Annotated in this window: 62 protein-coding genes and 3 tRNA genes (1 of these 65 only partly in view); 9 read left to right on the top strand and 56 right to left on the bottom strand. The window is 67.7% G+C overall.

Going from position 1 to position 55,045, the window contains the following annotated elements; genetic code table 11:
- Positions 1-692 carry the 5' portion of a glutamine--fructose-6-phosphate transaminase (isomerizing) gene (gene glmS / locus ACFQ6X_RS15655; protein ID WP_383181647.1) on the bottom strand. It extends 1,156 nt beyond the left edge of the window, so the window shows 692 of its 1,848 coding nt (coding positions 1-692); it begins with the start codon at positions 690-692; the stop codon falls past the left edge of the window.
- A 261-nt stretch (positions 693-953) separates the two neighbouring features.
- On the opposite strand from glmS, the gene coaA reads away from it, so the two are divergent.
- Complete coding sequence (gene coaA / locus ACFQ6X_RS15650; protein ID WP_329208272.1) at positions 954-1,946, top strand: type I pantothenate kinase; 993 nt, start codon at positions 954-956, stop codon at positions 1,944-1,946.
- 17 nt (positions 1,947-1,963) lie between these two features.
- Positions 1,964-2,926 carry a DUF389 domain-containing protein gene (locus tag ACFQ6X_RS15645; RefSeq protein WP_383181643.1) on the top strand — a complete coding sequence of 321 codons (963 nt, stop codon included), beginning with the start codon at positions 1,964-1,966 and terminating at the stop codon, positions 2,924-2,926.
- 4 nt (positions 2,927-2,930) lie between these two features.
- On the opposite strand, the gene glmM is transcribed toward ACFQ6X_RS15645, so the two are convergent.
- From glmM to ACFQ6X_RS15625, 4 genes are all read right to left on the bottom strand, one after another.
- Entirely contained in the window at positions 2,931-4,289 is a 1,359-nt protein-coding gene (gene glmM, locus ACFQ6X_RS15640; RefSeq protein WP_383181640.1) for a phosphoglucosamine mutase, read from the bottom strand.
- A 212-nt stretch (positions 4,290-4,501) separates the two neighbouring features.
- Positions 4,502-5,029: a 30S ribosomal protein S9 gene (gene rpsI / locus ACFQ6X_RS15635; RefSeq protein ID WP_329208277.1), complete on the bottom strand. Its 528-nt coding sequence runs from the start codon at positions 5,027-5,029 to the stop codon at positions 4,502-4,504.
- 45 nt (positions 5,030-5,074) lie between these two features.
- Positions 5,075-5,518 (bottom strand): 50S ribosomal protein L13, encoded by a 444-nt coding sequence (rplM, locus tag ACFQ6X_RS15630; RefSeq protein ID WP_031096418.1) that lies wholly within the window; start codon positions 5,516-5,518, stop codon positions 5,075-5,077.
- 226 nt (positions 5,519-5,744) lie between these two features.
- Positions 5,745-7,364 (bottom strand): ABC-F family ATP-binding cassette domain-containing protein, encoded by a 1,620-nt coding sequence (locus ACFQ6X_RS15625; RefSeq protein ID WP_383181636.1) that lies wholly within the window; start codon positions 7,362-7,364, stop codon positions 5,745-5,747.
- Positions 7,365-7,431: 67 nt separating this feature from the next.
- On the opposite strand from ACFQ6X_RS15625, the gene ACFQ6X_RS15620 reads away from it, so the two are divergent.
- Positions 7,432-8,283, top strand: coding sequence for a hypothetical protein (locus ACFQ6X_RS15620; protein ID WP_383181633.1), 852 nt, complete (start codon positions 7,432-7,434; stop codon positions 8,281-8,283).
- Between the two features lie 63 nt (positions 8,284-8,346).
- Positions 8,347-10,236: a hypothetical protein gene (locus tag ACFQ6X_RS15615; RefSeq protein ID WP_383181630.1), complete on the top strand. Its 1,890-nt coding sequence runs from the start codon at positions 8,347-8,349 to the stop codon at positions 10,234-10,236.
- Here the strand turns inward: ACFQ6X_RS15615 and truA are convergent.
- The 31 genes from truA to rpsJ form a co-directional block, all read right to left on the bottom strand.
- The gene (gene truA, locus ACFQ6X_RS15610) at positions 10,205-11,059 is read right to left on the bottom strand and encodes a tRNA pseudouridine(38-40) synthase TruA (protein ID WP_383181627.1); all 855 of its coding nucleotides are present in this window, start codon (positions 11,057-11,059) and stop codon (positions 10,205-10,207) included. The two genes, ACFQ6X_RS15615 and truA, sit on opposite strands and share 32 nt — an antisense overlap.
- A gap of 78 nt (positions 11,060-11,137) precedes the next feature.
- Positions 11,138-11,644 carry a 50S ribosomal protein L17 gene (gene rplQ, locus ACFQ6X_RS15605; RefSeq protein WP_056796563.1) on the bottom strand — a complete coding sequence of 169 codons (507 nt, stop codon included), beginning with the start codon at positions 11,642-11,644 and terminating at the stop codon, positions 11,138-11,140.
- 226 nt (positions 11,645-11,870) lie between these two features.
- Positions 11,871-12,893 carry a DNA-directed RNA polymerase subunit alpha gene (locus tag ACFQ6X_RS15600; RefSeq protein WP_003966937.1) on the bottom strand — a complete coding sequence of 341 codons (1,023 nt, stop codon included), beginning with the start codon at positions 12,891-12,893 and terminating at the stop codon, positions 11,871-11,873.
- Between the two features lie 136 nt (positions 12,894-13,029).
- Positions 13,030-13,434: a 30S ribosomal protein S11 gene (gene rpsK, locus ACFQ6X_RS15595; protein ID WP_003956432.1), complete on the bottom strand. Its 405-nt coding sequence runs from the start codon at positions 13,432-13,434 to the stop codon at positions 13,030-13,032.
- Between the two features lie 104 nt (positions 13,435-13,538).
- A complete protein-coding gene (gene rpsM, locus ACFQ6X_RS15590) occupies positions 13,539-13,919 on the bottom strand; it encodes a 30S ribosomal protein S13 (RefSeq protein ID WP_307125430.1) in 381 nt (126 codons plus the stop codon).
- Between the two features lie 197 nt (positions 13,920-14,116).
- Complete coding sequence (gene rpmJ / locus ACFQ6X_RS15585; protein WP_003956441.1) at positions 14,117-14,230, bottom strand: 50S ribosomal protein L36; 114 nt, start codon at positions 14,228-14,230, stop codon at positions 14,117-14,119.
- A gap of 61 nt (positions 14,231-14,291) precedes the next feature.
- The gene (gene infA, locus ACFQ6X_RS15580) at positions 14,292-14,513 is read right to left on the bottom strand and encodes a translation initiation factor IF-1 (RefSeq protein ID WP_003956442.1); all 222 of its coding nucleotides are present in this window, start codon (positions 14,511-14,513) and stop codon (positions 14,292-14,294) included.
- Positions 14,514-14,713: 200 nt separating this feature from the next.
- Positions 14,714-15,550, bottom strand: a complete 837-nt coding sequence (gene map, locus ACFQ6X_RS15575; protein ID WP_329208286.1) for a type I methionyl aminopeptidase — start codon at positions 15,548-15,550, stop codon at positions 14,714-14,716.
- Positions 15,551-15,672: 122 nt separating this feature from the next.
- Entirely contained in the window at positions 15,673-16,332 is a 660-nt protein-coding gene (locus tag ACFQ6X_RS15570; protein ID WP_383181620.1) for an adenylate kinase, read from the bottom strand.
- On the bottom strand, positions 16,332-17,651 hold the full coding sequence (gene secY / locus ACFQ6X_RS15565) for a preprotein translocase subunit SecY (protein WP_329208290.1): 1,320 nt from the start codon (positions 17,649-17,651) through the stop codon (positions 16,332-16,334). The genes ACFQ6X_RS15570 and secY overlap by 1 nt, the downstream gene beginning before the upstream one ends.
- Positions 17,652-17,875: 224 nt before the next feature.
- Positions 17,876-18,331, bottom strand: coding sequence for a 50S ribosomal protein L15 (rplO, locus tag ACFQ6X_RS15560; RefSeq protein WP_014047794.1), 456 nt, complete (start codon positions 18,329-18,331; stop codon positions 17,876-17,878).
- A gap of 1 nt (position 18,332) precedes the next feature.
- Entirely contained in the window at positions 18,333-18,515 is a 183-nt protein-coding gene (gene rpmD / locus ACFQ6X_RS15555; protein WP_018550611.1) for a 50S ribosomal protein L30, read from the bottom strand.
- On the bottom strand, positions 18,515-19,120 hold the full coding sequence (gene rpsE, locus ACFQ6X_RS15550) for a 30S ribosomal protein S5 (RefSeq protein ID WP_056796577.1): 606 nt from the start codon (positions 19,118-19,120) through the stop codon (positions 18,515-18,517). Before rpsE ends, rpmD begins: the two co-directional genes overlap by 1 nt.
- Positions 19,121-19,167: 47 nt before the next feature.
- Entirely contained in the window at positions 19,168-19,551 is a 384-nt protein-coding gene (rplR, locus tag ACFQ6X_RS15545) for a 50S ribosomal protein L18 (protein ID WP_328905327.1), read from the bottom strand.
- A 3-nt stretch (positions 19,552-19,554) separates the two neighbouring features.
- Complete coding sequence (gene rplF, locus ACFQ6X_RS15540) at positions 19,555-20,094, bottom strand: 50S ribosomal protein L6 (RefSeq protein WP_383181614.1); 540 nt, start codon at positions 20,092-20,094, stop codon at positions 19,555-19,557.
- A 21-nt stretch (positions 20,095-20,115) separates the two neighbouring features.
- A complete protein-coding gene (rpsH, locus tag ACFQ6X_RS15535; RefSeq protein WP_014154584.1) occupies positions 20,116-20,514 on the bottom strand; it encodes a 30S ribosomal protein S8 in 399 nt (132 codons plus the stop codon).
- A 223-nt stretch (positions 20,515-20,737) separates the two neighbouring features.
- On the bottom strand, positions 20,738-20,923 hold the full coding sequence (locus ACFQ6X_RS15530) for a type Z 30S ribosomal protein S14 (protein WP_003948630.1): 186 nt from the start codon (positions 20,921-20,923) through the stop codon (positions 20,738-20,740).
- Between the two features lie 2 nt (positions 20,924-20,925).
- Positions 20,926-21,483 (bottom strand): 50S ribosomal protein L5, encoded by a 558-nt coding sequence (gene rplE, locus ACFQ6X_RS15525; RefSeq protein WP_018101220.1) that lies wholly within the window; start codon positions 21,481-21,483, stop codon positions 20,926-20,928.
- Positions 21,483-21,806 carry a 50S ribosomal protein L24 gene (gene rplX / locus ACFQ6X_RS15520; protein WP_014047788.1) on the bottom strand — a complete coding sequence of 108 codons (324 nt, stop codon included), beginning with the start codon at positions 21,804-21,806 and terminating at the stop codon, positions 21,483-21,485. Before rplX ends, rplE begins: the two co-directional genes overlap by 1 nt.
- 2 nt (positions 21,807-21,808) lie before the next feature.
- Positions 21,809-22,177: a 50S ribosomal protein L14 gene (rplN, locus tag ACFQ6X_RS15515; protein WP_003966950.1), complete on the bottom strand. Its 369-nt coding sequence runs from the start codon at positions 22,175-22,177 to the stop codon at positions 21,809-21,811.
- Between the two features lie 100 nt (positions 22,178-22,277).
- Complete coding sequence (rpsQ, locus tag ACFQ6X_RS15510) at positions 22,278-22,562, bottom strand: 30S ribosomal protein S17 (RefSeq protein ID WP_073718385.1); 285 nt, start codon at positions 22,560-22,562, stop codon at positions 22,278-22,280.
- Complete coding sequence (gene rpmC / locus ACFQ6X_RS15505) at positions 22,562-22,786, bottom strand: 50S ribosomal protein L29 (RefSeq protein ID WP_014047786.1); 225 nt, start codon at positions 22,784-22,786, stop codon at positions 22,562-22,564. Before rpmC ends, rpsQ begins: the two co-directional genes overlap by 1 nt.
- Positions 22,786-23,205 carry a 50S ribosomal protein L16 gene (gene rplP, locus ACFQ6X_RS15500; protein ID WP_014047785.1) on the bottom strand — a complete coding sequence of 140 codons (420 nt, stop codon included), beginning with the start codon at positions 23,203-23,205 and terminating at the stop codon, positions 22,786-22,788. The genes rpmC and rplP overlap by 1 nt, the downstream gene beginning before the upstream one ends.
- A gap of 5 nt (positions 23,206-23,210) precedes the next feature.
- A complete protein-coding gene (gene rpsC, locus ACFQ6X_RS15495; RefSeq protein WP_014047784.1) occupies positions 23,211-24,047 on the bottom strand; it encodes a 30S ribosomal protein S3 in 837 nt (278 codons plus the stop codon).
- Entirely contained in the window at positions 24,047-24,394 is a 348-nt protein-coding gene (gene rplV, locus ACFQ6X_RS15490) for a 50S ribosomal protein L22 (RefSeq protein WP_026290933.1), read from the bottom strand. The genes rpsC and rplV overlap by 1 nt, the downstream gene beginning before the upstream one ends.
- A 42-nt stretch (positions 24,395-24,436) precedes the next feature.
- Positions 24,437-24,718 carry a 30S ribosomal protein S19 gene (gene rpsS / locus ACFQ6X_RS15485; protein ID WP_023539342.1) on the bottom strand — a complete coding sequence of 94 codons (282 nt, stop codon included), beginning with the start codon at positions 24,716-24,718 and terminating at the stop codon, positions 24,437-24,439.
- 12 nt (positions 24,719-24,730) lie between these two features.
- Entirely contained in the window at positions 24,731-25,567 is an 837-nt protein-coding gene (rplB, locus tag ACFQ6X_RS15480; RefSeq protein WP_031096363.1) for a 50S ribosomal protein L2, read from the bottom strand.
- A gap of 39 nt (positions 25,568-25,606) precedes the next feature.
- Entirely contained in the window at positions 25,607-25,945 is a 339-nt protein-coding gene (gene rplW, locus ACFQ6X_RS15475; protein WP_031096361.1) for a 50S ribosomal protein L23, read from the bottom strand.
- Complete coding sequence (rplD, locus tag ACFQ6X_RS15470; RefSeq protein ID WP_351176419.1) at positions 25,945-26,595, bottom strand: 50S ribosomal protein L4; 651 nt, start codon at positions 26,593-26,595, stop codon at positions 25,945-25,947. Before rplD ends, rplW begins: the two co-directional genes overlap by 1 nt.
- 4 nt (positions 26,596-26,599) lie before the next feature.
- Positions 26,600-27,244: a 50S ribosomal protein L3 gene (gene rplC / locus ACFQ6X_RS15465; protein WP_328905321.1), complete on the bottom strand. Its 645-nt coding sequence runs from the start codon at positions 27,242-27,244 to the stop codon at positions 26,600-26,602.
- Between the two features lie 14 nt (positions 27,245-27,258).
- A complete protein-coding gene (gene rpsJ, locus ACFQ6X_RS15460; protein WP_003948644.1) occupies positions 27,259-27,567 on the bottom strand; it encodes a 30S ribosomal protein S10 in 309 nt (102 codons plus the stop codon).
- 447 nt (positions 27,568-28,014) lie between these two features.
- Between rpsJ and ACFQ6X_RS15455 the strand changes: the two genes are divergently transcribed.
- Positions 28,015-28,473, top strand: coding sequence for a GNAT family N-acetyltransferase (locus tag ACFQ6X_RS15455; protein WP_383181603.1), 459 nt, complete (start codon positions 28,015-28,017; stop codon positions 28,471-28,473).
- A 180-nt stretch (positions 28,474-28,653) separates the two neighbouring features.
- Entirely contained in the window at positions 28,654-30,672 is a 2,019-nt protein-coding gene (locus ACFQ6X_RS15450) for a PIG-L family deacetylase (protein WP_383181828.1), read from the top strand.
- A gap of 124 nt (positions 30,673-30,796) precedes the next feature.
- Here the strand turns inward: ACFQ6X_RS15450 and tuf are convergent, their stop codons facing one another.
- From tuf to ACFQ6X_RS15385, 13 genes are all read right to left on the bottom strand, one after another.
- Positions 30,797-31,990, bottom strand: a complete 1,194-nt coding sequence (gene tuf, locus ACFQ6X_RS15445) for an elongation factor Tu (RefSeq protein ID WP_329208296.1) — start codon at positions 31,988-31,990, stop codon at positions 30,797-30,799.
- Between the two features lie 158 nt (positions 31,991-32,148).
- Positions 32,149-34,278, bottom strand: a complete 2,130-nt coding sequence (fusA, locus tag ACFQ6X_RS15440) for an elongation factor G (protein ID WP_383181598.1) — start codon at positions 34,276-34,278, stop codon at positions 32,149-32,151.
- A 38-nt stretch (positions 34,279-34,316) separates the two neighbouring features.
- A complete protein-coding gene (gene rpsG, locus ACFQ6X_RS15435) occupies positions 34,317-34,787 on the bottom strand; it encodes a 30S ribosomal protein S7 (RefSeq protein WP_014047773.1) in 471 nt (156 codons plus the stop codon).
- A 2-nt stretch (positions 34,788-34,789) separates the two neighbouring features.
- Positions 34,790-35,161 (bottom strand): 30S ribosomal protein S12, encoded by a 372-nt coding sequence (rpsL, locus tag ACFQ6X_RS15430; RefSeq protein WP_003948652.1) that lies wholly within the window; start codon positions 35,159-35,161, stop codon positions 34,790-34,792.
- A 547-nt stretch (positions 35,162-35,708) separates the two neighbouring features.
- Positions 35,709-39,608, bottom strand: coding sequence for a DNA-directed RNA polymerase subunit beta' (locus ACFQ6X_RS15425; protein ID WP_329208301.1), 3,900 nt, complete (start codon positions 39,606-39,608; stop codon positions 35,709-35,711).
- A gap of 128 nt (positions 39,609-39,736) precedes the next feature.
- Complete coding sequence (gene rpoB, locus ACFQ6X_RS15420; RefSeq protein ID WP_383181594.1) at positions 39,737-43,222, bottom strand: DNA-directed RNA polymerase subunit beta; 3,486 nt, start codon at positions 43,220-43,222, stop codon at positions 39,737-39,739.
- Positions 43,223-43,822: 600 nt separating this feature from the next.
- Positions 43,823-44,206 (bottom strand): 50S ribosomal protein L7/L12, encoded by a 384-nt coding sequence (gene rplL, locus ACFQ6X_RS15415; protein ID WP_328905315.1) that lies wholly within the window; start codon positions 44,204-44,206, stop codon positions 43,823-43,825.
- An 86-nt stretch (positions 44,207-44,292) separates the two neighbouring features.
- Positions 44,293-44,856, bottom strand: a complete 564-nt coding sequence (gene rplJ / locus ACFQ6X_RS15410; RefSeq protein WP_383181591.1) for a 50S ribosomal protein L10 — start codon at positions 44,854-44,856, stop codon at positions 44,293-44,295.
- Between the two features lie 550 nt (positions 44,857-45,406).
- On the bottom strand, positions 45,407-46,129 hold the full coding sequence (gene rplA / locus ACFQ6X_RS15405; RefSeq protein WP_356426673.1) for a 50S ribosomal protein L1: 723 nt from the start codon (positions 46,127-46,129) through the stop codon (positions 45,407-45,409).
- Positions 46,130-46,211: 82 nt separating this feature from the next.
- On the bottom strand, positions 46,212-46,646 hold the full coding sequence (gene rplK / locus ACFQ6X_RS15400) for a 50S ribosomal protein L11 (RefSeq protein WP_329208309.1): 435 nt from the start codon (positions 46,644-46,646) through the stop codon (positions 46,212-46,214).
- A 175-nt stretch (positions 46,647-46,821) separates the two neighbouring features.
- The gene (gene nusG, locus ACFQ6X_RS15395) at positions 46,822-47,733 is read right to left on the bottom strand and encodes a transcription termination/antitermination protein NusG (RefSeq protein ID WP_383181586.1); all 912 of its coding nucleotides are present in this window, start codon (positions 47,731-47,733) and stop codon (positions 46,822-46,824) included.
- Between the two features lie 73 nt (positions 47,734-47,806).
- Entirely contained in the window at positions 47,807-48,094 is a 288-nt protein-coding gene (gene secE, locus ACFQ6X_RS15390) for a preprotein translocase subunit SecE (protein WP_329208312.1), read from the bottom strand.
- A gap of 106 nt (positions 48,095-48,200) precedes the next feature.
- Positions 48,201-48,273, bottom strand: a tRNA-Trp gene (locus ACFQ6X_RS15385).
- Positions 48,274-48,486: 213 nt separating this feature from the next.
- On the opposite strand from ACFQ6X_RS15385, the gene ACFQ6X_RS15380 reads away from it, so the two are divergent.
- Together ACFQ6X_RS15380 and ACFQ6X_RS15375 are read left to right on the top strand one after the other, a co-directional pair.
- Entirely contained in the window at positions 48,487-49,713 is a 1,227-nt protein-coding gene (locus tag ACFQ6X_RS15380) for a pyridoxal phosphate-dependent aminotransferase (protein WP_383181582.1), read from the top strand.
- A 124-nt stretch (positions 49,714-49,837) separates the two neighbouring features.
- A complete protein-coding gene (locus ACFQ6X_RS15375; protein WP_383181579.1) occupies positions 49,838-50,851 on the top strand; it encodes an adenosine deaminase in 1,014 nt (337 codons plus the stop codon).
- On the opposite strand, the gene ACFQ6X_RS15370 is transcribed toward ACFQ6X_RS15375, so the two are convergent.
- The gene (locus ACFQ6X_RS15370) at positions 50,844-51,434 is read right to left on the bottom strand and encodes a TetR/AcrR family transcriptional regulator (protein ID WP_383181577.1); all 591 of its coding nucleotides are present in this window, start codon (positions 51,432-51,434) and stop codon (positions 50,844-50,846) included. The two genes, ACFQ6X_RS15375 and ACFQ6X_RS15370, sit on opposite strands and share 8 nt — an antisense overlap.
- Positions 51,435-51,523: 89 nt before the next feature.
- Here ACFQ6X_RS15370 and ACFQ6X_RS15365 point away from each other — a divergent pair, with 89 nt between their 5' ends.
- Complete coding sequence (locus ACFQ6X_RS15365; RefSeq protein WP_383181574.1) at positions 51,524-52,159, top strand: NAD(P)-dependent oxidoreductase; 636 nt, start codon at positions 51,524-51,526, stop codon at positions 52,157-52,159.
- Between the two features lie 48 nt (positions 52,160-52,207).
- Here ACFQ6X_RS15365 and ACFQ6X_RS15360 read toward each other — a convergent pair whose 3' ends face one another.
- The 6 genes from ACFQ6X_RS15360 to ACFQ6X_RS15335 all read right to left on the bottom strand — a co-directional run bounded on the left by ACFQ6X_RS15360 (position 52,208) and on the right by ACFQ6X_RS15335 (position 54,800).
- Positions 52,208-53,263: a UDP-N-acetylmuramate dehydrogenase gene (locus ACFQ6X_RS15360; protein WP_383181571.1), complete on the bottom strand. Its 1,056-nt coding sequence runs from the start codon at positions 53,261-53,263 to the stop codon at positions 52,208-52,210.
- Between the two features lie 110 nt (positions 53,264-53,373).
- The gene (locus tag ACFQ6X_RS15355; RefSeq protein WP_383181568.1) at positions 53,374-53,802 is read right to left on the bottom strand and encodes a MaoC family dehydratase; all 429 of its coding nucleotides are present in this window, start codon (positions 53,800-53,802) and stop codon (positions 53,374-53,376) included.
- Complete coding sequence (locus ACFQ6X_RS15350) at positions 53,802-54,254, bottom strand: MaoC family dehydratase N-terminal domain-containing protein (protein WP_329208321.1); 453 nt, start codon at positions 54,252-54,254, stop codon at positions 53,802-53,804. Before ACFQ6X_RS15350 ends, ACFQ6X_RS15355 begins: the two co-directional genes overlap by 1 nt.
- 102 nt (positions 54,255-54,356) lie before the next feature.
- A complete protein-coding gene (gene rpmG / locus ACFQ6X_RS15345; protein WP_003956487.1) occupies positions 54,357-54,521 on the bottom strand; it encodes a 50S ribosomal protein L33 in 165 nt (54 codons plus the stop codon).
- Positions 54,522-54,609: 88 nt separating this feature from the next.
- A tRNA-Met gene (locus ACFQ6X_RS15340) sits at positions 54,610-54,682 on the bottom strand.
- A gap of 45 nt (positions 54,683-54,727) precedes the next feature.
- A tRNA-Thr gene (locus ACFQ6X_RS15335) sits at positions 54,728-54,800 on the bottom strand.
- Positions 54,801-55,045 lie beyond the last annotated feature (245 nt).

Genomic DNA, 55,045 nt, shown 5'->3' with positions numbered 1-55,045 from the left:
GGGAAGCCGTCGAACCCCGTGACGGTGGCCCCGTCCCTGCGCAGCTCCACCACCTGGTCCTGGCCCAGCTCGATCGCGGACCGGGTGTGCGCGATGAAGGCGGCCACGTCGGAGGCCAGGAACATCTCCCCGTCCCCCGCCCCGACCACCAGGGGCGAGTTCCGCCGGGCCCCGACGACCACATCCGGCTCGTCCGCGTGCACCGCGACCAGGGTGAACGCCCCCTCCAGCTGCCGGCAGACCTGGCGCATCGCCTCGGCGAGCTCACCGGTCGAGGAGTACGCCTCCGCCAGCAGATGGGCCACGACCTCGGTGTCGGTCTCGGAGGCCAGCTCGTGGCCGCGCCCGGTCAGCTCCTCCCGCAGCGTGGCGAAGTTCTCGATGATCCCGTTGTGCACGACGGCGACGCGCCCCGCGTTGTCGAGATGCGGATGGGCGTTGGCATCGGTCGGCCCGCCGTGCGTCGCCCAACGGGTGTGCCCGATACCGGTGTTCCCGGCGGGCAGTGGCCGCTCCTTGAGCTCCTTCTCCAGGTTGAGGAGCTTCCCGGCCTTCTTCGCCCCGGCCAGACCACCGTCCGAGAGGACGGCGACCCCAGCGGAGTCGTACCCCCGGTACTCCAGCCGCTTCAGCCCCGCGACGACGACGTCCTGCGCCGACTGCCCACCGACGTAACCCACGATTCCGCACATATCGGCACCATAAGGCCGCGGGCCGGTGGGGGACAGTAGCCGTGCTCCGCGGGCCGGTCGGCTCATGGGCGAAGTCCGTCACCTCCTGCCGCCTCATCCCGTCGTACTTCTGCCGGGGCGACCCGTGGCCTTCGGCCCCCCTCGATGGACCCCACCGTTCTGCTCGCTCAGCCACGAGCCGGACACGCACAGGCCCCGCCCCGTCCCCCACGTGACCGAGCCCACCCCCCACTCCGTTAAAACTCCCGCAACAATGAGTACGTGATCACTTCGCCCGCACGGAGCTCCCGTCGCACCGAGCACGCGCCGACGCCCTACGTCGACCTGACCCGGGCGGAGTGGAGCGCTCTGCGCGACAAGACCCCGCTGCCGCTCTCCGCCGACGAGGTCGAGAAGCTGCGCGGGCTCGGCGATGTCATCGACCTCGACGAGGTGCGGGACGTCTACCTGCCCCTGTCGCGGCTCCTGAACCTGTACGTCCAGGCCACCTCCGGTCTGCGCGGTGCGCTGAACACCTTCCTCGGGGACGCGGGGAACGGCCACGGCGAGCAGCGCGGCACCCCGTTCGTCATAGGGGTCGCGGGCAGCGTCGCCGTCGGCAAGTCCACCAGCGCCCGCATCCTGCAGGCGCTGCTGGCACGCTGGCCGGAGCATCCCCGGGTCGAGCTGGTGACCACGGACGGGTTCCTGCTGCCGATGAAGGAGCTCCAGGCGCGCGGGCTGATGTCGCGCAAAGGGTTCCCGGAGTCCTACGACCGGCGGGCCCTGACCCGGTTCGTCGCCGACATCAAGGCCGGCAAGGACGAGGTGACGGCGCCCGTCTACTCGCACCTGATCTACGACATCGTGCCCGGTGAGCGGCTCACCGTACGCCGTCCCGACATCCTGATCGTCGAAGGGCTGAACGTGCTGCAGCCCGCACTGCCCGGCAAGGACGGCCGGACCAGGGTCGGCCTCGCCGACTACTTCGACTTCAGTGTGTACGTGGACGCGCGCCCGGAGGACATCGAGACCTGGTACCTCCACCGCTTCCGCCGGCTGCGCGAGACGGCGTTCCAGAACCCGTTCTCGTACTTCCGCAAGTACACCCAGGTCTCCGAGGAGGAGGCGCTGGACTACGCGCGCACCATGTGGCGGACCATCAACAAGCCCAATCTGCTGGAGAATGTGGCGCCCACACGGGGCCGTGCCACTCTGGTGCTGCGCAAGGGGCCGGACCACAAGGTCCAGCGTCTGTCGTTGCGCAAACTCTGACTCCGAAAGGGTGCACCGTGCTGCATCTGCGCCTCATCGTGCCCGCCGACCGCACCGACGAGGTGCTGAAGCTGCTGGAGCACACGGTGGGCACCGCACATCTCGCGGTGCTCAGCGGTGCCGCCCGCAGCCCGGCGGGCGATGTGGTCCTGTGCGACGTGGCGCGCGAGGCGGGCGACGAACTGATCGGCGCGCTGCGGGACCTCGGCATCGACAAGTCCGGTTCGATCACCGTCGAGAACGTGGACCTCACACTGTCCGCGCACGCCGACAAGGCGGAGAAGGACGCTCCCGGCGAGGGCGCGGACGCGGTGCTGTGGGAGGAGCTGACCGAAGTCACCCACGAGGAGTCCACGTTCAGCGTCACGTATGTGGCGTTCCTCGCCGTGGCGACGATGCTGGCCGCCTGCGGCGTGATGCTCGACAACGCGATCCTGATCGTGGGCGCGATGGCGGTGGGCCCGGAGTTCGGCCCCCTGGCGGGGATCTCGACGGCGCTCGTGCAGCGCGCACCGCGGCTGGTCGCGCGTTCGCTGTGGGCGCTGATCGGCGGGTTCGCGGTGGCGATGGTGCTGACGGCCGGGTTCGCCTGGCTGCTGGACGCCTTCGGGCTGTTCAACGAGGGCATGGTCACGGCGGACCGGCCCAACACCGGATTCATCTGGCACCCGGACTGGATGTCGTTCGTCGTGGCGCTCCTGGCGGGCATCGCCGGAACGCTCTCGCTGACCTCGGCGAAGTCCGGGGCACTGATCGGCGTGGCGATCTCGGTGACCACCGTGCCGGCCGCCGCCAACGCCGCGGTCGCCTTCAGCTACCAGGACCTCCAGCAGACCTGGGGCTCCACGGCGCAGCTCCTCGCCAACCTGGGCGGCATCGTGGTCGCGGGAACGCTGACGCTGCTGCTCCAGAAGGCGCTGTGGGCCGCACAACGCCGAACGGGCTCGGCCGCGCGGCCGAGCCCGTCCACAGTGCGGTAGTGCGTCAGCCGAGGGCCGACTTCACCACGTCGGCCAGCTGCCCGGCCACGGAGCGCGCCTGCTCGATGTCGGCGGCCTCGACCATCACCCGTACCAGCGGCTCCGTGCCCGACTTGCGCAGCAGTACGCGCCCGGTGTCGCCCAGCTCGCGCTCGGCCTCGGCGACCGCGGCGGCCAGCTCGGGCGAGGTGTCGACGCGGGACTTGTCGACGTCCGGCACGTTGATGAGCACCTGCGGGAGGCGCTGCATCACACCGGCCAGATCCGCCAGCGTACGGCCGGTGGCGGCGATCCGTGCCGCGAGCATCAGACCGGTCAGCGTGCCGTCACCCGTCGTGGCATGGTCCAGGACGATGACGTGGCCGGACTGCTCGCCGCCCAGCGCGAAGCCTTCGGCCTTCATCGACTCCAGGACGTAGCGGTCGCCGACGGCGGTCTGGACGAGTGCGATGCCCTCGCGCTCCATCGCCATCTTGAAGCCGAGGTTCGACATGACCGTGCCGACGACGGTGTCCTTGCGCAGCTGCCCGGCCTCGCGCATGGCGAGGGCGAGCACGGCCAGGATCTGGTCGCCGTCGATCTCCTCGCCCGTGGCGTCCACGGCCAGGCAGCGGTCGGCGTCGCCGTCGTGCGCGATACCGAGGTCGGCGCCGTGTTCGACGACAGCGGCCCGCAGCAGACCGAGGTGGGTGGAGCCGCAGCCGTCGTTGATGTTCAGGCCGTCCGGCTCGGCACCGATGGTGACGACCTCGGCCCCGGCGCGGGTGAACGCCTCGGGCGAGACGCGGGCGGCGGCGCCGTGCGCCTCGTCCAGGACGACCTTCAGCCCGTCGAGCCTGTTCGGGAGGACCGCGATGAGGTGCGCGACGTACCGGTCGAAGCCCTCGGTGTAGTCGGTGACCCGGCCCACTCCGGCACCCGTCGGACGCGCCCAGGGCTCGCCGGTGCGGTGCTGCTCGTAGACCGTCTCGATGCGGTCCTCCAGCTCGTCGGCCAGCTTGTGGCCGCCGCGCGCGAAGAACTTGATGCCGTTGTCCGGCATGGCGTTGTGGCTCGCGGAGAGCATCACGCCGATGTCGGCGCCGAGCGCGCCGGTGAGATACGCCACGGCGGGGGTCGGCAGCACGCCGACCCTCAGGACGTCCACGCCCGCGCTGGCCAGGCCCGCCACGACGGCGGCCTCCAGGAACTCTCCGGAGGCCCGGGGGTCGCGGCCCACCACGGCCGTCGGCCGATGTCCCTCGAAGGTGCCTGCCTCGGCCAGTACGTGCGCCGCAGCGACCGAGAGCCCGAGCGCAAGCTCGGCCGTCAGGTCCGCATTGGCGACACCGCGCACGCCGTCCGTGCCGAAGAGTCGTCCCACTGGTGTCCTCCGAAGGTGCTCCGAAACCGCAAAACCAAAGTACTCAAAACAGGGCACAGCAAGGCAAGGCGCAGCAAAGTGAGGCGCGCTCGAGGCCGCTGTCCCTATAAACGTCTTAAGCCGTTATACGCCCGCGGGCGCCGATAAACGAACGCCCCAGCAGCACGAGGTGTGCCGCCGGGGCGAACGTGTAAAGCAGACGAGCAGGCGATTTAGCGCTTGCTGTACTGCGGGGCCTTGCGGGCCTTCTTGAGACCGGCCTTCTTGCGCTCGACCGCACGGTCGTCACGGCAGAGGAAGCCGGCCTTCTTCAGCGTGGCGCGGTTGTTGTCCACGTCCGCCTCGTTCAGCGAGCGGGCCACGCCGAGGCGCAGGGCGCCGGCCTGACCGGAGACGCCGCCACCCGAGATGCGGGCGATGACGTCGTAGCGGCCGTCGAGCTCGAGCACCTTGAAGGGCTCGTTGACTTCCTGCTGGTGCACCTTGTTGGGGAAGTAGTCCTCAAGGGTGCGACCGTTGATCTTCCACTTGCCGGTGCCCGGAACGATCCGGACGCGGGCGATGGCGTTCTTGCGACGGCCAAGGCCGGCCGCGGGCTGCGGGTCGCCGAAGCGGCCAGCGAGCGACTCGGAGGTGTACTCACCCTCGACGGGGACCTCCGACTCGAAGGTGGTCACCTCGGCGAAGGTCTCTTCGCCCTCGGTGCCCTCGACGGGCGTCTCAACAGTGGTCTCGGCCACGATTCTCCTCAGATCTTTCTTTACGTCTTAGGGGGGAGGCCGGAACTACTGCGCGACCTGGGTGATCTCGAACGGGACCGGCTGCTGCGCAGCGTGCGGGTGCTGGTCACCCGCGTAGACCTTCAGCTTCGAGATCATCTGACGACCCAGGGTGTTCTTGGGGATCATGCCCTTGATGGCCTTCTCGACAGCCTTCTCCGGGTTCTTGGAGAGCAGCTCGTCGTAGCGCACGGAGCGGAGGCCGCCCGGGAAACCGGAGTGGCGGTACGCCATCTTCTGGGTCTTCTTGTTGCCGGAGAGGTGAACCTTCTCGGCGTTGATGATGATGACGAAGTCGCCCATGTCCATGTGGGGGGCGTAGATCGCCTTGTGCTTGCCTCGGAGAAGGTTCGCAGCCGTGGTGGCCAGACGGCCCAGGACGATGTCCTCGGCGTCAATGATGTGCCACTGGCGAGTGACATCGCCGGGCTTGGGGCTGTACGTACGCACTTCGTAGCCTTCGCTTCTTCAGTGGATGGGGTCCAGACACACGGCACCCCTGAAGCGATATGCAGCTGGGGCTCACAATGCCGGGGACGCTGCCCGTATGCGAGCCACTGGTAACTGCTCCAGGGAACCTACGTAAGGGCCCTTCGCGTGAGAACGACGAAGCCAATACGCATAACAATCCCCGACAGTACCCGCCCCGCCCCGGACGGGTCAAAACGCGCCGCCCCTACCGCACCCGCTCGACCCGCCGCTCGTCCCAGACCGGCTCCGTGGACTCCCGTACGACCCCGTCCGAGCCGAAGACCAGGTACCGGTCGAAGGACTTCGCGAACCAGCGGTCGTGCGTGACGGCCATCACCGTCCCGTCGTACATCTCCAGCCCGTCCTGCAGGGCCTCCGCCGACTCCAGGTCCAGGTTGTCCGTCGGCTCGTCCAGCAGGAGCGCCGTGGTGCCGGCCAGCTCCAGCAGCAGGATCTGGAACCGCGCCTGCTGCCCGCCGGACAGCCTCTCGAAGGCCTGGTCCCCCTGCCGCTCCATCTCGTACCGCCGCAGTACGGACATGGCCCCGCCCCGGTCCTTGGCGTGCTCCGTCCACAGGATGTCGACGAGCGTCCTGCCCAGCAGCTCCGGGTGGGCGTGCGTCTGGGCGAAGTGCCCCGGCACGACCCGCGCCCCGAGCTTCCACTCCCCGGTGTGCGCCACCGGCTCCCCCGCCAGCAGCCGCAGGAAGTGCGACTTCCCCGACCCGTTGGAGCCGAGGACGGCGACCCGCTCCCCGTAGTAGATCTCCAGGTCGAACGGCTTCATGAGACCGGTCAGCTCCAGGTTCTTGCAGGTCACAGCCCGCACCCCGGTCCGGCCGCCGCGCAGCCGCATCTTGATGTCCTGCTCGCGCGGCGGCTCCGGCGGCGGGCCCGCGTCCTCGAACTTCTTGAAGCGGGTCTGCATCGCGTGGTAGCGGTTCGCCATGTCGGGACTGTTCGCCGCCTGCTGCCGCATCCGCAGGACGAGCGCCTTCAGCCGGGCGTGCTCCTCCTCCCAGCGCCGCAGGAGCTCCTCGAAGCGCGCGAACCGCTCCTTGCGTGCCTGGTGGTACGTGGCGAAGCCGGCACCGTGCACCCAGACGTCCGAGCCGGCCGCGCCGGGCTCCACGCTCACGATCTTCTCGGCGGCCCGCGACAGCAGCTCCCGGTCGTGGGAGACGAAGAGCACCGTCTTGCGGGTCTCCTTGAGCCTCTCCTCCAGCCACCGCTTCCCGGGGACGTCCAGATAGTTGTCCGGCTCGTCCAGGAGCAGCACCTCGTCCGGGCCCCTGAGCAGCGCCTCCAGGACCAGCCGCTTCTGTTCGCCCCCGCTGAGTGTGCGCACCTCGCGCCACTGGGCCTTCTCGTACGGGATCCCGAGCGCGGCCGTCGTGCAGATGTCCCAGAGGGTCTCGGCCTCGTACCCGCGCACCTCGGCCCAGTCGCTGAGAGCCTGCGCGTACGCCATCTGCGCGGCCTCGTCGTCGACGGTGAGGATCCGCTCCTCCGCCACGTCGACGGCCTTCGCCGCCTCCTTGATACGCGGCTGGGCGACGGACACCAGCAGGTCACGCACGGTCCGCCCGTCCCGCACGGAGCCCACGAACTGGCTCATCACGCCCAGCCCGCCGCTCACCGACACCGAGCCGCCGTGCGGCTGGATCTCCCCGGCGAGCAGCCTCAGGAGCGTCGTCTTGCCCGCCCCGTTCGCTCCGACGAGGGCGACGACGGCCCCGTCGGCCACCCGGAACGAGGCATCGCCGAGCAGCACCCGCCCGTCCGGTAGGTAGTACTCCAGGTGGCCCGCTTCAAGATGTCCCATGCACAGCATTGTCACGGGCGGCGAACCCCTGGCCCAACCGGATTACGCAGGCTCTAGGATTCGCGGCATGAGCTTTGGGCAAGGGGGGCCCTCCTGGGGGCCGGGAGACAGCAGGACTCCGGACTGGGCAGCACTGGCCGACGAGTCCGCGGCACGCAGCCGCCGCAGGAAGTGGCTGCTGATCGGGGGCGGCGCACTGGCGACCGCCGCCGTCGCCGCGATCGTGGCCACGGCCGTCGTCACGGCGAACGACACCGGCAGCCCCGGGTCGGACAAGAACGCGAGCGACCTGCCCGCACCCGCCGACCTGCCCTCGGACACCTCGCAGCCGCAGCCCTCCTTCTCCTCGGTGGCACCGCCGCCCCCGCCGGACCCGAAGGACTACATATCCGACGCCCGGAAGGACAAGGCACCGATCACCGTCGACGCCTTCTTCCCGGGCAAGAAGGTCACGGCGGGCGACCGCGCCCACACCAAGGGCGCGACGAACCGCACGAACAACTGCGCCGCGACCACCCAGGGCGCCCTCGGCTCGATCCTCACGTCGAACGGCTGCGACCAGGTCATCCGTGCCACGTACAGCAGCAACGGCGTCGCGGTCACCGTCGGTCTCGCCGTGTTCGGCACCGAGGCCGAGGCGAAGAAGGCGGCCCAGCAGGCGTCCGGCGGCATCGCCTCCCTGAGCGGCGCGGGCGTCCCCACGTTCTGCCGTGCCGGCGCCGTCTGCCGCCGCACCGCCAACTCCTACGGGCGCTACGCCTACTTCACCGTCGGCGGCTACACCAGCGGCAAGAACGTCACGACCGCGAGCAAGGACGTGTACGCGGTGGGCGACGACCTGACGGAGTTCACGTTCCGTCAGATCCGCCACCGGGGCGAGGTCCAGGCATCGGCAGCGGCCGGGGCTCCCACCGCCTGACACCGCGCCACCGCTCCCCCACGCACCAGTCCCGTCCCTCCCCTGCCCCGAGGACCCGCCGCCGTGCGTCTGACCGCCCTGTTCACCATCCCGCGCGTCCTGCGCCACAGCGACGCGATAGGCGCCGACCTGCCGCCGGACGAGGCCGTCGTCCTCGATGCGCCGGACCCCTCGCTGCGGGACGCGCTGGCCGCCGCCGCGGCCGGCGACCACGCCCCGGCCGCCGAACTGCTCGCCGCCACCCGCGAACACGCCCAGTGGGAGCGCAGGGACGCCTGTGTCTCCCGGCTCGCACGGGCCTCGCTGCACCACCCCGGCTGGCTGGACAGCTGGCTCGAGGAGTCGCCGCAGGACCCCGACGCCGTACTGGTCAAGGCGGACCAGTACGTCTACCAGGCCTGGCAGATACGCACCGGTGCGCGCGCCAAGCACATCGAGCACGACCAGTTCCAGGCGTTCCACGCGGTCCTGAGGGACGCCGTCCCGGTGATCTCCGAGGCCGCCGAGCTCAATCCGGGCGACCCCGTCCCGTGGCGCATCGCCCTCACCCAGGCCCGCGGCATCCAGGCCCCGCGCGAGGTCTTCGACTCCTACCTCGCCGAGGCGGCCGACTGCGACCCGCACCACGAGGGCTGCCACATCCAGGCGCTCCAGTACCTCTGCGACAAGTGGTACGGCTCGCACGAGGAGATGTTCGACTTCGCCGAGCGTTCCGCGGAACAGGCACCGCCCGGCTCCAAGCTCCACGCCCTGCCTCTCCAGGCGGTCGTGGAGTACCTCATCTCCGACGACGAGGTGCAGGGCCCCGACCCGTTCACGCCCCGCGCCGAGGCGGCCGTCACCCGTGCGCAGGCACTGTCGGACAGCTACGCCCCGGGAGACCGGGAAGCGGCCGGCTTCCGCAACCACCTGGCCATGATCCTGTGGTCGATGAACCGCTTCGAGGAAGCCCTCACCGTCTTCCGCTCCATCGGGGTGCACGCCACCACCTACCCCTGGACCTACTTCGGCGACGCCCGCGCCGAGTTCCTCGAGGCCCGCTCCGACACCCGGGTCGAGCTGGCGATGAAGGTCCCCTTCTTCCGCTCCCCGCCGAAGCCCCCGGCCTCCGAGATCCCCGACTGGGAACGGGAACTGGCACCCCGGTCGCTGGCCATCGCCGCCACCGGGCCCACCGAGGTCGCCCAGGCCGCCCTGATCTGCGGCCACAGTCTGCGCACCGCCCCGGCGGGCAGCGGCCACACGTACGTCGAGATCGTCCCCGACCCCGTACGTGGCAAGCGCGCGGCCCTGCTCCCCGAGGACCCCCTCACCTCCGCGGCCGACAACTTCACGACCGGCGAGGACTGGCCCGCCCTGGTCCTGCACCGCACCCCGGAGCGCAGCAGCTTCACGCTCCTGCACCGGGGCAGGAAGGTGGCCACCCACTCCTGGGAGACGGCGGCCCCGGCCGCGGACCACGCCGAGGTGGCCGAGACCGCGGCGGCGCTGGCCCGGGTCTACGGGCTGTCCGACCCCCGCCCGCTGATCCACCTCCTGCGCGCCACCGGCGACCCGGCCCGCCACCAGAGCGGTCTCGTCGCGGCCCTGGGCCTCCCGCCCCTGCCCGCGGGCTACGGCGGCGAGCAGGAGATCCTGGACGGCCTCCCCGGCGCCCGCGTCCTGGCCCGGCGCGGCTTCCTGGCGGGCATGCGGGACACGATGTCCACAAAGGACGGCGTCCACCCCGAGACCCCGGCCCCGGCCGAGCCCCATCCGCCCCTGTGGTGGGTCCTGCGCGTCCTGGGCCTGCTGCTGTTCACCGCGGCGGCGGTCTACGCCTGGTGGACCCCGGACATCGGCTGGTTCCGCTCCACCATGTCCAGCTTCGTCGCCGTGTACTTCGCGGCCAAGCTGGTACGGGCCCTGCGCCGCCGCCGGATCAGCAGCAGCCCGCCCCCGGCAACGTCCTGACGTTCCGGGCCTCTTCGGCCCTGGCCGCCAGCAACGCGTCCGCCGGGTAGGCCACTTCCTCCAGTGTCAGCCCGTGCGGCCGCACCACGTGCACCGCCGGATCGCGCACCTTCGCCGCCAGCACCTCGGCCGGCCACGCCGCCGGACGGCGCCCGTCCCCCACGAACAGCGCCGCGCCGATCAGCGCCCGCACCATGTTGTGGCAGAAGGCGTCGGCCTGCACCGTCGCGCCGAGCACCCCGGACTCCGCGTCCCTTACCCAGGACAGCTTCTGCAGCGTCCGGATGGTCGTGGCGCCCTCACGCTTCTTGCAGTACGCCGCGAAGTCGTGCTCACCGACCATCAGGGCGGCCGCCTCGTTCATCGCGTCGATGTCCAACGGCCGGTCGTGCCACAGCACATGACCCCTGGTCAGTGGATCCACCCCGCCGGGCCGGTCCGCGACCCGGTAGACATAGCGGCGCCACAGTGCGGAGAAGCGCGCATTGAACCCCGCGGGCGCCTCGGCCGCCCGCCAGATCCGAACATCCAGCGGCAGCCGCCCGGCCATCCGCCGCAGCAGCTTCTCCTCGTGCTCGGCCCACATCTCGGCGGGCAGGTCCACGTGCGCCACCTGGCCGCGCGCGTGCACCCCCGCGTCGGTGCGCCCGGCGACCGTGAGGTCGTACGTCACCGAGGACCGCGTCACGGTCCGCAGCGCGTCCTCGATCTCACCCTGCACCGTGCGCCTGCTGGTCTGCTTCGCCCAGCCGGAAAAGTCCTTCCCGTCGTACGAAAGGTCCAGCCGTACCCGTACGAATCCGGGCTCTGCCTCATCACTCACCAGCGCATCCTCTCAAAACAGAACGGGCCCGCACCGCCCCGAAGGGTGATGCGGACCCGTACCGGGGTCTCAGGACGCTCAGGCGTCCTTGGACTCCTCAGCAGCGGCGTCGGCCGGCTTGGCGTCCTCGACGGTCTCGGCCGGAGCCTCGTCCTTCTTGAGGGCGTCTTCCTTGACCGCACGCTTCGTCGCAGCCTCGGCCTCACCGGTGGCGGCCTGCGCCACGGTCAGGGCCTCGACGAGCTCGATGACCGCCATCGGGGCGTTGTCGCCACGACGGTTGCCGATCTTGGTGATGCGAGTGTAGCCACCGGGGCGGTTCTCGTACCGCGGGGCGATCTCGGTGAAGAGCGTGTGCACGATGCCCTTGTCCGTGATCGACTGCAGCACCAGGCGACGGTTGTGGATGTCGCCCTTCTTCGCCTTGGTGATGAAACGCTCGGCGACCGGACGCAGGCGGCGGGCCTTGGCCTCGGTCGTGGTGATGCGGCCGTGCTCGAACAGCGACTTCGCAAGGTTGATGAGAAGAAGCTTCTCGTGCGCAGCGCTGCCGCCCAGACGGGCACCCTTGGCGGGCTGAGGCATGGTTTTTCTCCTTGTGTGCTGCACCGGCCGTATCAGGTACCGGTGTCAGTTCCCGCGAGGCGGCTGCCCCACGGAAGTTCTGGTTCGCCGAGGCTTGCATCGGGCATCAGCCCAAAATCAAGCCCGCGGGGGTCCCCCCGGACGAAGTCTGGGGGAGGTTGAGGACAAAGCCCTCAGCCCCGGCACGGGGCACCCGTCGAAACGGGCACCCCGGCCGGGAGGCGGATCAGTACTGCTCGGTCTCCACGAAACCGGCGTCCGCGTCGTCGTCGGCGCCGAAGGCGTCGGCGGCGGCCGTCGGGTCGAATCCGGGCGGGCTGTCCTTGAGCGCCAGGCCCATGCCGGCCAGCTTCGCCTTGACCTCGTCGATCGACTTCGCACCGAAGTTGCGGATGTCGAGCAGGTCGGCCTCGGAGCGGGCGACGAGCTCACCCACGGAGTGGATGCCCTCGCGCTTGAGGCAGTTGTACGAACGGACCGTGAGCTCGAGCTCCTCGATCGGCAGCGCCAGATCGGCGGCGAGCGCGGCGTCCGTCGGGGACGGGCCCATGTCGATGCCCTCGGCGTCGATGTTGAGCTCGCGCGCCAGACCGAACAGCTCGACCAGGGTCTTACCGGCCGACGCCATGGCGTCACGGGGACGCATGGCCTGCTTGGTCTCGACGTCGACGATCAGCTTGTCGAAGTCGGTGCGCTGCTCGACACGGGTCGCCTCGACCTTGTACGTGACCTTGAGCACCGGCGAGTAGATGGAGTCGACCGGAATCCGGCCGATCTCCTGGCCCACCTGCTTGTTCTGGACGGCGGAGACGTAGCCGCGACCGCGCTCGACGGTCAGCTCCATCTCCAGCTTGCCCTTGCCGTTCAGCGTGGCCAGGACGAGGTCCGGGTTGTGGACCTCGACACCGGCCGGCGGGGCGATGTCAGCAGCGGTGACCAGGCCGGGACCCTGCTTGCGCAGGTACATCACGACCGGCTCGTCGTGCTCCGAGGAGACGACCAGCTGCTTGATGTTGAGGATGAGGTCGGTGACGTCCTCCTTGACGCCCGGCACGGTGGTGAACTCGTGCAGGACACCGTCGATCCGGATGCTGGTGACAGCGGCACCGGGGATCGAGGAGAGGAGGGTACGACGCAGGGAGTTGCCGAGGGTGTAACCGAAGCCCGGCTCCAGCGGCTCGATCACGAACCGGGAGCGGAACTCGTCGACGACCTCTTCGGTCAGCGACGGACGCTGAGCGATAAGCATGAAGGAATCCTTCAGTCGTGGGCACCCACTATTTGATGCCCGACAGATGTAACAAGGGTACGGGCGGCACACCCCCGAAGAGGCATACCGCCCGGACCCGCACTACTGACCGACGGCCGTCACCGGCCGTCGAACATCAGACGCGACGACGCTTCGGCGGACGGCAGCCGTTGTGCGGCGTCGGGGTGACGTCCTGGATCGAACCGACCTCGAGGCCCGTGGCCTGCAGGGAGCGGATCGCGGTCTCGCGGCCGGAGCCCGGACCCTTCACGAAGACGTCAACCTTGCGCATGCCGTGCTCCTGCGCGCGGCGGGCGGCCGACTCGGCGGCCATCTGCGCGGCGAAGGGGGTGGACTTGCGCGAGCCCTTGAAGCCGACGTGGCCGGCGGAGGCCCAGGAGATCACGTTGCCCGAGGGGTCCGTGATCGAGACGATGGTGTTGTTGAACGTGCTCTTGATGTGCGCGTGCCCGTGAGCGACGTTCTTCTTTTCCTTGCGACGCACCTTCTTGGCTGCGCCCTGACGACCCTTGGGGGGCATGTCTTGACTCCAGATGGAGAGGGGAGGTGATCGGTCCTACAGCGAAGACCGCTGGTTGCTGCGAGATCCGGTGGCCCGGACACCCGCAGTGCGTCCGCTGAGGACTACTTCTTGCCCGGCTTCTTCTTACCGGCGATCGCGCGACGCGGGCCCTTGCGGGTACGCGCGTTGGTGCTGGTGCGCTGACCGTGGACCGGCAGACCGCGACGGTGCCGGATGCCCTGGTAGCAGCCGATCTCGATCTTGCGGCGGATGTCGCCCTGGATCTCGCGGCGAAGGTCACCCTCGGTGCGGAGGTTGGCGTCCACGTACTCGCGGATCTTGACCAGGTCCTCTTCGGCCAGGTCACGAACGCGGGCGTTGGGGTTCACGCCGGTGGTGGCGAGGATCTCCTTGGACCGGGTGCGCCCGATACCGAAGACGTAGGTGAGGGCAACCTCCACGCGCTTTTCGCGCGGGATGTCAACACCTGAAACGCGTGCCATTCAATGGCTCCAGTTGTTATTTCGGGGGTCTTCCGCGGTACCACTCCCGAACGCCGACCTCATCCGTGCTGGAAGAGGTGGTACGTCCGGGTCCCCGGCCCCCGCCGGAGGTGTCGTCAGCCGAAGCTTGGACGGGCACTGCGTATGTACGTTTACGTGCGTCGCGCGAAGAGCTGCGAGATGCAGGTGGTCGTGCTTCAGCCCTGGCGCTGCTTGTGGCGCAGGTTGTCGCAGATGACCATGACCCGGCCGTGACGGCGGATCACCTTGCACTTGTCGCAGATCTTCTTGACGCTCGGCTTGACCTTCATGGGATGTCAGGTTCTCCGGGTCAGTGCCCTCACCGCGCCGTAGCAGCGGTGGCGGCAAGATCTACTTGTACCGGTAGACGATCCGGCCACGCGTCAGGTCGTACGGAGACAGCTCCACCACGACCCGGTCATCCGGGAGGATACGGATGTAGTGCATCCGCATCTTGCCGCTGATGTGCGCGAGGACCTTGTGACCGTTCTGGAGTTCCACCTTGAACATGGCGTTCGGGAGGGACTCGATCACGGTGCCCTCAATTTCGATGGCACCTTGCTTCTTGGCCACGCTTCGCCTTTCGAATCGGCTACCTTGATCGACTCCGGCCGCCGTATGCGGACACACGGATGCACGAGAGCCGACGAGTCAGTCTACGTCAGCGGACTCCAAAAGACGAATCCGTCAAGTTTGCCCACTGGGACTGATCCTTAGACACGTATTCCCGACGCAGTCCTTGCGGACCGGCGCCGGGACACGTCGTGAGCTGCTCAGCCGAGGGGGTCGGGCGCCACCTCGACGCCGTACTGCGCCAGCCTCGCGCGTCCGCAGTCCGGTGCCGTCAGGACCAGCGGCCCCTGCTCCGTGAGCGCGATCGAGTGCTCCCAGTGGGAGGACCAGCTCCCGTCCGTGGTGAGGACGGTCCACTCGTCGGCGAGGACCTTCGTCTGCGCCGTACCCAGCGAGACCATCGGCTCGATCGCCAGGCAGACGCCCGGGACCAGCTTGATGCCCTTGCCGCGCTTGCGGGAGACGTAGTTCAGCAGGTGCGGGTCCATGTGCATCTCGGTGCCGATGCCGTGGCCGCCGTAGTCCTCGATGATCCCGTACTTGCCGGTCGCCGGCCGGGGCTGGCGGCGGATGTAGGACTCGATGGCCTTCGAGATGTCCACGAGCCGGTTGTTCAGCTTCATCGCGGCGATCCCGGCCCACATGGACTCCTCGGTCACCCGGGAGAGCTCGACGAGCTCCGGAGCGTGACCGGTGCCCACGAAGGCGGTGTACGCCGCGTCCCCGTGCCAGCCGTCGATGATCGCGCCGGCGTCGATCGAGATGATGTCGCCGTCCTTGAGGACGGTCTTCTCGTCCGGGATGCCGTGGACGACGACCTCGTTGACCGAGGTGCAGATCGTCGCGGGGAATCCGCCGTAGCCCAGGAAGTTCGACTTCGCTCCGTGATCGGCGATCACCTTGCGTGCGACCTCGTCCAGGTCCTTCGTGGTGGCTCCGGGGACGGCCGCCTCGCGCGTCGCGGCGTGAATGGCAGCGACCACCAGGCCCGCCTCGCGCATCTTCGCGATCTGCTCGGGGGTCTTGATCTGCACCATTGCTCGGCGCCTCTCTGCGTTCGAAGGGGACGGTCGGGGCCGTACTCCACGATACGGCGCAAACAGCAGGCCGCGACGCCCTGAGGCGCCGCGGCCGGCTGCAGTGGTGGAACGCGGGGGCGTCAGCCCTCGTCGGAGCTCTTGAGAGCCTCCATGGCCCGCTCGGTCACATCGGTGACCTTGCCGAGCGCGGAGATCGTGACGACCAGGCCCTGGGCCCGGTAGTAGTCGATGATCGGCTCGGTCTGCGTGTGGTAGACCTCGAGCCGGGTACGAACCGTCTCTTCGCTGTCGTCGTCGCGCTGGTACAGCTCGCCGCCGCACTCGTCGCAGACTCCGCTGGTCTTCGGCGGGTTGTACGTCACGTGAAAGACGTGAGCGCTCTCGTTCCGGCAGATGCGGCGGCCCGCGATGCGCTTGACCACCTCGTCCTCGGGGACCTCCAGGTCGAGCACCGCGTCCAGCTTGACGCTCTCACTCCTGAGCATCTCGTCAAGCGCCTCGGCCTGCCCCACGTTGCGGGGGAAGCCGTCGAGCAGGAAGCCGTTCACGGCGTCCGGCTGGGACATGCGGTCCTTGGCCATTCCGATGGTGACTTCGTCCGGCACCAGCTGTCCCGCGTCCATGAAGGCGCGGGCCTGCTTGCCAAGGTCGGTGCCCTGGCTGATGTTGGCGCGGAAGAGGTCGCCCGTGGAGATGTGCGGAATCGACAGGTTCTTGGCAAGGTACGCAGCCTGCGTTCCCTTGCCGGCACCGGGCGGCCCGACGAGGACGATTCGCATCAGCGGAGGAACCCTTCGTAATTGCGCTGCTGGAGCTGACTCTCGATCTGCTTCACGGTTTCCAGACCCACACCCACGATGATCAGGATGCTTGTCCCGCCGAACGGGAAGTTCTGGTTGGCACCGCCGAAGCCTGCCAACGCCATCGTCGGCACGAGTGCGATCAGACCCAGATACAGCGAGCCCGGCCAAGTGATCCTGTTGAGCACGTAGCTCAGGTACTCGGCGGTCGGGCGACCAGCCCGGATACCCGGGATGAAGCCACCATACTTCTTCATGTTGTCGGCGACTTCCTCGGGGTTGAACGAAATCGCCACATAGAAGAAGGCGAAGAACACGATCAACAGGAAGTACGTCGCGATGTAGTACGGGTGGTCACCCTTGACGAAGTGGTCCTGGATCCAGGTCGCCCAGCCCGCAGTGGAGTTGGAGAACTGGACGATCAGAGCCGGGATGTAGAGCAGCGAAGAAGCGAAGATGACGGGAATCACACCCGCCTGGTTCACCTTCAACGGGATGTAAGTGGACGTACCGCCGTACGACCGGCGCCCGATCATGCGCTTCGCGTACTGCACCGGAACCCGTCGCTGGGCCTGCTCGACGAAGACGACGAGGCCGACCATGACGAAGCCGATGAGGATGACGGTGATGAACTCGATCCAGCCGTCGGCGAGCTTGCCGCTCTGCTTGATGGCCCACAGCGCGCCGGGGAAGCTGGCGGCGATCGAGATGAACATCAGGATCGACATGCCGTTGCCGATGCCGCGGTCGGTGATGATCTCACCGAGCCACATGACGGCGGCGGTTCCGGCGGTCATGGTGACCACCATGACGACGGTCGTGAAGATCGACTGGTTGGGGACGATCTGGTCGGCGACGGGGCAGCCGCTGAACAGCGCCCCGCTGCGGGCAGTTGCCACCAGGCCGGTGCCCTGGAGGATCGCCAGCGCCACGGTCAGATAACGCGTGTACTGCGTGATCTTTGCCTGGCCCGACTGCCCCTCCTTCTTGAGGGCTTCCAGTCGGGGGATGACGACGGTCAGCAGCTGAAGAATGATGCTGGCCGTGATGTACGGCATGATGCCGAGCGCGAAGATCGTGATCTGCAGCAGTGCACCACCGCTGAACATGTTCACCAGGCCGAAGAGGCTGTTATTGCCCTTACTTGCCTGGTCAACACAAATCTGGACGTTCTCGTAGCTCACCCCGGGTACGGGAATGTGCGCCCCGAGACGGTAGAGCACGATGATGCCGAGCGTGAAGAGCAGCTTCTTGCGCAGGTCGGGCGTCTTGAACGCCCGGGCGAACGCGGTGAGCACGGTGCCTCCTGCGACCCCCGCGCAATGCGTAGAGGTGACGGTCTTGAGGATCGACGATTAGGTAACAGTCAATGGTCCCCGGGCGCTTGCCCAGGGCTTACCACAGCAACAGTGGACGCCACCTTACCGGCGGACATGCCCCCCTAGGAACGACCAACCGGGGATGCCCCATATGAGAGGCATCCCCGGTCGGATGTTCAGACCACCGAATTGTCCGTGTTGTCTCAGACGAGTTCGGTGACGGTGCCGCCGGCGGCGGCAATCTTCTCCTTGGCGGAGCCGGAAACGGCGTCAACCGAAACCTGCAGTGCCACGGAGATCTCGCCCTGTCCGAGGACCTTGACGAGGTGGTTGTTGCGCACAGCGCCCTTGGCGACCAGATCGGCCACCGTGACCTCTCCACCCTCGGGGTAGAGCGTCGCGAGCTTGTCCAGGTTCACGACCTGGTACTCCGTGCGGAACGGGTTCTTGAAGCCCTTGAGCTTCGGGAGACGCATGTGGAGGGGCATCTGGCCACCCTCGAAGCGCTCCGGAACCTGGTAACGAGCCTTCGTACCCTTGGTACCACGGCCTGCGGTCTTACCCTTGGACGCCTCACCACGACCCACACGGGTCTTGGCGGTCTTGGCGCCCGGGGCAGGCCGGAGGTTGTGGGCCTTCAGCGGGCTGTTCTCCGCCATATCAGTCAACCTCCTCAACCGTCACGAGGTGGCGGACGGTGTGAACCATTCCGCGGAACTCGGGGCGGTCCTCCTTGACAACTACGTCGTGCAGGCGCTTGAGCCCGAGCGAACGCAGGGTGTCGCGGTGGTTCTGCTTGCTGCCGATGTACGACTTCGTCTGCGTGATCTTGAGGCGAGCCATTACGCACCCGCTCCCGCACGTGCACGAAGCAGAGCCGCGGGGGCGACGTCCTCGAGGGGCAGACCACGGCGAGCCGCGATCTCCTCGGGACGCTGCAGGCCCTGGAGGGCCGCCACGGTCGCGTGCACGATGTTGATCGGGTTCGAAGAACCGAGCGACTTCGACAGGATGTCGTGAACGCCGGCGCACTCCAGAACGGCGCGCACCGGGCCACCCGCGATCACACCGGTACCGGGGGAAGCAGGCTTGAGCAGGACAACGCCCGCAGCCTTCTCGCCCTGGATCGGGTGAGGGATGGTGCCCTGGATACGCGGAACCTTGAAGAAGCTCTTCTTGGCCTCTTCAACGCCCTTGGCGATGGCCGCGGGAACTTCCTTGGCCTTGCCGTATCCGACACCGACGGTACCGTCACCATCGCCCACCACGACCAGCGCGGTGAAGCTGAAGCGACGACCACCCTTCACAACCTTGGCGACGCGGTTGATCGCGACGACGCGCTCGACGTACGCGGTCTTCTCGGCGGCGCTGGCGCCACCGTCACGGCCCTTCCGGTCCCGCCGCTCGCCGCCACCGGCACCGCTTCCGCGGCGCTGGGGTCCAGCCATTGGAATTACCTCTCTCTGTTACGTCCGCTGTGCGTAGGAACCGGGGCTTAGAACTTCAGCCCGGCTTCACGGGCGGCGTCAGCCAGAGCGGCAATCCGCCCGGCGTACTGGTTACCACCGCGGTCAAACACGACGGCCTCGACGCCTGCGGCCTTGGCGCGCTCGGCGACCAGGGCCCCGACCTGCTTGGCCAGGGTGCTCTTGTCACCCTCGCCACCACGGATGGAAGCGTCCAGGGTCGATGCCGAAGCGAGCGTGTGGCCCGCGACGTCGTCGATGACCTGAGCCACCATGTGGCGGTTGGAACGCGTCACAACCAGGCGCGGCCGCTCCGGCGAACCGGAGATGTGCTTGCGGACGCGGATGTGGCGGCGCTTGAGGGCGGCACGCTTGTAGGCGTCACCCTTGGCGATCTTTACACCGTATGCCATGGCTTACTTACCCGCCTTTCCGACCTTGCGGCGGATAACCTCGCCGGCGTACTTGACGCCCTTGGCCTTGTACGGGTCGGGCTTCCGCAGCTTGCGGATCTTCGCGGAGACCTCGCCGACCTTCTGCTTGTCGATGCCCTCGACACTGAACTTCGTGGGCGACTCGACCTTGAAGGTGATGCCTTCCGGAGCCTCGATGAGGATCGGGTGGCTGTAGCCCAGGGCGAACTCCAGGTTGGAGCCCTTCGCCTGGACCCGGTAACCGACACCGCTGATCTCGAGCGCCTTGCTGTATCCCGAGGTCACGCCGGTGATCATGTTCGCCACCAGCGTGCGGGACAGGCCGTGAAGGGCCTTGTTCTGACGCTCGTCGTTAGGGCGGACGACGTTGAGCACGCCGTCCTCACCCTTGGTGACCTCGATCGGCGCGGCAACGGTGTGCGAGAGGGAACCCTTGGGGCCCTTCACCGCGACCGTGCGGCCATCGATGGTGACGTCCACACCGGCGGGAACCTGGATGGGGAGCTTGCCGATTCGCGACATGAGCTATTCCTCCGTTCCCGACTACCAGACGTAGGCGAGGACTTCCCCACCTACGCCCTTCTTGCTGGCCTGCTGGCCGGTCAGGAGACCGTGGGACGTGGAGATGATCGCCACGCCCAGGCCGCCGAGAACCTTCGGCAGATTGGTGGACTTTGCGTATACACGCAGACCCGGCTTCGAAATGCGCTTGATGCCGGCAATCGAACGCTCGCGGTTCGGCCCGAACTTCAGCTCGAGAACGAGGCTCTTACCGACCTCGGCGTCCTCGACCTTCCAGCCGGTGATGAAGCCCTCCTGCTGGAGGATCTCCGCGATGTGCGACTTGATCTTGCTGTGCGGCATTGCGACATCGTCGTGATACGCCGAGTTCGCGTTACGCAGACGCGTGAGCATGTCTGCGATGGGATCAGTCATGGTCATGAGTTGGCCTTCGGCCTCTCTCGCCGGGGTTTCCTGTATGCGCCATCCCTCTCCCCACTCAGTGGCGGGACGGGTGCGGTGCGGGGACCTACGGCGTAGTAAGTCGGTCAGGGCGGCAGGCGCCCAACCCTTCAAGCCTACGGCATGAAGAGCGGGGCTCCTGCCGACCAGATACTTACCGAGAGCTTTCTGGTCCTCCCAACGCCCAAAGGGCGAAGGAGAATTACCAGGAGCTCTTGGTCACGCCCGGCAGCTCGCCACGGTGAGCCATCTCACGAAGGCACACGCGGCACAGGCCGAACTTGCGGTAGACGGAGTGGGGCCGGCCGCAGCGCTGGCAGCGGGTGTACCCGCGCACGCCGAACTTCGGCTTACGGGCGGCCTTAGCGATCAGAGCCTTCTTCGCCACGGTCAGTTCTCCTTGAACGGGAAGCCGAGGTGACGAAGCAGGGCACGACCCTCGTCGTCGTTGGTCGCCGTGGTGACCACGGTGATGTCCATGCCCCGGACCCGGTCGATCTTGTCCTGGTCGATCTCGTGGAACATGACCTGCTCCGTGAGACCGAAGGTGTAGTTGCCACGGCCGTCGAACTGCTTCGGCGACAGGCCACGGAAGTCACGGATACGCGGAAGCGCGAGCGACAGCGTACGGTCCAGGAACTCCCACATGCGGTCACCACGGAGGGTGACGTGGCAGCCGATCGGCTGCCCCTCGCGCAGCTTGAACTGCGCGATCGACTTGCGGGCCTTGGTGACGGCCGGCTTCTGACCGGTGATCGTGGTGAGGTCCTTGACGGCACCGTCGATCAGCTTGGAGTCGCGGGCGGCGTCGCCCACACCCATGTTGACCACGATCTTGACCAGACCGGGGATCTGCATGACGTTCTCGTACGAGAACTCCTCACGCAGCTTGCCGGCGATTTCCTCGCGGTAGCGCGTCTTGAGACGCGGCGCAGTGGTGGTCGTCATCAGATGTCCTCACCGGTCCGCTTGGCAACGCGGATCTTCTTGCCCTCGTCGTCAAAGCGGTAGCCGACGCGGGTGACGACCTTGTTGCCGTCCTTCTCCACGACCAGCTGAACGTTGCTGACGTGAATCGGGGCCTCGGTGGTGACAATGCCACCCGTCTGCGAGCCGCGAGCCGTCTGACCGGCCTTGGTGTGCTTCTTGACCCGGTTGACACCCTCGACGAGGACGCGGTCCTGAGCGGGGAAGGCAACGATGACCTTGCCCTGCTTGCCCTTGTCCTTACCGGTGATGACCTGAACCAGGTCGCCCTTCTTGATCTTCATGCTTACAGCACCTCCGGCGCGAGCGAGATGATCTTCATGAACTTCTTCTCGCGCAGCTCTCGGCCCACGGGGCCGAAGATACGGGTGCCGCGGGGGTCGCCGTCGTTCTTGAGAATGACAGCGGCGTTCTCGTCGAAGCGGATGTACGAGCCATCCTGACGACGACGCTCCTTGACGGTGCGAACGATGACGGCCTTGACGACGTCACCCTTCTTCACGTTGCCACCGGGGATCGCGTCCTTGACGGTGGCGACGATGACGTCACCGATGCCCGCGTAGCGGCGACCCGAGCCACCGAGAACACGGATGGTGAGAATTTCCTTCGCACCCGTGTTGTCGGCGACGCGCAGTCGCGACTCCTGCTGGATCACGTCTATCTCCTGATCGTCTGCCGGTTCCCGGCGGGGGCTCCGGTGAAGGAGCCCCCGCCGAGCCTGGCGGAACTTGCCTGAGGGGGAAGCCCTTCAGGAATTACTTGGCCTTCTCGAGGATCTCGACGATGCGCCAGCGCTTCGAAGCGGACAGCGGACGCGTCTCCATGATGATGACGCGGTCGCCGACGCCTGCAGCGTTCTGCTCGTCGTGGGCCTTGAGCTTGTTCGTACGGCGGATGACCTTGCCGTACAGCGCGTGCTTGACGCGGTCCTCGACAGCGACGACGACGGTCTTGTCCATCTTGTCGCTGACGACCAGACCCTCACGGGTCTTGCGGAAACCGCGGTCAGTGTTGGTCTCAGTCACAGTCTTCTCGCTCATCAGACGCTCTCCACCGTCTCGATGCCCAGCTCGCGCTCGCGCATCAGGGTGTAGATCCGGGCGATGTCCTTACGGACGGACTTGAGCCGACCGTGGTTCTCGAGCTGCCCCGTCGCCGCCTGGAAGCGGAGGTTGAACAGCTCTTCCTTGGCCTCGCGGAGCTTGTTGAGGAGCTCCTCGTTGCCCAGCTCGCGCAGCTCGGACGCCTTGGTACCGGCCGACATCACGACTCACCTGCCTCGCGCCGAACGATCCGGCACTTCATCGGAAGCTTGTGAGCAGCGCGGGTGAGCGCCTCACGAGCAATCTTCTCGTTCGGGTAGGACAGCTCGAACATCACCCGACCGGGCTTGACGTTCGCGATCCACCACTCGGGAGAACCCTTACCGGAACCCATGCGGGTCTCGGCAGGCTTCTTCGTCAGGGGGCGGTCCGGGTAGATGTTGATCCAGACCTTGCCGCCACGCTTGATGTGGCGGGTCATCGCGATACGAGCTGCCTCGATCTGGCGGTTCGTCACGTACGCCGGGGTCAGCGCCTGGATGCCGTACTCGCCGAACGCAACCTGCGTGCCACCCTTGGACATACCGCTGCGCTTCGGGTGGTGCTGCTTGCGGTGCTTGACCCTACGGGGGATCAGCATTTCGGTCAGGCCTCCGTTCCGGTGCTCTCAGCCGGAGCAGCGGCGGCGGGAGCGTCGGCCTTGGGGGCCTCTGCTGCCGGCGCGGACTGCTGCGGCTTGCGGCCGCGACCGCCACGCTCGCCACCACGGCCACCACGGCCGGCCGGGCGGTCAGCGCCGCCACGAGCCGGACGGTTGCCGGCGCGAGCCGCTGCGTTCTCGGCGCGGACCTCGGCGATGTTCTTGACGTCGCCCTTGTAGATCCAGACCTTCACGCCGATGCGGCCGAAGGTCGTCTTGGCCTCGAAGAAGCCGTAGTCGACGTTCGCACGGAGCGTGTGCAGGGGCACGCGGCCCTCGCGGTAGAACTCCGAGCGGGACATCTCGGCGCCGCCGAGGCGGCCACCGCACTGGATCTTGATGCCCTTTGCGCCGGCCTTCATCGTGCTCTGCATGCTCTTACGCATGGCACGACGGAAGGAGACGCGGGAGGAGAGCTGCTCGGCGACGGCCTGGGCCACCAGCTGAGCGTCCACCTCGGGGTTCTTGACCTCGAGGATGTTCAGCTGGACCTGCTTGCCGGTCAGCTTCTCCAGCTCGCCACGGATGCGGTCGGCCTCGGCGCCACGGCGACCGATGACGATGCCCGGGCGGGCGGTGTGGATGTCAACGCGGACGCGGTCGCGGGTGCGCTCGATCTCAACCTTCGAGATACCGGCACGCTCCATGCCCTTCGTCATCATGCGACGAATGGCAACGTCTTCCTTGACGTAGTCCTTGTACAGCTTGTCGGCGTACCAACGGGACTTGAAGTCCGTGGTAATGCCGAGCCGGAACCCATGCGGGTTAACCTTCTGGCCCATTACCGGGTTCCTTCCTTGCTGCTGACGACCACGGTGATGTGGCTGGTCCGCTTACGGATCCGGTAGGCACGGCCCTGAGCACGCGGACGGAACCGCTTCAGGGTCGGGCCCTCGTCCACGTACGCCTCGCTGATGACCAGCGAAGAGGCGTCAGGGTGGTCGTAGTTGTGTGCAGCGTTGGCGATGGCGCTGTCAAGCACCTTGCCAACCGGCACGCTCGCGGCCTGCGGGGCGAAACGCAGGACCGCCTGAGCCTCCGTGGCATCCATGCCACGGATGAGGTCCACCACTCGGCGGGCCTTCATGGGCGTGACGCGGATGTACCGCGCCTGGGCCCTGGCTTCCATGGTTGTCCCTTCGGTGTGAGTCATAGTCGTTTCCACCCCGCGCTAGCGGCGCTTCGACTTCCGGTCGTCCTTGACGTGGCCGCGGAAGGTGCGAGTCGGCGAGAACTCGCCGAGCTTGTGGCCGACCATCGACTCGGTGACGAACACCGGGACGTGGATCTTGCCGTTGTGCACCGCGATGGTGTGGCCCAGCATGGCCGGGATGATCATCGAGCGACGGGACCAGGTCTTGATGACGTTCTTGGTGCCTGCCTCGTTCTGTACGTCCACCTTCTTGATGAGGTGGCCGTCGACGAAGGGCCCCTTCTTGAGACTGCGCGGCATCTAAACCCGCTCCTAGCGCTTCTTGTTCGTCTTGCGGCGGCGGACGATGTACTTGCTCGATGCCTTCTTCGGCGAGCGAGTACGACCCTCCTTCTGACCCCACGGCGAGACCGGGTGACGTCCACCGGAGGTCTTGCCTTCACCACCACCGTGCGGGTGGTCAACCGGGTTCATCGCGACACCGCGGACGGTCGGGCGTACGCCCTTCCAGCGCATACGGCCGGCCTTGCCCCAGTTGATGTTCGACTGCTCGGCGTTGCCGACCTCACCGATGGTGGCGCGGCAGCGGGCGTCGACCAGCCGGATCTCTCCGGAAGGCATACGAAGGTGGGCCATCGTGCCCTCCTTCGCCAGCAGCTGCACGGAGGCACCCGCGGAACGGGCGAACTTCGCGCCGCCGCCGGGCCGCAGCTCGATGGCGTGGATGGTCGTACCGACCGGGATGTTGCGCAGCGCCAGGTTGTTGCCCGGCTTGATGTCTGCGGTCGGCCCGTTCTCGATGCGGTCACCCTGCGACAGACCACGGGGAGCGACGATGTAACGCTTCTCGCCGTCCGCGTAGTGCAGCAGCGCGATGCGCGCAGTGCGGTTCGGGTCGTACTCGATGTGCGCGACCTTGGCCGGCACGCCGTCCTTGTCGTGACGACGGAAGTCGATCACTCGGTAGGCGCGCTTGTGGCCACCGCCCTGGTGGCGAACGGTCACACGACCGGCGTTGTTACGGCCGCCCTTGCTGTGCAGGGGGCGGACCAGCGACTTCTCCGGCGTGGACCGCGTGATCTCGACAAAGTCGGCGACGCTGGAGCCACGACGGCCCGGGGTCGTCGGCTTGTACTTGCGGATACCCATTTCTCAGTCCTCGTCCGATTCCGGACGACTCGACCTCCGTCAGGAGGTCGGGCCGCCGAAGATGTCGATACGGTCGCCCTCGGCGAGGGTCACGATGGCGCGCTTGGTGTCAGCGCGCTTGCCGAAGCCGGTCTTGGTCCGCTTGCGCTTGCCCTGCCGGTTGATCGTGTTGACCCCGGTGACCTTGACCGAGAAGACCGCTTCCACGGCCTGCTTGATCTGGGTCTTGTTGGAGCCCGGCGCGACGATGAACGTGTACTTGTTCTCGTCGAGCAGCGCGTAGCTCTTCTCGGACACAACCGGCTTGACGAGAACGTCGCGCGGGTCCGAGTAGGTCTTGCTCGTGATGGTCGAGCTGGTAACGGTCGCCTCGCTCATCAGGCGTCGCTCCCTTCGGTCTCAGCGGTCTGGGGGCCAGACACGAAGGACTCGAAAGCGGCCTGAGTGAAGACCACGTCGTCAGAGACGATCACGTCGTACGTGTTCAGCTGGCCCGGCTCCAGGATGTGCACCTGGGGCAGGTTGCGTGCGGACAGCCACGCGGCCTCGTCGGCGCGGTCGACGACCAGGAGCAGGTTGCTGCGCTCCGAGATCTTGCCGAACAGCGTCTTGGCGGCCTTCGTGGAAACTCCACCCTCGACCACGCCGGTGATGACGTGGATGCGGGAGTGACGCGCCCGGTCGGAGAGGGCACCACGCAGGGCGGCGGCCTTCATCTTCTTCGGGGTGCGCTGCGAGTAGTCACGCGGCTTGGGGCCGTGGACGACGCCACCGCCCGCGAACTGCGGCGCGCGGGTCGAACCCTGGCGGGCGCGGCCGGTGCCCTTCTGGCGGTAAGGCTTACGGCCACCACCGCGGACTTCACCGCGGCGCTTGGTCGAGTGCGTGCCCTGACGGGCAGCTGCCAGCTGTGCGACAACGACCTGGTGGATCAGCGGAACGCTGGTCTTCGCGTCGAAGATCTCCGCGGGGAGCTCGACGGTACCGGCCTTGTCGCCTGCCGGCGAAAGGATGTCAATGGTGCTCATTACCTCAAGCCCCCTTGGCCGCGGTACGGACCAGGACGAGGCCGCCGTTCGGACCGGGGACTGCGCCCTTGATGAGGAGCAGACCCTTCTCCGCGTCAACCGCGTGGATGGTCAGGTTCTGGGTGGTGACGCGCTCGTTACCCATCCGGCCGGCCATGCGCATGCCCTTGAAGACACGCCCAGGGGTGGCGCAGCCACCGATCGAACCGGGGGAACGGTGCTTGCGCTGGACGCCGTGGCCGGCGCCGAGGCCCTTGAAGTTGTGACGCTTCATGACACCGGCGAAGCCCTTGCCCTTGCTCTTGCCCGTGACGTCAACCTTGACGCCGGACTCGAACACCTCGGCAGTGATCTCCTGGCCCAGCGTGTACTCGCTGGAGTCAGGGGTGCGGAGCTCCACCAGGTGGCGGCGCGGGGTCACGTCGGCCTTGGCGAAGTGGCCCTTGAGGGGCTTGTTCACCTTGCGCGGGTCGATCTCGCCGAAGGCGATCTGGACCGACTCGTAGCCGTCGCTGTCGTTGGTGCGGACCTGCGTCACGACGCACGGACCGGCCTTGACGACGGTCACCGGGACAACCCGGTTGTTCTCGTCCCAGACCTGGGTCATGCCGAGCTTCTCGCCCAGGACGCCCTTGATGTTCTTGCTCATCTCGGCCCGTCCCCTCAGAGCTTGATCTCGATGTCGACGCCAGCCGGCAGGTCGAGGCGCATCAGCGAGTCAACCGTCTTCGGCGTGGGGTCGAGAATGTCGATGAGGCGCTTGTGCGTGCGCATCTCGAAGTGCTCGCGAGAGTCCTTGTACTTGTGCGGCGACTTGATGACGCAGTACACGTTCTTCTCAGTGGGCAGCGGCACCGGGCCTGCGACCGACGCACCAGTGCGGGTCACCGTCTCGACGATCTTCTTCGCCGAGGAGTCGATGACCTCGTGGTCGTAGGCCTTGAGCCGGATGCGGATCTTCTGTCCCGCCATGGCTACTAGTAGTCCTGTCTCTCATAACGCTCTGGAACCCGGGAGTTCTAAGGACTCCACCTCCGACCCACGCGGTCGGGCGTGTCGCATCCCCTCTACGAAAATCTCCCGAAGGAAATCCCAACCAAGGGGGTGCGGGCCTGAGACCTCGCGGCCGGGGGCGAAACACCCACCGGGTGCCTGGTCTGCGCCCTGCTGAACTTCCCGAAAGATTCCCGTACGTCCGACCCGCATGGGGTCGACGAGTACTGTGGGACTCGCTTCCGGTCCTCCCGGCGGGAGGCGCGCAGCATTGACACTCAACCGAGCAACCTGGCTAGTGTGCCATACGGGTCGCAGGCCTGGCCAATCGGGCGGAGGATCTTACCCCCCGTGGTCGGATGGTCAAACGCGGGCACGCCCGGGGCTGCCACCGGGCCCCCGTACCCCTCCTGCAAAACTCTCCCCGTGGATACGAACACGGCCCCTGCCTGGACGCTGCGGCCCGCTGACCTGCGGGACCTCGAGACGATCGTGGAGCTCCGGGCGGCCGTGATGCGCCCCGACCTGGAGCGTCTGGGCCGCTACGACGACCATCGCGTACGACAGCGCCTGCGGGACGCCTACGTCCCCGCGCACACCTCGGTCGTGGAGGCCGACGGGGCCTTCGCGGGCTGTGTCGCCCTGCGCCCGCAGCAGGGCGGTCACTGGCTGGAGCACTTCTACCTCTCCCCCGCCCTCCAGGGCCGCGGGCTCGGCTCCGCGGTCCTGCGCGCGCTCCTGGACCGTACGGACGCCGAGGGCACCACCGTCCGGCTGAACGTGCTCCAGGGCAGCGCGGCCAGGCGTCTGTACGAGCGCCACGGCTTCGTCCTGGAGGACGAGGACCCCGTCGACGTCTTCATGGTCCGCGCACCGAGGACCTGACCGGGGCAACCTGCCCGCGCGCATCTCCGTCTATCCCCCCGCAGGACCGGGCCGACCGACCCTGACCTGCGCCGAGTTGGCAGTACGCAGCACAGGACCGCCCACGCGTCCGCTGCGGGGGAAGCGGAAGCGGACGGAGTGCGCGGCGTGACGGATCGACCTGCCCTGCCCGGAAGAGGGGTGCCCCGGCGCACCGCCCTGTTGGCGGCCACCGCGACGGCCGCCCTCAGCGCCTGCTCCGTACCGGCCCCCCGGCGCCGCAACCCCACACCGAACCCCGCCCCGGGCTTCCCGATCAGCAGTGCGCGGCGGGCCCTGCTGATGCAGATACTCGCCCACCCGGACGACGACCTGTACTTCATGAACCCGGACACCCGGCAGCTGCTCGACGCCGGGACGCCCCTGGTCTGCGTCTATCTCACGGCGGGCGAGGCCGACGGCGTCAACAGGATCCCCGGTGCCGGGCGGCCCGCCCCGGACAGGGCCGCGTACTCCTCCTCACGCCACCAGGGCCTCCGACAGGCGTACGCGGCCCTCCTCGGGCTCGACAGGTTCACTCCCTGGCAGCGGTCCGTCGTCACCCTGCACGGCCGCCACCGGGCCGAGATCAACGTCCTCGCGAACGGCGCGCGCCGGGTCGAGCTGATCTTCCTCAACACCGCCATGCACACCTCGCACGGCCGTCTCGGGCTGCCGAGCCTCTGGCGGGACCGCCATCTCGTCCTGCGTACCGTCGTCGCCGCCGACTCACCGCTGCGCAGGGCCGGTTCCTACACGTACGAGGGTCTCGTCGACGTCCTCTCCGGACTGCTGGAGCGGTACCGGCCGACCGTCGTCCACACCCTGGACCCCGACCCGGACATCCAGCACAGCCCCGAGGCGGTCCGCCGGCGGGACAGCGAGCAGCGCGGCTACTCCGACCACGCCGACCACACGGCGGCCGGCTGCTTCGCCTGGGCGGCGATGATCCGCTGGGTGGCCCGGTCCACGGGGGACGGCGGTGCCGTGCCCGGCTTCGCCGTCACCTCGTTCCGCGGGTACTACAACCGGCACTGGCCCAAGAACCTGCCGCCCGGTGTGCTGGCTGAGAAGGCCGGCCACCTCGTGCCGTACGGCGGGTCCCCGGACTGGGAGTGCGGCAATCCGTCCGGGTGCGGGGACTACAACGTCGGCGGCGACCGCCCCCTGACCAACAGGAAGGGCTGGGTCCGCTCCACCCACCACCGCTACCCGGGCGCCCGGCCCGCCGTCGCCGCCGAGCCGGACGGGCGGCTCGTCGCGTACGGGGTACTGGGGCTGCGCGCGGTCCGGTGGCGCGAGAGCGCGCCCGGCAGCGGGGTCTGGGACGCACCGGACGACCTCGGCGGCGGCCCGCTCGCCCCTGCCCTGGGCTCGGCGGTGCTGCCCGACGGCAGGCAGCTGCTCCTCGGGCTGCGCTTCGCCGCGCTCGGCGGCCACGGCAGCGACAACGAGCGCGAGATCGTGCTGCTGGAGCAGCGCTCCCCCGGCGGCGGCTTCCGTGCCTGGCGGGGCCTCGGCAACCCCTCCCGGGGGCAGGACCACGGGCGCCGCATCGGTGTCCCGGTGGCCGTCGCGGCCCCCGACGGACGGGTCCACCTCTTCGTGAGGAACGCCGAGAAGGGCCTCAGCACCCGGGTGCGCGACGCGGCGGGCCGGTGGAGCGGCTGGCGGGACCTGGGCGGCGGCCCGTTCCAGGACGGGCTGAGCACGGTGGTGGACGGAGCGGGCCGTGTCCACGTCCACGCGGCCGGCCGTCACGCCGTGCACCACTGGACCCAGGACGCACCCGGCGACGGACTGACCGCCCGCGCCGAGCTCACCGGGGCGCCCGTGCCCGGAGACCCGCCGACCGCGCTCGTGGCCGCCGACGGGTCCGTGGAGCTGTTCTACCGGGCCCGGGCGTCGTCCCGACTGACCGCGGTACGGGCGGGGGCCGCCGTGGACCGCCGCGACTTCGACGGGTACGGCCCCGTGGCCGCCGCCTCCACCCCGCTCGGCCCTGTGCTGCTCGGCCGCACCGAGGAGGGCCTGATCCAGCTCCGCACCGGCGGGGGCCTCTCCGTGCGGACCCGGGGGCCCGCGGCCCTCGACGGAACCGCGCTCCACCTCGGCGCGGACGGGCGCACCGCGGTGGTGGGACTGGGACCGGACGCCGTGCCGTGGGTCTGGCGGCCGTAGGCCGACAGGCCGGCCGTTCACGGAGTCCCGGGCATGCCGAAGGGCCCCGGTCCACCGCTTGCGCGGCGGGCCGGGGCCCTTCTTGGTGCTCTGTGCGGAGCTACCAGGTCAGACGATCAAGTAATTACTTGATGATCTTGGTGACCTGGCCGGCGCCCACGGTCCGGCCACCCTCACGGATGGCGAACTTCAGGCCCTCTTCCATGGCGACCGGCTGGATCAGCGCGACGTCCATGAGGGTGTTGTCACCCGGCATGACCATCTCGGTGCCCTCGGGGAGGGTCACAACGCCCGTTACGTCCGTGGTACGGAAGTAGAACTGCGGGCGGTAGTTGTTGAAGAACGGGGTGTGACGGCCACCCTCGTCCTTCGACAGGATGTAGGACTGCGCCTGGAACTCCGTGTGCGGCGTGACCGAACCCGGCTTGATGATGACCTGGCCGCGCTCGACGTCCTCGCGCTTGATGCCACGAAGAAGCAGACCGACGTTCTCACCGGCCTGGCCCTCGTCGAGCAGCTTGCGGAACATCTCGATGCCGGTGACCGTGGTGGTGGTCTTCTCGGTCTTGATACCGACGATGTCGACGGTCTCGTTGACCTTCAGCACACCACGCTCGATGCGGCCGGTGACGACCGTACCGCGACCGGTGATCGTGAAGACGTCCTCGATGGGCATGAGGAACGGCTTCTCGACGTCACGCTCGGGCTGCGGGATGGACTCGTCGACGGCGGCCATGAGGTCCAGAACGGTCTGGCCCCACTCCTTGTCGCCCTCGAGCGCCTTGAGCGCCGAGACCTTGACGACCGGAAGGTCGTCGCCCGGGAACTCGTACTCGGAGAGGAGCTCACGGACCTCGAGCTCGACGAGCTCCAGGATCTCCTCGTCGTCCACCATGTCGGCCTTGTTCAGGGCGACGACGATGTAGGGAACGCCGACCTGGCGGGCCAGGAGCACGTGCTCCTTGGTCTGCGGCATCGGGCCGTCGGTGGCGGCAACCACGAGGATCGCGCCGTCCATCTGCGCGGCACCCGTGATCATGTTCTTGATGTAGTCCGCGTGACCGGGGCAGTCGACGTGGGCGTAGTGACGCGACTCGGTCTGGTACTCAACGTGAGCGATCGAGATCGTGATACCACGCTGGCGCTCTTCGGGAGCCTTGTCGATCTGGTCGAAGGCCGAGGCCTCGTTCAGGTCCGGGTACGCGTCGTGCAGCACCTTGGTAATGGCGGCCGTGAGGGTCGTCTTACCGTGGTCGATGTGACCGATGGTGCCGATGTTGACGTGCGGCTTAGTCCGCTCGAACTTTGCCTTCGCCACTGGGGTCCTCCTGAGTGGTTCTGTACGCCTTGCTTCATCGGCGCCAGGTGATCTTTGCTGGAATGCCGGTGCCGGGGGCATTCGCCGCATTGCTTGCGCGCTGCGACGAATGCCCGGCCAGGCTCCGGTGACAAGCCTAAAGCGTTGACTCGGAAGAGTTACTCGCCCTTGGCCTTCGCGATGATCTCCTCGGCGACGTTCCGCGGAACCTCGGCGTAGGAGTCGAACTGCATCGAGTAGCTTGCGCGACCCGAGGTCTTGCTGCGGAGGTCTCCGACGTAGCCGAACATCTCCGAGAGGGGCACGAGGCCCTTCACGACGCGAGCGCCGCTGCGCTCCTCCATGGCCTGAATCTGGCCACGGCGGGAGTTGAGGTCGCCGATGACATCGCCCATGTAGTCCTCGGGCGTGGTGACCTCGACGGCCATCATCGGCTCGAGGAGCACGGGGGACGCCTTGCGGGCACCCTCCTTGAACGCCTGCGAACCGGCGATCTTGAAGGCGAGCTCCGAGGAGTCGACCTCGTGGTAACCACCGTCGAGAAGGGTGACGCGGACGCCGACCATCTCGTAACCGGCCAGGATGCCGAACTGCATGGCTTCCTGGGCACCCGCGTCCACCGAGGGAATGTACTCACGGGGGATGCGGCCACCGGTGACCTTGTTGACGAACTCGTAGGAGGCGTCGCCACCCTCGATGGGCTCGAGGGCGATCTGCACCTTCGCGAACTGGCCGGTACCACCAGTCTGCTTCTTGTGCGTGTAGTCGATGCGCTCGACGGTCTTGCGGATCGTCTCGCGGTACGCGACCTGGGGCTTGCCGACGTTCGCCTCGACGCGGAACTCGCGCTTCATGCGGTCGACGAGCACCTCGAGGTGAAGCTCGCCCATACCACCGATGATGGTCTGGCCGGTCTCCTCGTCGGAGTGCACCTGGAAGGAGGGGTCCTCCTCCGAGAGACGCTGGATGGCTACACCCAGCTTCTCCTGGTCACCCTTGGACTTGGGCTCGATGGCGACCTGAATGACCGGCGCCGGGAAGTCCATGGACTCCAGGATGACCGGGTTCTTGTCGTCACACAGCGTCTCACCGGTGGTGGTCTGCTTCAGGCCCATGACGGCGACGATGTCGCCGGCGCCCACCGAGGGGATCTCCTCACGCTTGTTCGCGTGCATACGGTAGATCTTCCCGATGCGCTCCTTCTTGCCCTTGACCGAGTTCAGCACCGCGGTGCCGGCCTCGAGGCGACCGGAGTAGATCCGGACGAAGGTGAGCTTGCCCAGGTGCGGGTCGCTCGCAATCTTGAACGCCAGGCCGGAGAACGGCTCGTCGTCCGAAGGCTGCCGCTTGATGACCTTCTCCGGGTCCTTCACGTCGTGGCCTTCGATGGCCTCGACGTCCAGGGGGGAAGGCAGGTAGCGGACGACCGCGTCGAGCAGGGGCTGAACGCCCTTGTTCTTGAACGCGGTGCCACAGAACACCGGGGTCACGGTGACGGAGTCGGCCGTGCCCTTCGACGCGAGGGTGATCCGACGGATCGCCTCGTGCAGCTGCTCCTCGGTGGGCTCGACGCCCTCGAGGTACAGCTCCATCATCGCGTCGTCGTTCTCCGAGACGGCCTCGAGCAGCTTGCCGCGCCACTCCTCGGCCGCCTCGACGTGCGTGTCGGGGATGTCGACGGTGTCGTACATCTCGCCCTTGGCAGCCTCTTCCGACCAGACAAAGGCCTTCATCGACACGAGGTCGACGACACCCTTGAAGTCGGCTTCGGCGCCGATGGGAAGCTGCATGACCAGCGGAACAGCGCCGAGGCGCTCGATGATCATGTCGACGCAGCGGTGGAACTCGGCACCCGTGCGGTCGAGCTTGTTGACGAAGCAGATACGCGGCACGCCGTAGCGGTCCGCCTGACGCCAGACAGTCTCGGACTGGGGCTCGACGCCCGCCACACCGTCGAACACGGTGACGGCACCGTCGAGGACGCGGAGCGAACGCTCCACCTCGACGGTGAAGTCGACGTGACCGGGGGTGTCAATGATGTTGATCGTGTGATCAACCTCATTGAGCGGCCAGTGACAGGTCGTCGCGGCCGACGTGATCGTGATGCCGCGCTCCTGCTCCTGCTCCATCCAGTCCATCGTGGCTGCGCCGTCGTGGACTTCACCGATCTTGTACGAAACGCCGGTGTAGAAGAGGATCCGCTCGGTGGTGGTCGTCTTGCCCGCGTCGATGTGGGCCATGATCCCAATGTTGCGGACCTTGGCCAGGTCAAGCGAAGTGGTGGCCATAAGGCTCAATCTTCTCTCGGTCTCGATGGGGTAAGCGACTACCAGCGGTAGTGCGCGAAGGCCTTGTTGGACTCGGCCATCTTGTGGGTGTCCTCGCGCTTCTTGACAGCTGCGCCAAGACCGTTGGAGGCGTCGAGCAGCTCGTTCATGAGGCGCTCGGTCATGGTCTTCTCGCGACGGGCGCGGGAGTAACCGACGACCCAGCGCAGAGCGAGGGTGGCGGCGCGACCGGGCTTGACCTCGATCGGCACCTGGTAGGTGGCGCCACCGACACGGCGGGACTTGACCTCGAGCGAGGGCTTGACGTTCTCAAGCGCGCGCTTCAGCGTGATGACCGGGTCAGCGCCGGTCTTCTCGCGGAGGCCTTCCATGGCGCCGTACACGATCCGCTCGGCAGTGGAACGCTTGCCGTTGAGCAGGATCTTGTTGATCAGCGAGGTGACAAGAGGAGAACCATAGACCGGGTCAATGATGACCGGGCGCTTCGGGGCGGGGCCCTTACGAGGCATTCTTACTTCTCCTTCTTGGCGCCGTAGCGGCTGCGGGCCTGCTTGCGGTTCTTGACACCCTGGGTGTCAAGGGAGCCGCGGATGATCTTGTAACGAACACCCGGCAGGTCCTTCACACGGCCACCACGCACGAGCACGATGGAGTGCTCCTGCAGGTTGTGTCCCTCACCCGGAATGTAGGCCGTGACCTCGATGCCGGAGGTCAGACGCACACGCGCGACCTTACGGAGGGCCGAGTTCGGCTTCTTCGGGGTGGTCGTGAACACACGCGTGCAGACGCCGCGACGCTGGGGCGAACCCTCGAGCGCGGGCGTCTTGTTCTTCTCGACCTTGTCCTGCCGGCCCTTCCGGACCAGCTGCTGAATCGTAGGCACTACTTCTCCGGTTTCTGTGTGCCGTCGGTGAAACTAACCTGAAACACTCGCCGACCCACGCGGTCGGGTGTGTCGAATACTGCAAGCTCCTGCCCAGAGGCAGGAGGAACGCAGATTGCGGTGGCCACTTACGGACTCGCCATGCGGTTGAGGACACGCACCCGAGCCCAGGCACACCCCAGGCACAAGGCTTGAGCGTACCTACCTCACGGACTCCGGTCAAAACAAATGCCCCGGGGCACGGCCCGGCCCGAAGCCCTGCCTGTCGCCGCGGGGCACACAGAGGCCCGCACCGGCCTCCGCCACCGGGTGCGCATCCCCCGGATGCCAGGGGCCGGGCCGCACCCGTACGGCCGGTACAGCGCTTCCCACCAGCGTAAACGGCCCACCGCGCGCCCGCCCACCGGCACACGCGCCCCACCCCGGACCCTCACCCGGTGCCGCGACGCCGGGTGAGGCACCTCACGGTCCGCCGGCCCGCACGCCGAAGGGCGGCCACCCCGTACGAAACGGGGTGACCGCCCTTCGGTCGTATCAAGCGACTCGCTTACTGGTTGTACGGACCGTAGTCGTAGTCCTCCAGCGGAACGGCCTGGCCGGAGCCCGTGCCGAACGGCGAGTAGTCGATGTCGTCGTAGCCGACGGCCGAGTACATCGCGGCCTTGGCCTCCTCGGTCGGCTCGACCCGGATGTTGCGGTAGCGGGACAGACCCGTACCGGCCGGGATGAGCTTACCGATGATGACGTTCTCCTTGAGGCCGATCAGGGAGTCCGACTTGGCGTTGATCGCCGCGTCGGTCAGAACCCTGGTCGTCTCCTGGAAGGACGCCGCCGACAGCCACGACTCGGTGGCGAGCGAGGCCTTGGTGATACCCATCAGCTGCGGACGGCCGGAGGCGGGGTGACCGCCCTCGGTGACCACACGACGGTTCTCGACCTCGAACTTCGACCGCTCGACGAGCTCGCCCGGCAGCAGCTCCGCGTCGCCGGACTCGATGATCGTCACACGGCGCAGCATCTGCCGGATGATGATCTCGATGTGCTTGTCGTGGATCGACACGCCCTGCGAGTTGTAGACCTTCTGGACTTCGCCGACCAGGTGGACCTGGACCGCGCGCTGACCGAGGATCCGCAGCACGTCGTGCGGGTTCGTGGCACCGACGGTGAGCTTCTGGCCCACCTCGACCGCGTCGCCCTCGCCGACCAGCAGACGGGCACGCTTGGAGATCGGGAACGGCGTCTCCTCGCTGCCGTCGTCCGGCGTGACGACGAGCTTCTTGGTCTTCTCGGTCTCCTCGATCCGGACACGGCCCTTGGCCTCCGAGATCGGGGCGACACCCTTGGGCGTACGGGCCTCGAAGAGCTCGACGACTCGGGGCAGACCCTGCGTGATGTCGTCACCGGCCACACCACCGGTGTGGAAGGTACGCATCGTCAGCTGGGTACCGGGCTCACCGATGGACTGGGCGGCGATGATGCCGACCGCCTCACCGATGTCGACCAGCTTGCCGGTGGCGAGCGAGCGTCCGTAGCAGAAGGCACAGGTGCCGACCGCGGACTCACAGGTCAGGACCGAGCGGGTCTTGACCTCCTCGACGCCGGCGCCCACGAGGGCGTCGATCAGGACGTCACCGAGGTCGACGTTGGCAGGCGCGATGACCTTGCCGTCGACGACGACGTCCTCGGCGAGCATGCGGGCGTAGACCGAGGTCTCGACGTCCTCCGTCTTGCGGAGCACACCGTCCGCACCCTTGACGGCGATCTTCAGCTTGAGGCCGCGGTCGGTGCCGCAGTCCTCCTCGCGGATGATCACGTCCTGCGAGACGTCCACCAGACGACGGGTCAGGTAACCCGAGTCGGCGGTACGCAGGGCGGTGTCCGCCAGACCCTTACGGGCACCGTGCGTGGAGATGAAGTACTCCAGAACGGTGAGGCCCTCACGGAAGGACGCCTTGATCGGACGCGGGATGGTCTCGTTCTTCGCGTTCGACACCAGACCACGCATACCCGCGATCTGACGCATCTGCATCATGTTTCCTCGGGCACCCGAGTCGACCATCATGAAGATGGGGTTCGTCTTCGGGAAGTTCGCGTTCATCGCCTCGGCAACCTCGTTGGTCGCCTTGGTCCAGATCGCGATGAGCTCCTGCGTGCGCTCGTCCTTGGTGATCAGACCGCGCTCGTACTGCTTCTGGACCTTCTCGTCCTGCTCCTCGTAGCCCTTGACGATGGCCTTCTTGGCCTCGGGGACGACGATGTCAGCAACAGAGACGGTGACCCCGGAGCGGGTCGCCCAGTGGAAGCCGGCTGCCTTCAGGTTGTCGAGCGTCGCCGCCACGATGACCTTGGGGTAGCGCTCGGCAAGGTCGTTGACGATCTCGGAGAGCTGCTTCTTGCCCACCGAGTAGTCGACGAACGGGTAGTCCTCGGGCAGCAGCTCGTTGAAGAGCGCGCGGCCCAGGCTCGTACGCAGCCGGAAGGTGTCACCCGGCTGGTACTCGGGCTCGCCCTCCTCGGCGACCGGCGGCACCCAGCCACGCGGCGGGATGGTGCCCACCGGGAAGCGGATGTCGACCCGCGCCTGGAGCGAGAGCTCGCGGGCGTCGAAGGCCATGATCGCTTCAGCCGTCGAACCGAACGCACGGCCCTGACCGATGACCTTGCGCTCCTCCTCGTCCGTGGTGAGGAAGAAGAGGCCCAGCACCATGTCCTGGGTAGGCATGGTGACGGGACGGCCGTCGGCCGGCTTCAGGATGTTGTTCGAGGACAGCATCAGGATGCGGGCCTCGGCCTGCGCCTCCGCGGAGAGCGGAAGGTGCACGGCCATCTGGTCACCGTCGAAGTCCGCGTTGAACGCGGTGCAGACGAGCGGGTGGATCTGGATGGCCTTGCCCTCGACCAGCTGGGGCTCGAAGGCCTGGATGCCGAGGCGGTGCAGGGTGGGCGCACGGTTCAGCAGCACCGGGTGCTCGGCGATGACCTCTTCGAGGACGTCGTACACGACGGTGCGGCCACGCTCGACCATGCGCTTGGCCGACTTGATGTTCTGCGCGTGGTTCAGGTCCACCAGGCGCTTCATCACGAACGGCTTGAAGAGCTCCAGCGCCATCGCCTTCGGCAGACCGCACTGGTGCAGCTTGAGCTGCGGACCGACGACGATCACGGAACGCGCGGAGTAGTCCACACGCTTGCCGAGGAGGTTCTGACGGAAACGGCCCTGCTTGCCCTTCAGCATGTCGCTGAGGGACTTCAGGGGACGGTTACCGGGACCGGTGACCGGGCGACCGCGGCGGCCGTTGTCGAACAGCGCGTCGACGGCCTCCTGCAGCATCCGCTTCTCGTTGTTCACGATGATCTCGGGGGCACCGAGGTCAAGGAGACGCTTGAGGCGGTTGTTGCGGTTGATCACACGGCGGTACAGGTCGTTCAGGTCGGAGGTCGCGAAGCGGCCACCGTCCAGCTGCACCATCGGACGCAGGTCCGGCGGGATGACCGGCACGCAGTCGAGCACCATGCCCTTGGGCTTGTTGCTGGTCTGCAGGAACGCGGAGACGACCTTGAGGCGCTTGAGCGCACGGGTCTTCTTCTGGCCCTTGCCGGTACGGATGATCTCGCGGAGGCGCTCGGCCTCCTCGTCGAGGTCGAAGGACTCCAGGCGCTTCTGCAGGGCGGCAGCACCCATGCAGCCGTCGAAGTACGTGCCGAAACGGTCACGCAGCTCGCGGTAGAGCAGCTCGTCGCCCTCGAGGTCCTGGACCTTGAGGTTCTTGAAGCGGCTCCACACCTCGTCGAGACGGTCGATCTCGCGCTGCGCACGGTCGCGCAGCTGCTTCATCTCACGCTCGGCACCTTCGCGCACCTTGCGGCGCACGTCGGCCTTGGCACCCTCGGCCTCGAGCTCGGCCAGGTCGGTCTCGAGCTTCTTGGCACGGTTCTCGAGGTCCGAGTCGCGGCGGTTCTCGACCTGCTGGCGCTCGACGGAGACATGCGCCTCCAGCGACGGGAGGTCGCGCGTGCGGCGCTCCTCGTCGACGAACGTGATCATGTACGCGGCGAAGTAGATGACCTTCTCGAGGTCCTTCGGCGCGAGGTCCAGCAGGTAGCCCAGGCGCGACGGGACGCCCTTGAAGTACCAGATGTGGGTAACGGGAGCGGCAAGCTCGATGTGGCCCATACGCTCACGGCGCACCTTGGCGCGCGTGACCTCGACGCCACAACGCTCACAGATGATGCCCTTGAAGCGGACACGCTTGTACTTGCCGCAGTAGCACTCCCAGTCCCGGGTCGGACCGAAGATCTTCTCGCAGAAGAGTCCGTCCTTTTCGGGCTTGAGCGTGCGGTAGTTGATGGTCTCCGGCTTCTTCACTTCGCCGTGGGACCAGGTCCGGATGTCGTCCGCGGTGGCAAGGCCGATCCGCAGCTCGTCGAAGAAGTTGACGTCGAGCACTTGTCGTCAATCCCTCTTTCGGGGGTTCGAGCCCCCTCGCCTGAGCGAGAAATCGGGGCACTTCAGCAATGGTCTGAACGGGTCCGGGGAGAGCCGGCCGGATCACTGGGATCCGGCCGGCCAACCCGTCAGACCTCTTCGACGCTGCTCGGCTCGCGCCGGGACAGGTCGATACCGAGCTCCTCCGCCGCGCGGAAGACGTCCTCGTCCGTGTCACGCATCTCGATGGACATACCGTCCGAGGACAGCACCTCCACGTTGAGGCAGAGCGACTGCATTTCCTTGATGAGCACCTTGAAGGACTCGGGAATGCCGGGCTCGGGGATGTTCTCGCCCTTGACGATCGCCTCGTAGACCTTCACGCGGCCGGTCACGTCGTCGGACTTGATCGTCAGCAGTTCCTGGAGGGCGTATGCGGCGCCGTAAGCCTCAAGGGCCCACACCTCCATCTCACCGAATCGCTGCCCACCGAACTGTGCCTTACCACCCAGCGGCTGCTGCGTGATCATGGAGTACGGTCCGGTCGAACGGGCGTGGAGCTTGTCGTCGACCAGGTGGTGCAGCTTGAGGATGTACATGTAGCCGACCGAGACCGGCTCGGGGAACGGCTCACCGGAGCGGCCGTCGAACAGGTTGGCCTTGCCCGAGGGCTGGACCAGCCGGTTGCCGTCGCGGTTCGGGATCGTGGCCTCGAAGAGGCCGGTGATCTCGTCCTCGCGGGCGCCGTCGAAGACCGGGGTCGCGACGTTGGTGCCGGGGGCGACCTGGTCGGCACCGATGGACTGCAGGCGCTTGGCCCACTCGTCACCGAGGCCGGAGACGTCCCAGCCGCGGCTGGCGAGCCAGCCGAGGTGGATCTCCAGGACCTGTCCCGGGTTCATTCGGGACGGGACACCCAGCGGGTTGAGGATGATGTCGACCGGGGTGCCGTCCTCCAGGAACGGCATGTCCTCGATCGGCAGGATCTTCGAGATGACGCCCTTGTTGCCGTGACGGCCGGCGAGCTTGTCACCATCGGTGATCTTGCGCTTCTGCGCGACGTAGACGCGGACCAGCTGGTTCACGCCCGGCGGCAGCTCGTCGCCCTCTTCGCGGTCGAAGACGCGGACGCCGATGATCTTGCCGATCTCGCCGTGCGGGACCTTCAGCGAGGTGTCGCGCACCTCGCGCGCCTTCTCACCGAAGATCGCACGGAGCAGACGCTCCTCCGGCGTCAGCTCGGTCTCGCCCTTGGGCGTGACCTTGCCGACGAGGATGTCCCCGGCCGTGACCTCGGCACCGATACGGATGATGCCGCGCTCGTCGAGGTCCGCGAGGACCTCTTCGGAGACGTTCGGGATGTCCCGGGTGATCTCCTCCGGGCCCAGCTTGGTGTCACGGGCGTCGACCTCGTGCTCCTCGATGTGGATCGAGGAGAGGACGTCGTCCTGCACCAGACGCTGCGACAGGATGATCGCGTCTTCGTAGTTGTGGCCCTCCCACGGCATGAACGCCACGAGGAGGTTCTTGCCGAGCGCCATCTCGCCCTGCTCGGTCGCGGGACCGTCCGCGAGGACCTGGCCCTCGACGACGCGGGAGCCCTCGTCCACGACAACCTTCTGGTTGACCGAGGTGCCCTGGTTCGAGCGGGAGAACTTGGCGATGCGGTACGTGGTGTACGTGCCGTCGTCGTTGGTGACGGTGATGTAGTCCGCGGAAACCTCCTGGACCACACCGTCCTTCTCCGCCTTGATGACGTCACCGGCGTCGACCGCACAGCGGTACTCCATGCCGGTGCCGACGAGGGGAGCCTCGGACGTGATCAGCGGCACGGCCTGACGCATCATGTTCGCGCCCATGAGGGCACGGTTGGCGTCGTCGTGCTCGAGGAACGGGATCATGGCGGTCGCGACCGACACCATCTGGCGCGGCGAGACGTCCATGTAGTCGACGTCGTCGCCGGGGATGTAGTCGACCTCTCCGCCACGACGGCGGACCAGGACGCGCGGCTCGGTGAACCGCATGTCCTCGGAGAGCGTCGCGTTCGCCTGGGCGATCACGAAGCGGTCTTCCTCGTCGGCGGTCAGGTAGTCGACGTCGTCGGTGACGACACCCTCGACGACCTTGCGGTACGGCGTCTCGACGAAACCGAACGCGTTGACGCGTCCGTACGAGGCGAGCGAACCGATCAGACCGATGTTCGGGCCTTCAGGGGTCTCGATCGGGCACATGCGTCCGTAGTGGGACGGGTGCACGTCTCGGACCTCGAAGCCGGCCCGCTCACGGGACAGACCACCCGGGCCGAGCGCCGACAGGCGGCGCTTGTGGGTGAGACCCGACAGCGGGTTGTTCTGGTCCATGAACTGCGACAGCTGGCTGGTGCCGAAGAACTCCTTGATGGAGGCGACGACCGGCCGGATGTTGATCAGGGTCTGCGGCGTGATCGCTTCGACGTCCTGGGTCGTCATGCGCTCACGCACGACGCGCTCCATACGAGCCAGACCCGTGCGGACCTGGTTCTGGATGAGCTCGCCGACGTTGCGCAGACGACGGTTGCCGAAGTGGTCGATGTCGTCGGTCTCGACGACGATCTGGGTACCGCTCTCGCCGACCGTCTCGGTCTCCCCGGCGTGCAGCTTCACCAGGTACTTGATGGTCGCGATGATGTCGTCGCTGGTGAGGACACCCGCGTCGAGCGGCTCGTCGGCGCCGAGCTTCTTGTTCACCTTGTAGCGGCCGACCTTCGCGAGGTCGTAGCGCTTCGGGTTGAAGTAGAGGTTCTCGAGCAGCGTCTGAGCGGCCTCACGCGTGGGCGGCTCGCCCGGGCGCAGCTTGCGGTAGATGTCGAGCAGCGCGTCGTCCTGGCCCTGGGTGTGGTCCTTCTCCAGGGTGGCGCGCATCGACTCGTACTCGCCGAACTCCTCGAGGATCTGCTCGGTGGTCCAGCCGAGAGCCTTCAGGAGAACGGTGACGGACTGCTTGCGCTTGCGGTCGATGCGGACACCGACCATGTCGCGCTTGTCGATCTCCATCTCCAGCCAGGCACCCCGGGAAGGGATGATCTTGGCGGAGAAGATGTCCTTGTCGGACGTCTTGTCGATGGAGGAGTCGAAGTAGACACCCGGCGAGCGGACCAGCTGCGACACGACGACACGCTCGGTGCCGTTGATGACGAAGGTGCCCTTGTTGGTCATGAGCGGGAAATCGCCCATGAAGACCGTCTGGGACTTGATCTCGCCGGTCTCGTTGTTGGTGAACTCGGCCGTGACGAAGAGCGGCGCGGCGAACGTGAAGTCGCGCTCCTTGCACTCGTCGATGGAGTTCTTCGGGGGCTCGAAGCGGTGGTCGCGGAACGTGAGCGACATCGACCCGGAGAAGTCCTCGATCGGCGAAATCTCCTCGAAGATCTCTTCCAGGCCGGACTTGGTGGGGACGTCTTGTCCGCTGTCCAGAGCAGCCTCGACGCGAGCCTTCCAGGCGGCATTGCCGAGGAGCCAGTCAAAGCTCTCGGTCTGCAGCGCGAGGAGGTTCGGAACCTCGAGGGGCTCCCTGATCTTTGCAAAAGAGATGCGCAGCGGGGCGGTGCTGGCACCGTTGTTCGTATTCGAGGTCGAGGCGTTGCGCGAGGCGGCCAAGAGGGGGTCCTTCCGAGGGCTCGGACTCACTACGCGCGTACCGGCCCCAAGCCGCACACAGAGACAGAAATCCCAAGGTCAGGGAAAAGTCGGTCATCGGTGCTAGGCGTGGGCATGCCCCTGGTGACGGGCAGGAGGCAGCTAACAGGCAGCGCAAAGGGTCAGTGTAGCCAAGCGGCACACTGATGTCCAGTCGGGGTTCTCAGAGACCCACGTTGCTCTCAACAGCTGTTCTCAACACCTATGAATAGCCCTCGCGCGGTGTGCGCTCTTCTTTACTGCCCTCTTCGTTCTCGATCCATGCCTCGGATGCGGATCGAGATGACGACGCGTCCTGAGAATTGCGCGCCGCGTGCGGTTCGTCAAGGCCCCCGAGCCCGGACGGACGTCCTGCGATCTTCACCTGGGCCCCCAGGACGCCCGTTGACGCCCCCTGGGAGACGCACGGCGAAGATCACCCTACTCGTCACCGACGGAAGATCAAGGCAGCGTCAGGGGGTACGCCAAAGGGCGACCACCCGAATGGGTGATCGCCCTTTGCGATGTGACATCCCTGCCTCGCGGCAGAGACGGTCCTGAGGAGTCAGATGACTCGCAGGGTCACTTGACCTCGACGGAGGCGCCGGCGCCCTTGAGGGACTCGGCAGCCTTCTCGGCGGCCTCCTTGGCAACCTTCTCGAGGACGGGCTTCGGGGCGCCGTCCACGAGGTCCTTGGCCTCCTTGAGGCCCAGGGAGGTCAGCTCGCGCACGACCTTGATGACCTGGATCTTCTTGTCACCGGCGGCGGTGAGGATGACGTCGAACTCGTCCTGCTCCTCAGCGGCCTCGGCAACGGCGCCCGGGCCGGCGGGGCCGGCAACGGCGACCGCGGCGGCGGCGGTGACGTCGAACTTCTCCTCGAACGCCTTAACGAACTCGGAGAGCTCGATGAGGGTGAGCTCCTCGAACTGGGCGAGCAGGTCTTCCTGGCTGAGCTTCGCCATGATGGCGTCCTTCCACTAATTCGGCAGGTGCCGGATGTATATGTAGGCGGGCGTACGGGCCCGCTGCGAGCCGTGGGGGCGGAGTGTTACTCCGCCACCTCGGCGTCGGCGGGAGCCGGCGTACCGGCACCGCCCTGCTCGGCCTTCTTGGCGCGAAGCGCTTCCGCGGTGCGGACGAACTTCGACGGCAGAGCCTGGAAGAGCTGCGCAGCCTGAGTCTGCTTGCCCTTCATGGCGCCGGCCAGCTTGGCGAGCAGAACCTCGCGGGACTCGAGGTCCGCGAGCTTCTTGATCTCATCGGCAGACAGCGCCTTACCGTCAAGGACACCGCCCTTGATGATGAGGTTGGGGTTGTCCTTGGCGAAGTCACGAAGACCCTTCGCCGACTCCACCGGGTCACCGGTGACGAAGGCAACCGCCGTCGGACCCGAGAACAGGTCGTCCAGCGTGTTGATCCCGGCCTCGTTGGCCGCAATCTTGGTCAGCGTGTTCTTCACCACGGCGTACTGGGCGTTCTCACCGAGCGAACGGCGCAGCTCCTTGAGCTGTGCCACGGTGAGACCCCGGTACTCGGTCAGCACAGCGGCGTTCGAGCTGCGGAACTGGTCCGTCAGCTCGGCTACCGCGGCAGCCTTGTCGGGCCTTGCCATGAGCGTCGGCCTCCTTCCGGGTGATGAGGACCGCTCAGAAGGGGCCGGGAAAGACGAAACGCCCCGGCGCAGGCGCCAGGGCGTAGCTCGACCGAACGAATTCGGGAGCTTTCCACAGTCACCTGCGCAGGTCGTCCGTTCTCGACGGATCCTTCGGTCACCGTCCCTCTTGCGAGAGCGCGGCAACGACCAGCGGTCTTTGGCTTCCTGAGGAGCGTACGCGACCGGGGCGCCCCGGAGCAAATCCGTCCCGGTTCGACCGGTGCGAGAGGTTTGGGACGCGTATCAGCGGGCGCCGGCGGTGCCGCCCGAGCTGCGCCGACCGGCGTCCGGCGCCGTCCTTGCCGTCCTGAGAGCGGTGAGCCCGCCGACGGCCCTGCCGCTGTCCTTCGCGGGCCTTTCCGGAGCTCGCGGGGGTCCCGGAGGTCCGTGCACCCCTGCCGTGCTGCTCACGGGCCCTCCCGCACATACGAGGACGGGCCCCGCGACCTCGAAAGGTCGCGGGGCCCGTCCCATGCCGTGAAACCGGCTACCGGGTGAGCACGGGGGCTCAGACGGCGGCCGGGTCCTCCTCGACGAGGAGGTTGCGCACGCGGTTGGAGTCCAGCGGGATGCCGGGGCCCATCGTCGTGCTCAGGGTCGCCTTCTTGATGAAGCGGCCCTTGGCGGCGGACGGCTTCAGACGGAGGATCTCCTCGAGCGCCGCGCCGTAGTTCTCGACCAGCTTCGTGTCATCGAAAGAGGTCTTACCGATGATGAAGTGCAGGTTCGAGTGCTTGTCGACGCGGAACTCGATCTTGCCGCCCTTGATGTCGTTGACAGCCTTGACGACATCGGGGGTGACGGTGCCGGTCTTCGGGTTCGGCATCAGACCACGCGGACCGAGCACGCGGCCCAGGCGGCCGACCTTGCCCATGAGGTCCGGGGTCGCGACGACGGCGTCGAAGTCCAGACGGCCCTTCGCCACCTCGTCGATGAGCTCGTCGGCGCCGACGATGTCGGCGCCCGCGGCTTCCGCGGCCGCAGCACGGTCACCGGTCGCGAAGACCAGGACCCGGGCGGTCTTGCCGGTGCCGTGCGGGAGGTTCACGGTGCCACGGACCATCTGGTCGGCCTTGCGCGGGTCTACACCCAGGGCAAACGCGACCTCGACGGTGCTGTCGAACTTCGTGGAGGCGGTGTCCTTGGCGATACGGACGGCCTCGAGCGGGGCGTACTGGCGCTCCCGGTCGATCTTCGCGTCCGCAGCGCGGAGGTTCTTGCTGCGCTTCACTTCTACTCCTGTGGTTATCAGAGTGTGGAGTCGTGGTGCGGACCAGCGCTTGGTCCTACCACTGGGGGCTTACGGGGCTGAATCAGCCTTCGACCGTGATGCCCATGGAACGGGCGGTGCCAGCGATGATCTTCGACGCGGCGTCGAGGTCGTTGGCGTTCAGGTCGGGGAGCTTCGTCGTGGCGATCTCGCGGACCTGGGCAGCCGTCAGCTTGGCAACCTTGGTCTTGTGCGGCTCGCCGGAGCCCTTCTCCACGCCCGCAGCCTTGAGGATCAGCTTGGCGGCCGGCGGAGTCTTCGTGATGAAGGTGAAGGAGCGGTCGTCGTAGACCGTGATCTCCACCGGCACGACCATGCCACGCTGCGACTCGGTCGCGGCGTTGTAGGCCTTGCAGAACTCCATGATGTTGACGCCGTGCTGGCCCAGTGCGGGGCCGACCGGCGGGGCCGGGTTGGCCGCACCGGCGTTGATCTGGAGCTTGATAAGCCCCGTGACCTTCTTCTTCTTGGGAGGCATTGCTCTCTCCGGGTCCTAGTGAGAGTGTTTCGCCGCCATTCCGGTCATCCGGATGGAGGCATACCGCACAACGATAACGGGTATAGCTGCGCGACCAAAAACCGAGCAGGTCAGACAGGCTGCGAAGCCGGTCTGACCTGCTCGGTAGGCATGTGTCCGGAAGCTGCGGAAACCGCTAGTTCTTCTGGATCTGGTCGAAGCTCAGCTCGACCGGGGTTTCGCGACCGAAGATCTCGACGAGGCCCTTGACCTTCTTCGAGTCGGCGTTGATCTCGTTGATCGTCGCCTGCAGCGTCGCGAACGGGCCGTCGGTGACGGTGACCGAGTCGCCGACCTCGAAGTCCAGCACCTGGACCTCGACCTTGCGGGCCGGAACCGGCTTGCCCTCGGCCTCTGCGGCCTCGCGGGCGGCCTTCTCCTCGGCCTCCGGGGCGAGCATCTTGACGATCTCGTCCAGGGTCAGCGGGTACGGGTCGTAGGCGTTGCCCACGAAGCCGGTGACGCCGGGCGTGTTGCGGACGACGCCCCAGGACTCGTTCGTCAGGTCCATGCGCACCAGGACGTATCCCGGGAGCTTGTTCTGACGGACGTTCTTGCGCTCACCGTTCTTGATCTGGACGATCTCTTCCTCGGGCACTTCGGCCTGGTAGATGAAGTCCTCGACGTTGAGCGAGACGGCGCGCTGCTCCAGGTTGGCCTTCACGCGCTTCTCGTAGCCGGCGTACGTGTGGATGACGTACCACTCGCCGGGGAGACCGCGCAGCTCGTCGCGCAGGGCGGTGACGGGGTCGACGGGGGCGGCCGGCTCGGCCTCTTCCTCGTCGGTCTCGTCGGCGTCCGCGTCCTCGGCGGCGTCCGTGTCGTCAGCGGCCTCGTCGGACTCGGCGGCCTCCTCGGCCTCCGCCTCCTCGTCGGACTCGACGTGCACGGCGTCCTGCTCGGCGGGCTCGCCCGCGGCGTCGTCAGCAGCTTCGACCTGGTCCGGGGCCACGGCGTCCGCCGCCTCGACGATGTCGAGCTCGTCCTCGGCGGACTCGACGGCGCTCGCCGTGGGCTCGGCGTCGTCGTTCAGGTTCGGGTCAGACACGATGGCTGCTTCTTCCTGGATACAAATGGGTGGAACATGCGAAAGGGGCGCCGGTGAGGCGCCCTCCGCGGGATCAGCCGAAGACGTACTTGATGACCCGCGCGAAACCGAAGTCAATCACGGTAACGAGACCGATCATGACGACCACGAACACGATCACCACGGCCGTGTAGGTCGTCAGCTGGCTGCGAGTGGGCCAGACGACCTTGCGCAGCTCGGCAACGATCTGGCGGTAGAACAGCGCGAGCCGGCCCAGAGGGCCCTTCTTGCCGCGCTTGCCGCCCTTCCGGGTCTTCTTCTTCGACTCGGGAGCCTCATCATCGGCATCAGGCATGTCGATGGAGCCCACGGCGTCCGTCACGCTACTCACCTGATTCCGGGTCGTGGCCGTGCCGCGCCCGGTGGAGCCGCACGGCGATGCATTGAAGTACGTACATGCGCACACATCCTGGCGAAGGAGTGTGTAGCAGGGCCGGAGGGACTTGAACCCCCAACCGCTGGTTTTGGAGACCAGTGCTCTACCAATTGAGCTACGACCCTTTGTGGTTTCCACCAACCTACCGCATCCTCCCCGGTGGGCCGGGTGCAAAAACGGTGCGGCTGATGAAGGCCAACGACAGGTGAGTGTACGTGCTCAGGGGCGTCGCGTCGAACAGACAACTACCGACCGGTCCTGTCCGGATGCTGTCCGACTCCTGTCCGGTCCCTGAAACCCCTGTGCCGACGGCATTTCCGGTCTGCGAGCATGGGGGCATGAGCGCTGCAACTTCTCCGTCCGAGCGCCGGGTTTCGGCCCGCATCGGTGCGATCTCCGAGTCCGCCACCCTCGCCGTCGACGCCAAGGCCAAGGCCCTCAAGGCCGCTGGGCGTCCGGTGATCGGCTTCGGCGCCGGTGAGCCCGACTTCCCGACCCCCGGCTACATCGTCGACGCCGCGATCGAGGCCTGCTCCAACCCGAAGTACCACCGCTACACCCCGGCGGGCGGGCTCCCCGAGCTCAAGGCCGCCATCGCAGAGAAGACGCTGCGCGACTCCGGCTACGAGGTCGAGCCGTCCCAGGTCCTGGTGACCAACGGTGGCAAGCAGGCCATCTACGAGGCCTTCGCCGCGATCCTGGACCCGGGCGACGAGGTCATCGTCCCCGCCCCGTACTGGACCACCTACCCCGAGTCCATCCGTCTGGCGGGCGGCGTCCCCGTCGAGGTCGTGGCCGACGAGACCACCGGCTACCGGGTCTCCGTCGAGCAGCTCGAAGCGGCCCGCACCGAGCGCACGAAGGTCGTCCTGTTCGTCTCGCCGTCCAACCCGACGGGCGCCGTCTACAGCAAGGCCGACACCGAGGCGATCGGCCGCTGGGCCGTCGAGCACGGCCTGTGGGTGCTGACCGACGAGATCTACGAGCACCTGGTCTACGGCGACGCGGAGTTCACCTCCCTCCCCGCGCTCGTGCCCGAGCTGCGCGACAAGTGCATCGTGGTCAACGGAGTCGCCAAGACCTACGCGATGACCGGCTGGCGGGTGGGCTGGATCGTCGGCCCGAAGGACGTCGTCAAGGCCGCGACCAACCTCCAGTCGCACGCCACGTCCAACGTCAGCAACGTCGCCCAGGTCGCCGCGCTGGCAGCGGTCTCCGGTCCGCTGGACGCGGTCGCCGAGATGCGGACCGCCTTCGACCGCCGCCGCCGGACGATCGTGCGCATGCTCAACGAGATCGACGGCGTGCTCTGCCCCGAGCCAGAGGGCGCGTTCTACGCGTACCCGTCGGTGAAGGGGCTGCTCGGCAAGGAGATCCGGGGCCGGCGTCCCGCCGACTCGGCCGAGCTGGCCGCCCTCATCCTGGACGAGGCCGAGGTCGCCGTCGTCCCCGGTGAGGCCTTCGGTACCCCGGGCTACCTGCGCCTGTCGTACGCGCTGGGCGACGACGACCTCGTCGAGGGCGTCTCGCGGCTCCAGAAGCTGCTGGGCGAGGCCCGCGACTGACTGGCGTACCCCTGAACGAAGAAGTGGCTCCCGGCTCCGGCCGGGGGCCACTTCTTTGTTCGAGCGGTAACTCAGGAGGGAATCCGGCTACCGCGACACCCCTCATGTGCGGCAAGATCCTTCAATGGAGCGTGACGTACGGCTGTTGCCCAAGGCCCATCTGCACCTGCACTTCACCGGGTCGATGCGGCCGACGACCCTGCTCGAACTCGCGGACAAGTACGGGGTGCACCTCCCTGAGGCGCTGACCAGCGGCGAGCCGCCCAGACTGCGGGCGACCGACGAGCGCGGGTGGTTCCGCTTCCAGCGCCTCTACGACATCGCGCGGTCCTGTCTGCGTTCTCCCGAGGACATCCAGCGGCTCGTGCGCGAGGCGGCCATGGAGGACGTGGCGGACGGCTGCGGGTGGCTGGAGATCCAGGTCGACCCCACCTCGTACGCCCCGCTGCTCGGCGGGCTCATCCCGGCCATCGAGATCATCCTGGACGCCGTGGACAGCGCGGCCCGCGACACCGGGCTCGGGATCCGTGTCGTGATCGCGGCGAACCGGATGAAGCATCCGCTGGACGCCCGGACGCTGGCGCGCCTCGCCGTGCGGTACGCGGACCGGGGGGTCGTCGGCTTCGGGCTCTCCAACGACGAGCGCCGCGGGATGGCCCGCGACTTCGACCGCGCGTTCGCCATCGCCCGCGAGGGCGGCCTCCTCGCCGCTCCGCACGGCGGCGAGCTCTCCGGACCCTCCAGCGTCCGGGACTGCCTGGACGACCTCGACGCGTCCCGGATCGGGCACGGCGTGCGGGCGGCCGAGGACCCCCGGCTGCTGCGCAAGCTCGCGGAGCGCGGCGTGACGTGCGAGGTCTGCCCGGCCTCCAACGTGGCGCTCGGTGTCTACGAGAAGCCGGCGGACGTGCCTCTGCGCACCCTGTTCGACGCCGGGGTCCCGATGGCGCTCGGCGCGGACGACCCGCTGCTGTTCGGGTCGCGTCTGGCGGCCCAGTACGACCTCGTACGGCGCCACCACGCCTTCACCGACGAGGAGCTGGCCGAACTGGCGCGGCAGTCCGTACGCGGGTCGGCGGCACCTGTCGACGTCCGGGAGAAGCTGCTGGCCGGAGTCGACGCGTGGCTCGCTAGCTGATTCCGGCCAGCAGGGTGCGGGCGATCGAAGCGGCGAACTCGTCCAGGGACTGCGGGGGCCTGCCCTCGGGTGCCATCTCGTAGGCGAAGGCGCGCTGGGCGCAGGCGCCCAGCAGCAGGGACGCGGCGGCGTAGGTGTCGGCGTCCGTCCGGATGCGGCCGGCTCCCTGCTCGGCGCGCAGGTAGGCGTCGAGTCCCTGGATCGGCTTGTGCGGTCCGGTGCCCATCTCGCGCATCGCCGCCCGGTGGCGGCGCTGGAGCTGGGGCTCGGCGTAGAGCGACGCGGCCATGGGGAAGGTCTGCTCGTAGAAGAGCGCGGCCCGGCGGGCGACCTCGGTGAGGTTCTGCTCGATGTCGCCCTCACCCGGCTCCAGATGGCTCAGGAGCGCCCCGAGCCCGGGCAGCCGCTCGCCGAGCACGGTCACGAAGAGCTCTTCCTTGCTGGCGAAGTACTTGTACAGGGCCGCCTCGGAGCAGCCGGCCGCCTTCGCGATCTCCTTCGTCGTCGTCCGGGCGAGACCCAGTCCGAGCATGAGCTCATGGGCCGCATCGACGATGCGGACGCGGGCCGGTTTCTGCTCCATGCGTGCTCCCGACAGCCTTGACGAGCGGGTGAGTGTCCACTCACTCTAGAGGTGAGTGAACACTCACCCACCCGGAGAGGGCGTGCACGATGAGACTCACAGTGTTCGGTGCGACAGGGGCCGTCGGCCAGGAGATCGTGGGGCAGGCGCTCGCGGCGGGGCACGAGGTGACGGCGGTGGTCCGCGATCCCGCCCGGCTTCCGGAGGGGCCCGCGTGGACCGATCTGCACGCGGTGGTGCGGCTCGGCGACGAGGAGGCCGTGCGCGCGGCGGTGGCGGGGCGGGACGCGGTGCTGTCCGGGCTCGGATCGCGGGGGCGGAAGTCGGGCGACGTCGCGGAGCGGCTCACCGGGCAGGTTCTGCGCGCGATGGAGGCCGCGGAGGTGCGTCGGCTGCTGGTCGTGAGCGCGGCGCCGGTCGGGCCGGAGGCTGCGGACGAACCCCTGCCGGACCGTCTGATGCGCAAGGCGATCGGCGCGGTCCTCAAGGAGCTGTACGCGGATCTGACGCGGATGGAGGCCGCGCTGGCGCGCAGTGCCACGGACTGGACGTCCGTGCGGCCGCCGAAGCTGACGAACGGCTCCCGGACGGGGGTGTACCGGACGGTCGTCGGCGGTACCCCGCGCAGCGGCCGGTCCATCTCACGGGCCGATGTGGCGCATGCGATGCTCGCGCTGATCGATGACCCGGCGGCCGTGAAGCAGGGCGTGGGCGTCGCCTACTGAAGGCCCGGCTGCAGGCCTACCGGGCTCCTGCCGCAGGCCCGGCCCCGGCTACAGGCTGACGCCGACCGTCACCGGCTCGTTGACGAGTGTGACTCCGAAGGCCTCGTGGACCCCGGCGACGACCTCGCGGGCCAGGGCCAGGAGGTCCTCGGTCGTCGCGCCGCCGCGGTTGGTCAGGGCGAGCGTGTGCTTGGTGGAGATTCGGGCCGGGCCCGTGCCGTACCCCTTGGTGAAGCCCGCCTTGTCGATGAGCCAGGCCGCGGAGGTCTTCACGCGGCCCTCGCCCGCGGGGAAGGCCGGAGGCGTGACGTCCGCGCCCAGGCGCTCCTGGGCGCGGGCGAGGAAGGCGGCGTGCTCCGCCTCGTCGAGGATCGGGTTGGTGAAGAAGGACCCTGCCGACCAGGTGTCGTGGTCCTCCGGGTCGAGGACCATGCCCTTGCCCGCCCTCAGCTTCAGGACCGTTTCGCGGGCGGCCGCGGCGGGAACGCGATCACCCTGCTCGACACCCATGGCACGCGCCGTCTCCGGATAGCGCAGCGGTGCGGACAGGCCCCCCGCCTCTTCCAGCTCGAATCGGACACGGAGCACGACGAAGCGGTCGGGCTCGGCCTTGAAGCGGCTGTGCCGGTACGAGAAGGCGCAGGCGGCGTTCGGGACGGTGACCGTCTCCCGGGTGGACCGGTCGTAGGCGACGACCTCGGTGATGACCGAGGACACCTCCTGCCCGTACGCGCCGACGTTCTGGATCGGCGTCGCTCCGGCGGATCCGGGGATCCCGGCGAGGCACTCGATGCCTGCCAGGCCGGCCTCGACCGTGCGGGCCACGGCGTCGGTCCAGACCTCGCCGGCCGCCAGTTCCAGCGTCGTACCCGAGAGCTCGAAGCCCTTGGTCGCGATGCGCAGGGCCGTGCCGTCGAAGCCCTTGTCGCCGATGACCAGGTTGGAGCCGCCGCCGATGACCAGGAGCGGGGTGCCGCTCTCGTCGGCCTCGCGCACGGCGGCGATCACCTCGGCGTCGGTGGTGGCCGTCAGAAGGCGGCCGGCGGGGCCGCCGAGCCGGAAGGTGGTCAGGGGGGCGAGGGGGGCATCGTGGAGTTCCTGCACGGGGACAAGAGTACGGTCCGCGGTCCCACCGCTCGGGCGGGGCCACGGACCGTACGTGCAGGGCCTCGGGCCGGGCCGCGCAGGAGTCCGGCTCACGCCGGACCCGTGCCTCAGGCCAGCCGGACCACGGCGCGGGACATGCCCAGCACCTTCTTGCCGTCGCTCATCGCCGTGAGGTCGACCCGCACCAGGTTGTCGTCCAGCTTCGCGCCGACCTTGCCGCTGACCTCGACGGTCGCACCCGTGTCGTCGTTCGGTACGACGACCGGCTTGGTGAACCGCACCCCGTACTCGACGACCGCGCCCGGGTCACCGGTCCAGTCCGTGACCACCCGGACCGCCTCGGCCATCGTGAACATGCCGTGCGCGATCACATCCGGGAGCCCGACCTCGCGCGCGAACTTCTCGTTCCAGTGGATCGGGTTGAAGTCACCCGACGCACCCGCGTACTGCACGAGCATCGCCCGGGTCACCGGAAACGACTGCGCCGGCAGCTCCGTACCGACCTCGACCGCCTCGTACGCAATCCTCGCCGTCATCACGCCTCCTCGGCGGCACGCGCCACCAGCTTCGTCCACGCGGTCACGACGTGCTCACCGCTCTCGTCGTGCACCTCGCCGCGGATGTCCACGATGTCGTTGCCCGCCATCGACTTGACCGCCTCGATCGTCGAGGTGACCGTCAGCCGGTCCCCCGCCCGCACCGGACGCACGTACGCGAACTTCTGGTCGCCGTGCACCACACGGCTGTAGTCCAGGCCGAGCTGCGGATCCTGGACCACCTGGCCGGCGGCCTTGAACGTGATCGAGAAGACGAACGTGGGCGGAGCGATCACGTCCGAATGACCGAGGGCCTTTGCGGCCTCGGGATCCACGTACGCAGGATTGGTGTCACCCACCGCCTCTGCGAACTCCCGGATCTTCTCCCGGCCGACCTCGTACGCCGGGGTGGGCGGATAGGTCCGCCCCACGAAGGACTGGTCGAGCGCCATGAGCTCGCTACCTCCTGATGAAAGTCGAATTGGGCCGAGTGCAACCCATACAACGACACGAGGCCGCCCCCAATGGGGACGGCCTCGTGTACGAGCCTGTTTTCAGCGCGTTTCGCGGTGCGCAGTGTGCGAGTTGCAGCGCGGGCAGTGCTTCTTCATCTCAAGACGGTCCGGGTTGTTACGCCGGTTCTTCTTGGTGATGTAGTTCCGCTCCTTGCACTCCACGCAGGCCAGCGTGATCTTCGGGCGGACGTCGGTGGCAGCCACGTGAGTGCTCCTTGGACGGACGGTGGACGGATGAACGCAAAAAAGAGTAGCCGATCGAAGGACCGACCCCACAATCGGCTACCGTTAGTAGCGGTGACCGGACTTGAACCGGTGACACAGCGATTATGAGCCGCTTGCTCTACCGACTGAGCTACACCGCTTTGATGACGAGTCTCCCCGCCGAAGCGGGGTTACCCGATCACCAGAGCCCCAATGCGGAATCGAACCGCAGACCTTCTCCTTACCATGGAGACGCTCTACCGACTGAGCTATTGGGGCGAGCGAGGAAGACATTACACGGTCTCTCGCCGATCGCCCAAATCCGTTTCGTCCGCCCACCGCCGGACCTTGATCGGCCCCCTGGCCACCCCTCCGCCGGACCCCCTGATCAGGCCCTTGATCAGGGGCTGATCAGGGCCTGAGGAGGGTTTGATCGGCAACACTCCGGGCGCTGCGCCACCGCCTCGCACCGGTTCGGCAGCCCCCTGAACACACCCGCCCCGCGCACGCCGCCGAGCCACAGC

The organism is Streptomyces sp. NPDC056452 (assembly GCF_042796085.1).
In the GTDB taxonomy this organism is placed as follows: domain Bacteria; phylum Actinomycetota; class Actinomycetes; order Streptomycetales; family Streptomycetaceae; genus Streptomyces.
The sequence above is the reverse complement of the archived record's forward strand: the minus strand, read 5'-3'. Positions and strand labels throughout refer to the sequence as shown.

What these genes read in the sequence shown, in the direction of transcription:
- rplQ (WP_056796563.1), bottom strand. Translation starts at nt 11,644, where the DNA reads ATGCCTCAGCCCGCCAAGGGTGCCCGTCTGGGCGGCAGCGCTGCGCAC.
- fusA (WP_383181598.1), bottom strand. Translation starts at nt 34,278, where the DNA reads ATGGCCACCACTTCGCTTGACCTGGCCAAGGTCCGCAACATTGGGATC.
- rplX (WP_014047788.1), bottom strand. Translation starts at nt 21,806, where the DNA reads ATGAAGATCAAGAAGGGCGACCTGGTTCAGGTCATCACCGGTAAGGAC.
- ACFQ6X_RS15620 (WP_383181633.1), top strand. Translation starts at nt 7,432, where the DNA reads ATGAGCTTTGGGCAAGGGGGGCCCTCCTGGGGGCCGGGAGACAGCAGG.
- rplW (WP_031096361.1), bottom strand. Translation starts at nt 25,945, where the DNA reads ATGAGCGAGGCGACCGTTACCAGCTCGACCATCACGAGCAAGACCTAC.
- rpsE (WP_056796577.1), bottom strand. Translation starts at nt 19,120, where the DNA reads ATGGCTGGACCCCAGCGCCGCGGAAGCGGTGCCGGTGGCGGCGAGCGG.
- rpmJ (WP_003956441.1), bottom strand. Translation starts at nt 14,230, where the DNA reads ATGAAGGTCAAGCCGAGCGTCAAGAAGATCTGCGACAAGTGCAAGGTG.
- rpmC (WP_014047786.1), bottom strand. Translation starts at nt 22,786, where the DNA reads ATGTCGGCCGGTACCAAGGCGTCCGAGCTGCGCGAGCTGGGCAACGAG.
- rplB (WP_031096363.1), bottom strand. Translation starts at nt 25,567, where the DNA reads ATGGGTATCCGCAAGTACAAGCCGACGACCCCGGGCCGTCGTGGCTCC.
- rpsS (WP_023539342.1), bottom strand. Translation starts at nt 24,718, where the DNA reads ATGCCGCGCAGTCTCAAGAAGGGGCCCTTCGTCGACGGCCACCTCATC.
- ACFQ6X_RS15625 (WP_383181636.1), bottom strand. Translation starts at nt 7,364, where the DNA reads ATGGGACATCTTGAAGCGGGCCACCTGGAGTACTACCTACCGGACGGG.
- ACFQ6X_RS15380 (WP_383181582.1), top strand. Translation starts at nt 48,487, where the DNA reads ATGAGCGCTGCAACTTCTCCGTCCGAGCGCCGGGTTTCGGCCCGCATC.
- ACFQ6X_RS15365 (WP_383181574.1), top strand. Translation starts at nt 51,524, where the DNA reads ATGAGACTCACAGTGTTCGGTGCGACAGGGGCCGTCGGCCAGGAGATC.
- ACFQ6X_RS15600 (WP_003966937.1), bottom strand. Translation starts at nt 12,893, where the DNA reads ATGCTTATCGCTCAGCGTCCGTCGCTGACCGAAGAGGTCGTCGACGAG.
- rplF (WP_383181614.1), bottom strand. Translation starts at nt 20,094, where the DNA reads ATGTCGCGAATCGGCAAGCTCCCCATCCAGGTTCCCGCCGGTGTGGAC.
- rpsM (WP_307125430.1), bottom strand. Translation starts at nt 13,919, where the DNA reads ATGGCACGCGTTTCAGGTGTTGACATCCCGCGCGAAAAGCGCGTGGAG.
- rpsJ (WP_003948644.1), bottom strand. Translation starts at nt 27,567, where the DNA reads ATGGCGGGACAGAAGATCCGCATCCGGCTCAAGGCCTACGACCACGAG.
- rpmD (WP_018550611.1), bottom strand. Translation starts at nt 18,515, where the DNA reads ATGGCTCGCCTCAAGATCACGCAGACGAAGTCGTACATCGGCAGCAAG.
- rpsH (WP_014154584.1), bottom strand. Translation starts at nt 20,514, where the DNA reads ATGACCATGACTGATCCCATCGCAGACATGCTCACGCGTCTGCGTAAC.
- rplV (WP_026290933.1), bottom strand. Translation starts at nt 24,394, where the DNA reads ATGGAAGCCAGGGCCCAGGCGCGGTACATCCGCGTCACGCCCATGAAG.
- rpsG (WP_014047773.1), bottom strand. Translation starts at nt 34,787, where the DNA reads ATGCCTCGTAAGGGCCCCGCCCCGAAGCGCCCGGTCATCATTGACCCG.
- ACFQ6X_RS15570 (WP_383181620.1), bottom strand. Translation starts at nt 16,332, where the DNA reads ATGCGAATCGTCCTCGTCGGGCCGCCCGGTGCCGGCAAGGGAACGCAG.
- rplE (WP_018101220.1), bottom strand. Translation starts at nt 21,483, where the DNA reads ATGACGACCACCACTGCGCCGCGTCTCAAGACGCGCTACCGCGAGGAA.
- rplL (WP_328905315.1), bottom strand. Translation starts at nt 44,206, where the DNA reads ATGGCGAAGCTCAGCCAGGAAGACCTGCTCGCCCAGTTCGAGGAGCTC.
- rplC (WP_328905321.1), bottom strand. Translation starts at nt 27,244, where the DNA reads ATGAGCAAGAACATCAAGGGCGTCCTGGGCGAGAAGCTCGGCATGACC.
- rpsQ (WP_073718385.1), bottom strand. Translation starts at nt 22,562, where the DNA reads ATGAGCGAGAAGACTGTGACTGAGACCAACACTGACCGCGGTTTCCGC.
- ACFQ6X_RS15375 (WP_383181579.1), top strand. Translation starts at nt 49,838, where the DNA reads ATGGAGCGTGACGTACGGCTGTTGCCCAAGGCCCATCTGCACCTGCAC.
- rplK (WP_329208309.1), bottom strand. Translation starts at nt 46,646, where the DNA reads ATGCCTCCCAAGAAGAAGAAGGTCACGGGGCTTATCAAGCTCCAGATC.
- rpsK (WP_003956432.1), bottom strand. Translation starts at nt 13,434, where the DNA reads ATGCCCCCCAAGGGTCGTCAGGGCGCAGCCAAGAAGGTGCGTCGCAAG.
- rplP (WP_014047785.1), bottom strand. Translation starts at nt 23,205, where the DNA reads ATGCTGATCCCCCGTAGGGTCAAGCACCGCAAGCAGCACCACCCGAAG.
- rplD (WP_351176419.1), bottom strand. Translation starts at nt 26,595, where the DNA reads ATGAGCACCATTGACATCCTTTCGCCGGCAGGCGACAAGGCCGGTACC.
- rplR (WP_328905327.1), bottom strand. Translation starts at nt 19,551, where the DNA reads ATGGCATACGGTGTAAAGATCGCCAAGGGTGACGCCTACAAGCGTGCC.
- ACFQ6X_RS15355 (WP_383181568.1), bottom strand. Translation starts at nt 53,802, where the DNA reads ATGACGGCGAGGATTGCGTACGAGGCGGTCGAGGTCGGTACGGAGCTG.
- rplO (WP_014047794.1), bottom strand. Translation starts at nt 18,331, where the DNA reads ATGGCGGAGAACAGCCCGCTGAAGGCCCACAACCTCCGGCCTGCCCCG.
- rplJ (WP_383181591.1), bottom strand. Translation starts at nt 44,856, where the DNA reads ATGGCAAGGCCCGACAAGGCTGCCGCGGTAGCCGAGCTGACGGACCAG.
- rpsC (WP_014047784.1), bottom strand. Translation starts at nt 24,047, where the DNA reads ATGGGCCAGAAGGTTAACCCGCATGGGTTCCGGCTCGGCATTACCACG.
- ACFQ6X_RS15370 (WP_383181577.1), bottom strand. Translation starts at nt 51,434, where the DNA reads ATGGAGCAGAAACCGGCCCGCGTCCGCATCGTCGATGCGGCCCATGAG.
- map (WP_329208286.1), bottom strand. Translation starts at nt 15,550, where the DNA reads ATGGTGCAGATCAAGACCCCCGAGCAGATCGCGAAGATGCGCGAGGCG.
- ACFQ6X_RS15350 (WP_329208321.1), bottom strand. Translation starts at nt 54,254, where the DNA reads ATGGCGCTCGACCAGTCCTTCGTGGGGCGGACCTATCCGCCCACCCCG.